46 protein-coding genes and 1 tRNA gene (2 of these 47 only partly in view) are annotated in these 57,671 nt (G+C 67.5%); 20 read left to right on the top strand and 27 right to left on the bottom strand.

Annotated elements, in window-relative coordinates; all coding sequences use genetic code 11:
- The 6 genes in view from OG205_RS32530 to OG205_RS32505 are tightly spaced (at most 51 nt apart) and all read right to left on the bottom strand, a layout consistent with a single transcriptional unit that may run on beyond the window.
- Positions 1-999, bottom strand: the 5' portion of a protein-coding gene (locus OG205_RS32530) for a serine/threonine-protein kinase (RefSeq protein WP_330271759.1). 504 nt of this gene lie to the left of the window's left edge; 999 of the gene's 1,503 nt are visible here — the first part of the coding sequence; it begins with the start codon at positions 997-999; its stop codon lies off the left edge, out of view.
- Positions 999-2,471, bottom strand: a complete 1,473-nt coding sequence (locus OG205_RS32525; protein WP_330271758.1) for a peptidoglycan D,D-transpeptidase FtsI family protein — start codon at positions 2,469-2,471, stop codon at positions 999-1,001. Before OG205_RS32525 ends, OG205_RS32530 begins: the two co-directional genes overlap by 1 nt.
- Positions 2,468-3,940 (bottom strand): FtsW/RodA/SpoVE family cell cycle protein, encoded by a 1,473-nt coding sequence (locus OG205_RS32520; RefSeq protein WP_330271757.1) that lies wholly within the window; start codon positions 3,938-3,940, stop codon positions 2,468-2,470. The genes OG205_RS32525 and OG205_RS32520 overlap by 4 nt, the downstream gene beginning before the upstream one ends.
- A gap of 3 nt (positions 3,941-3,943) precedes the next feature.
- Positions 3,944-5,377, bottom strand: a complete 1,434-nt coding sequence (locus tag OG205_RS32515; RefSeq protein ID WP_330271756.1) for a PP2C family protein-serine/threonine phosphatase — start codon at positions 5,375-5,377, stop codon at positions 3,944-3,946.
- Positions 5,374-5,835: an FHA domain-containing protein FhaB/FipA gene (locus tag OG205_RS32510; RefSeq protein ID WP_030465595.1), complete on the bottom strand. Its 462-nt coding sequence runs from the start codon at positions 5,833-5,835 to the stop codon at positions 5,374-5,376. The genes OG205_RS32515 and OG205_RS32510 overlap by 4 nt, the downstream gene beginning before the upstream one ends.
- Positions 5,836-5,886: 51 nt before the next feature.
- Positions 5,887-7,146 carry a DUF3662 and FHA domain-containing protein gene (locus tag OG205_RS32505; RefSeq protein WP_330271755.1) on the bottom strand — a complete coding sequence of 420 codons (1,260 nt, stop codon included), beginning with the start codon at positions 7,144-7,146 and terminating at the stop codon, positions 5,887-5,889.
- Between the two features lie 126 nt (positions 7,147-7,272).
- Here OG205_RS32505 and OG205_RS32500 point away from each other — a divergent pair.
- From OG205_RS32500 to OG205_RS32485, 4 genes are all read left to right on the top strand, one after another.
- Positions 7,273-7,355, top strand: a tRNA-Leu gene (locus OG205_RS32500).
- A 90-nt stretch (positions 7,356-7,445) separates the two neighbouring features.
- Positions 7,446-8,258 carry an NADP-dependent oxidoreductase gene (locus OG205_RS32495; RefSeq protein ID WP_330271754.1) on the top strand — a complete coding sequence of 271 codons (813 nt, stop codon included), beginning with the start codon at positions 7,446-7,448 and terminating at the stop codon, positions 8,256-8,258.
- A gap of 316 nt (positions 8,259-8,574) precedes the next feature.
- Positions 8,575-9,192: a hypothetical protein gene (locus OG205_RS32490; RefSeq protein ID WP_330271753.1), complete on the top strand. Its 618-nt coding sequence runs from the start codon at positions 8,575-8,577 to the stop codon at positions 9,190-9,192.
- 44 nt (positions 9,193-9,236) lie between these two features.
- On the top strand, positions 9,237-9,893 hold the full coding sequence (locus OG205_RS32485; RefSeq protein ID WP_330271752.1) for an NAD(P)H-binding protein: 657 nt from the start codon (positions 9,237-9,239) through the stop codon (positions 9,891-9,893).
- 523 nt (positions 9,894-10,416) lie between these two features.
- Here OG205_RS32485 and OG205_RS32480 read toward each other — a convergent pair.
- On the bottom strand, positions 10,417-11,706 hold the full coding sequence (locus OG205_RS32480; protein ID WP_330271751.1) for a D-arabinono-1,4-lactone oxidase: 1,290 nt from the start codon (positions 11,704-11,706) through the stop codon (positions 10,417-10,419).
- Between the two features lie 74 nt (positions 11,707-11,780).
- Between OG205_RS32480 and OG205_RS32475 the strand changes: the two genes are divergently transcribed.
- Positions 11,781-12,962, top strand: coding sequence for an amino acid deaminase/aldolase (locus tag OG205_RS32475; protein ID WP_330271750.1), 1,182 nt, complete (start codon positions 11,781-11,783; stop codon positions 12,960-12,962).
- Here OG205_RS32475 and OG205_RS32470 read toward each other — a convergent pair.
- Positions 12,959-13,603, bottom strand: coding sequence for a TetR/AcrR family transcriptional regulator (locus OG205_RS32470; protein WP_442916608.1), 645 nt, complete (start codon positions 13,601-13,603; stop codon positions 12,959-12,961). The genes OG205_RS32475 and OG205_RS32470 overlap by 4 nt on opposite strands.
- Before the next feature lie 83 nt (positions 13,604-13,686).
- Between OG205_RS32470 and OG205_RS32465 the strand changes: the two genes are divergently transcribed.
- From OG205_RS32465 to OG205_RS32455, 3 genes are read left to right on the top strand one after another with little or no spacing between them, the layout of a single operon-like run.
- Positions 13,687-14,934 carry a GH1 family beta-glucosidase gene (locus OG205_RS32465; protein WP_330271748.1) on the top strand — a complete coding sequence of 416 codons (1,248 nt, stop codon included), beginning with the start codon at positions 13,687-13,689 and terminating at the stop codon, positions 14,932-14,934.
- A gap of 40 nt (positions 14,935-14,974) precedes the next feature.
- The gene (locus OG205_RS32460) at positions 14,975-16,135 is read left to right on the top strand and encodes an MFS transporter (protein ID WP_330278277.1); all 1,161 of its coding nucleotides are present in this window, start codon (positions 14,975-14,977) and stop codon (positions 16,133-16,135) included.
- A complete protein-coding gene (locus OG205_RS32455; RefSeq protein WP_330271747.1) occupies positions 16,135-16,917 on the top strand; it encodes an SDR family NAD(P)-dependent oxidoreductase in 783 nt (260 codons plus the stop codon). Before OG205_RS32460 ends, OG205_RS32455 begins: the two co-directional genes overlap by 1 nt.
- Positions 16,918-17,163: 246 nt before the next feature.
- Here OG205_RS32455 and OG205_RS32450 read toward each other — a convergent pair whose 3' ends face one another.
- Both OG205_RS32450 and OG205_RS32445 read right to left on the bottom strand, forming a co-directional pair.
- On the bottom strand, positions 17,164-17,523 hold the full coding sequence (locus OG205_RS32450) for a hypothetical protein (RefSeq protein ID WP_035909125.1): 360 nt from the start codon (positions 17,521-17,523) through the stop codon (positions 17,164-17,166).
- Positions 17,524-17,536: 13 nt separating this feature from the next.
- Positions 17,537-17,827, bottom strand: coding sequence for a hypothetical protein (locus OG205_RS32445; protein ID WP_307790106.1), 291 nt, complete (start codon positions 17,825-17,827; stop codon positions 17,537-17,539).
- Between the two features lie 191 nt (positions 17,828-18,018).
- On the opposite strand from OG205_RS32445, the gene OG205_RS32440 reads away from it, so the two are divergent.
- Both OG205_RS32440 and OG205_RS32435 read left to right on the top strand, forming a co-directional pair.
- Positions 18,019-19,401, top strand: a complete 1,383-nt coding sequence (locus OG205_RS32440) for a helix-turn-helix transcriptional regulator (RefSeq protein WP_330271746.1) — start codon at positions 18,019-18,021, stop codon at positions 19,399-19,401.
- Positions 19,402-19,554: 153 nt separating this feature from the next.
- Positions 19,555-19,836, top strand: coding sequence for a hypothetical protein (locus OG205_RS32435; protein WP_093596166.1), 282 nt, complete (start codon positions 19,555-19,557; stop codon positions 19,834-19,836).
- A gap of 85 nt (positions 19,837-19,921) precedes the next feature.
- Here the strand turns inward: OG205_RS32435 and OG205_RS32430 are convergent, their stop codons facing one another.
- Positions 19,922-20,641 (bottom strand): SDR family oxidoreductase, encoded by a 720-nt coding sequence (locus tag OG205_RS32430; protein WP_330271745.1) that lies wholly within the window; start codon positions 20,639-20,641, stop codon positions 19,922-19,924.
- Between the two features lie 87 nt (positions 20,642-20,728).
- Between OG205_RS32430 and OG205_RS32425 the strand changes: the two genes are divergently transcribed.
- Entirely contained in the window at positions 20,729-21,562 is an 834-nt protein-coding gene (locus OG205_RS32425) for a LysR family transcriptional regulator (RefSeq protein WP_330271744.1), read from the top strand.
- Here OG205_RS32425 and OG205_RS32420 read toward each other — a convergent pair.
- The 4 genes from OG205_RS32420 to OG205_RS32405 all read right to left on the bottom strand — a co-directional run bounded on the left by OG205_RS32420 (position 21,555) and on the right by OG205_RS32405 (position 24,395).
- A complete protein-coding gene (locus tag OG205_RS32420; RefSeq protein ID WP_330271743.1) occupies positions 21,555-22,574 on the bottom strand; it encodes a copper resistance D family protein in 1,020 nt (339 codons plus the stop codon). The two genes, OG205_RS32425 and OG205_RS32420, sit on opposite strands and share 8 nt — an antisense overlap.
- Positions 22,571-23,101, bottom strand: coding sequence for a copper resistance CopC family protein (locus OG205_RS32415; RefSeq protein ID WP_330271742.1), 531 nt, complete (start codon positions 23,099-23,101; stop codon positions 22,571-22,573). Before OG205_RS32415 ends, OG205_RS32420 begins: the two co-directional genes overlap by 4 nt.
- Positions 23,098-23,808 carry a YcnI family copper-binding membrane protein gene (locus tag OG205_RS32410; protein WP_330271741.1) on the bottom strand — a complete coding sequence of 237 codons (711 nt, stop codon included), beginning with the start codon at positions 23,806-23,808 and terminating at the stop codon, positions 23,098-23,100. The genes OG205_RS32415 and OG205_RS32410 overlap by 4 nt, the downstream gene beginning before the upstream one ends.
- 71 nt (positions 23,809-23,879) lie before the next feature.
- Positions 23,880-24,395, bottom strand: a complete 516-nt coding sequence (locus OG205_RS32405) for a hypothetical protein (RefSeq protein WP_330271740.1) — start codon at positions 24,393-24,395, stop codon at positions 23,880-23,882.
- A gap of 58 nt (positions 24,396-24,453) precedes the next feature.
- On the opposite strand from OG205_RS32405, the gene OG205_RS32400 reads away from it, so the two are divergent.
- The gene (locus tag OG205_RS32400; RefSeq protein ID WP_330271739.1) at positions 24,454-26,103 is read left to right on the top strand and encodes a BCCT family transporter; all 1,650 of its coding nucleotides are present in this window, start codon (positions 24,454-24,456) and stop codon (positions 26,101-26,103) included.
- Here the strand turns inward: OG205_RS32400 and OG205_RS32395 are convergent.
- Positions 26,081-26,515 carry a DUF6474 family protein gene (locus OG205_RS32395; RefSeq protein WP_319976313.1) on the bottom strand — a complete coding sequence of 145 codons (435 nt, stop codon included), beginning with the start codon at positions 26,513-26,515 and terminating at the stop codon, positions 26,081-26,083. The two genes, OG205_RS32400 and OG205_RS32395, sit on opposite strands and share 23 nt — an antisense overlap.
- An 82-nt stretch (positions 26,516-26,597) precedes the next feature.
- Between OG205_RS32395 and OG205_RS32390 the strand changes: the two genes are divergently transcribed.
- Positions 26,598-28,241, top strand: a complete 1,644-nt coding sequence (locus OG205_RS32390; protein ID WP_330271738.1) for a TM0106 family RecB-like putative nuclease — start codon at positions 26,598-26,600, stop codon at positions 28,239-28,241.
- Positions 28,242-28,247: 6 nt separating this feature from the next.
- Here OG205_RS32390 and OG205_RS32385 read toward each other — a convergent pair whose 3' ends face one another.
- Positions 28,248-29,006 carry an SDR family NAD(P)-dependent oxidoreductase gene (locus OG205_RS32385; RefSeq protein ID WP_330271737.1) on the bottom strand — a complete coding sequence of 253 codons (759 nt, stop codon included), beginning with the start codon at positions 29,004-29,006 and terminating at the stop codon, positions 28,248-28,250.
- A 336-nt stretch (positions 29,007-29,342) separates the two neighbouring features.
- On the opposite strand from OG205_RS32385, the gene OG205_RS32380 reads away from it, so the two are divergent.
- Positions 29,343-31,124 carry a gamma-glutamyltransferase family protein gene (locus tag OG205_RS32380; RefSeq protein WP_330271736.1) on the top strand — a complete coding sequence of 594 codons (1,782 nt, stop codon included), beginning with the start codon at positions 29,343-29,345 and terminating at the stop codon, positions 31,122-31,124.
- A gap of 2 nt (positions 31,125-31,126) precedes the next feature.
- Here OG205_RS32380 and OG205_RS32375 read toward each other — a convergent pair whose 3' ends face one another.
- From OG205_RS32375 to OG205_RS32365, 3 genes are all read right to left on the bottom strand, one after another.
- Positions 31,127-31,339 carry a hypothetical protein gene (locus tag OG205_RS32375; RefSeq protein ID WP_330271735.1) on the bottom strand — a complete coding sequence of 71 codons (213 nt, stop codon included), beginning with the start codon at positions 31,337-31,339 and terminating at the stop codon, positions 31,127-31,129.
- Between the two features lie 89 nt (positions 31,340-31,428).
- Positions 31,429-31,773: a hypothetical protein gene (locus OG205_RS32370; RefSeq protein ID WP_330271734.1), complete on the bottom strand. Its 345-nt coding sequence runs from the start codon at positions 31,771-31,773 to the stop codon at positions 31,429-31,431.
- Between the two features lie 235 nt (positions 31,774-32,008).
- The gene (locus OG205_RS32365) at positions 32,009-32,383 is read right to left on the bottom strand and encodes a hypothetical protein (RefSeq protein ID WP_093594958.1); all 375 of its coding nucleotides are present in this window, start codon (positions 32,381-32,383) and stop codon (positions 32,009-32,011) included.
- A 335-nt stretch (positions 32,384-32,718) separates the two neighbouring features.
- On the opposite strand from OG205_RS32365, the gene OG205_RS32360 reads away from it, so the two are divergent.
- A complete protein-coding gene (locus tag OG205_RS32360) occupies positions 32,719-33,618 on the top strand; it encodes an FkbM family methyltransferase (RefSeq protein ID WP_330271733.1) in 900 nt (299 codons plus the stop codon).
- On the opposite strand, the gene OG205_RS32355 is transcribed toward OG205_RS32360, so the two are convergent.
- The 4 genes from OG205_RS32355 to OG205_RS32340 are packed head-to-tail and all read right to left on the bottom strand — an operon-like array spanning position 33,587 to position 40,214.
- Positions 33,587-35,881 carry a glycosyltransferase gene (locus tag OG205_RS32355; RefSeq protein WP_330271732.1) on the bottom strand — a complete coding sequence of 765 codons (2,295 nt, stop codon included), beginning with the start codon at positions 35,879-35,881 and terminating at the stop codon, positions 33,587-33,589. The two genes, OG205_RS32360 and OG205_RS32355, sit on opposite strands and share 32 nt — an antisense overlap.
- A 2-nt stretch (positions 35,882-35,883) precedes the next feature.
- Positions 35,884-36,972, bottom strand: a complete 1,089-nt coding sequence (locus OG205_RS32350) for a hypothetical protein (protein WP_330271731.1) — start codon at positions 36,970-36,972, stop codon at positions 35,884-35,886.
- A gap of 48 nt (positions 36,973-37,020) precedes the next feature.
- The gene (locus OG205_RS32345) at positions 37,021-39,105 is read right to left on the bottom strand and encodes a glycosyltransferase (protein WP_330271730.1); all 2,085 of its coding nucleotides are present in this window, start codon (positions 39,103-39,105) and stop codon (positions 37,021-37,023) included.
- Entirely contained in the window at positions 39,102-40,214 is a 1,113-nt protein-coding gene (locus tag OG205_RS32340; protein ID WP_330271729.1) for a hypothetical protein, read from the bottom strand. Before OG205_RS32340 ends, OG205_RS32345 begins: the two co-directional genes overlap by 4 nt.
- A gap of 470 nt (positions 40,215-40,684) precedes the next feature.
- On the opposite strand from OG205_RS32340, the gene OG205_RS32335 reads away from it, so the two are divergent.
- The 5 genes from OG205_RS32335 (at position 40,685) to OG205_RS32315 (ending at position 56,309) form a co-directional block, all read left to right on the top strand.
- On the top strand, positions 40,685-42,331 hold the full coding sequence (locus OG205_RS32335) for a hypothetical protein (protein ID WP_330271728.1): 1,647 nt from the start codon (positions 40,685-40,687) through the stop codon (positions 42,329-42,331).
- Positions 42,332-42,694: 363 nt separating this feature from the next.
- Positions 42,695-49,396 carry a LamG domain-containing protein gene (locus OG205_RS32330; protein WP_330271727.1) on the top strand — a complete coding sequence of 2,234 codons (6,702 nt, stop codon included), beginning with the start codon at positions 42,695-42,697 and terminating at the stop codon, positions 49,394-49,396.
- A 21-nt stretch (positions 49,397-49,417) separates the two neighbouring features.
- Positions 49,418-55,501: an RHS repeat-associated core domain-containing protein gene (locus tag OG205_RS32325; protein ID WP_330271726.1), complete on the top strand. Its 6,084-nt coding sequence runs from the start codon at positions 49,418-49,420 to the stop codon at positions 55,499-55,501.
- A gap of 29 nt (positions 55,502-55,530) precedes the next feature.
- Positions 55,531-55,833, top strand: a complete 303-nt coding sequence (locus OG205_RS32320) for a hypothetical protein (RefSeq protein ID WP_330271725.1) — start codon at positions 55,531-55,533, stop codon at positions 55,831-55,833.
- 179 nt (positions 55,834-56,012) lie between these two features.
- A complete protein-coding gene (locus OG205_RS32315) occupies positions 56,013-56,309 on the top strand; it encodes a hypothetical protein (protein WP_330271724.1) in 297 nt (98 codons plus the stop codon).
- A gap of 130 nt (positions 56,310-56,439) precedes the next feature.
- Here the strand turns inward: OG205_RS32315 and OG205_RS32310 are convergent, their stop codons facing one another.
- The 3 genes in view from OG205_RS32310 to OG205_RS32300 are tightly spaced (at most 45 nt apart) and all read right to left on the bottom strand, a layout consistent with a single transcriptional unit that may run on beyond the window.
- Positions 56,440-56,796, bottom strand: coding sequence for a septal ring lytic transglycosylase RlpA family protein (locus OG205_RS32310; RefSeq protein ID WP_330271723.1), 357 nt, complete (start codon positions 56,794-56,796; stop codon positions 56,440-56,442).
- Positions 56,797-56,841: 45 nt separating this feature from the next.
- On the bottom strand, positions 56,842-57,234 hold the full coding sequence (locus OG205_RS32305) for a contact-dependent growth inhibition system immunity protein (protein ID WP_330271722.1): 393 nt from the start codon (positions 57,232-57,234) through the stop codon (positions 56,842-56,844).
- A 28-nt stretch (positions 57,235-57,262) separates the two neighbouring features.
- Positions 57,263-57,671 carry the 3' portion of a hypothetical protein gene (locus OG205_RS32300; protein WP_330271721.1) on the bottom strand. The gene runs 221 nt beyond the window's last position, so the window shows 409 of its 630 coding nt (coding positions 222-630); its start codon lies beyond the right edge, outside the window; the stop codon is at positions 57,263-57,265.

Genomic DNA, 57,671 nt, shown 5'->3' with positions numbered 1-57,671 from the left:
TTGCATGGTCGGATGGGTGCCGGGACGTCCCGGCCCTCCCTGGTGGTGCGCCATCTGCGGTGGAATCGGCAGCGGCTGTGACGCCTGCGGCGGCGGAGGCGGTGGTGCCTGCACCTGCTGCGGGATCACCGGAGGCATCGTGAACCCGGACGGCGTCGGAAGCGGCTGGCCCACCCGCACCGCGCTGACGGCCGCGGCGAACTCGCCACCCGTCCGGTAGCGCTGCCGGGGGTCCTTCACCAGCGTCGCCTCGATCAACGCCCGCGCACCAGGCGGAACGTCCGGCGGCAACGGCGGTGCGATGTCGCGGATGTGCATCATCGCGACGGTCACCGCGTTGTCCGACAGAAACGGCCGGTGACCGGCCAGGCACTCGTAGCCACACACTGCCAACGAGTAAACGTCGCTCGCCGGTTCGGCCTCGCCACCAAGTGCCTGCTCGGGAGCGATGTAGTGCGCGGTGCCCATCACCATGCCGGACCGCGTCACGGGTGCCGCGTCCACGGCCTTCGCGATGCCGAAGTCGGTGATCTTCACCTTCCCCGACGGCGTGACCATGATGTTGCCGGGCTTCACGTCGCGGTGCACGAGTCCACGTTCGTGGGCCGCCTGCAACGCGTTCCCGGTCTGCTCCAGCAGGTCCAGCGTCACCTCTGCGGTCAGCCGGCCGCGGGAGATGATCGTCGCGAGCGGTTCGCCCTCGACGAGTTCCATCACCAGGTACGCCGTGTCCTCCGGTCCGTCGGTGACGGACGCGGTCTCGCCGTAGTCGTGCACCGACGCGATGCCGGGGTGGTTGAGCGACGCGGTCATCCGCGCCTCGACGCGGAACCGGTGCAGGAACTCGGGGTCTCCGGAGAGCTCCGCCTTGAGCACCTTCACCGCGACGCGGCGGTCGAGCCGGTCGTCCGCGGCTTCCCAGACCTCGCCCATGCCACCGACCGCGATCCGCCTGCTCAGGCGGTAGCGGTCGGCGAGGAGCTGGCCCTTGGTCAGCATCAGCGGCCTGCCAGGTACGCGTTCATCACGGCGCGCCCGATCGGGGCCGCGACCTTGCCGCCGGTGGCGCCCAGACCGCGGTCGCCACCGTCCTCCACGATGACCGCGATCGCGATCTCCGGCTTCTGCGCCGGCGCGAACGCGATGTACCAGGCGTGCGGGTTGTTCTTCAACGCGTCGTTGCCCTGCTCCGCGGTACCGGTCTTCGACGCCACCTGCACGTTCTGCAGACGGCCCTCGCCACCGGTGTTGATCTCGGACTGGATCATCATGTCGCGCAGGGCGTTGGCGTTGGCCGTGGTCATCGCGGTGTCGACCTGGTCCGGCTTGGTGTCTTCGATCGACTTCAGGTCCGGGCCGAGGATCTTCGACACCAGGTACGGCTGCATGCGCTTGCCGTTGTTCGCGATCGTCGCCGCCACCACCGCGTTCTCCAGCGGCGTGATCAGCACGTCGCGCTGGCCGATGCCGGTCTGGTAGAGCGCGGCGTCGTCGGGGATCGGGCCGAGCGTCGAGGTCTCGACGACCAGCGGCACCGCGAGGTCCGCGTCGTTGAAGCCGAACTTCTCCGCCTGCCGGCGCAGCTTGTTCGCGCCGAGCTGGCCCGCCATCTCACCGAACGCCGTGTTGCACGACTTGGCGAGCGCGGTCTCCATCGGCACCGTCTCGCCAGGGCCGCACGGGGTGCCGTTGAAGTTCGGCAGCGGCGTCTGGCTGCCCGGCAGCGTGATCGATCCCTTGGCGGTGTACTGCGTGTCCTTGTTCTTGCCGTCGGCGAGCGCGGCCGCCGCGACGACGACCTTCAGCGTCGAGCCTGCCGGGTAGAGGGCCTGCGTCGCGCGGTTGATCAGCGGGTCGTTCGAGTCCTTGGCGGTGAGCTGCTTCCACGCCGATGCCTGCTCGTTCGCGTCGTGGCTCGCGAGCAGGTTCGGGTCGTAGGACGGCGTGCTCGCCATCGCGAGGATCTCGCCGGTGTCCGGCTTGATCGCGACGACCGAACCGGTGAAGCCCTTCGCCGTCAGCTGGTCGTACGCGGTCTGCTGCACCTTGGCGTTCAGGGTGAGCTGCACGTTGCCGCCGACCGGGTCACGACCGGTGATCAACGCGGAGACACGGCGCGCGAACAGCCTGTCGTCCGAGCCGTTGAGCAGGTCGTTCTCGGCGCGCTCCATGCCGGAGGTGCCGTAGGTGACCGACAGGTACCCCGTCGCCGGCGCGTACACCGGGCCGTTGTTGTAGGTGCGCAGGAACCGGAGACGGTCGCTCGTCTCCTTGACGTCCGCGATCACCGTGCCGTCGGCGACCGTGATCAGACCGCGCTTGCGGGCGTACTCGTCGAGCAGCACCCGGCGGTTGTAGGCGTTCTTGCGCCACTCGTCGGCGTTGATCACCTGCACCCACGTGGCGTTGCCCAGCAGAAGCAGGATCATCACCATCATGGCCATGCCGACGCGGCGGAGCGGTGTGTTCATTTGGGACGCTCCACCATCACAGTGTGCTGGTCAGCGATAGCCGGTTGTTGCGGTTTCGGCTTCGCGACCCGCTGCGGGGCCCTGGCCGCCGCGGAAATTCGCAGTAGCAACGCGACCAGGATGTAGTTCGCGAGAAGGGACGAACCGCCGTAGGACAGGAACGGGGCGGTGATACCCGTCATCGGGATGAGCTTGGTGATACCGCCGACGACGATGAACACCTGGAAGCAGACCGCGAACGCGAGACCGCCGCCCAGGAGCTTGCCGAAGCTGTCGCGCACGGCGATCGCACCGCGCAGGCCGCGCAACGCGAAGACCATGTAGACCAGCAGCAGCGCCGCGAAGCCGACGAACCCGAGCTCCTCGCCGATCACGGCGGTGATGAAGTCGGTGTTGGCCTCGGGAATCATCTCCGGACGGCCGGCGCCGAGGCCCGCGCCGCCGATGCCGCCGGTCGCGAGAGCGAACAGCGACTGCGAGATCTGGTAACCGCCGCCGACCACGTCGTAGCGCGCGATCGGGTCCTGCCAGTTCGCCACGCGCTGCTGGACGTGCGTGAACAACTTCCACGCGATGATCGCGCCACCGGAGAACATGCCGAGACCGAGCACGACCCACGCCGCGCGTTCGGTGGCGATGTAGAGCAGCACGAGCACGATGCCGAAGAACAGCAGCGAGGAGCCGAGGTCCTTCTGCAGCACCATGACCGCGACCGTGACGCCCCAGGCCGCGAACAGCGGGCCGAGGTCACGGGCACGGGGCAGGTCCATGCCGAGGAACCGGCGGCCCGCCACGGTGAAGAGGTCCCGTTTCGACACGAGGAACGCGGCGAAGAAGACCATCAGCAGGATCTTGGCGAACTCACCCGGCTGAATGGACAACGGTCCGATGCGCAGCCAGATCTTCGCGCCGTTGATCGTCGGCGCGATGAAACCGGGCAGCACACCGGGAAGCAGCAGCGCGACCAGTCCGACGAGGCCGAACGTGTAGCCGAACCGCGCGAGCATCCGGTGGTCGGGCAGGAACTTCAACGTGGCCGCGAACAGCAACAACCCGATGCCGGTCCAGATGACCTGTTTGAAGGCCACCGGGTCCCACGTCGAGCCGTCCGGGAAGACGGTGCCTTCCAGGGCCAGGTCGATCCGGTGGATGACCACCAGGCCGAGCCCGTTGAGCAGCGCGACGCACGGCAGGATCGCCGGGTCGGCGTACGGCGCCCACCTGCGCACGGCGAGGTGGGCACAAGCGAAGAGTCCGAGGTACGCGAGACCGAGGTAGAGGATCCTCAGGCTCAGCGAGCGCTCCTGGTTCAGTTCGACCAGGATGAGAGCGAGCGTCACGAGACCGGCGGCGAACGACAGCATCACCAGTTCGGTGCCGCGTCGCGTCGGCGCCTTCAGGCCTGGCGACGTGTTGGTCGCCGCCGACGCACCTGGTGAACCTTCCCCGGAGGGGACGGGCGAGCCCATCAACTACGGACCCTCCCGGCATTCCACACCCGGCTTTTGCTGGGAGGGGGTGAGCGAAGGCTCGGTGGAACCGGTCTCCGGGTTCGGGGAACCGTTGGTGGGCGGCGTGCCGGACGCACTGCTCGACGGGCTGCTGCTCGGCGTGGACGGCGTCGTCGAGGGCGTCGTACTGGTCGACGTCGACGACGTGTCCTTGCACAGCGGCAGCATGTGTTCAGTGCGCAGCAGCCGGACCGCGGCGCGCGCGCCGTCGAGGCCGTTGTCGCTGCGGATGCCCGCGGTGATGGTCTTGCGACCGGCTTCCTGCAGGTCCTTCAGCGTGATCGGGGTGCAGCCCGTGGATCCGGGCGGGCAGGAGTCCTCGACCTTGGACGACAGCTTGAAGCCGACGACGGTGCCGTTGAGGCCGCGGAAGATCGCGACCTGGCCGTCCTCGGTGGCGCCGACGTAGTACTGGGTGTTGAGCCACAGCTTGCCGCCGACAGCCACCACAGCGGTCAGCAGGAGCAGCACGAAGATGATCGCGAACGCCTTGATGGCGCTGCGCTTCTTGCGCTTCGGATCCTGCGGAGGCGGGGGAGGCGCGTCCATGCGTTGCGGCATGGGCGGGCGCTGCTGCGTGATCGTCGCCGCTCGCGAGGCCGCGGAGTCCGGCGGAGGAGTGTGGTCCTCGCTGCCGTCACCTGCCGCGCCGCCGACGATCGGGTAGTCGTCGCCGAAAGCGACGTCCTGGACGTCCGCCACGATCACCGTGACGTTGTCAGGACCGCCGCCCTTGAGCGCGAGCTCGATCATCCGGTCCGCGCAGGCCTGCGGGTCCGGGATGCGGATCGCCTCGTCGAGCGTCTCCAGGCTCACGACGCCGGACAGACCGTCCGAGCAGAGCAGGAACCGGTCGCCGGCACGCGCTTCGCGCACCGTGAGGCTGGGCTCGAAGTCGTGCCCGGTGAGGGCGCGCAGCAGCAACGAGCGTTGCGGGTGCGTGGCGGCCTCGTCCGGGGTGATCCGGCCCTCGTCGATCAACGACTGGACGAACGTGTCGTCGTGCGTGATCTGTGCGAAGGAGCCCTCCCTCAGGAGGTACGCACGCGAGTCGCCGATGTGCACGAGCCCGAGACGGTTGCCCGCGAACAGGATGGCCGTGAGCGTGGTGCCCATGCCTTCCAGGTCCGGGTCGCTCGTCACGAGCTCGGAGATGGCGCCGTTGCCACTTGCGACCGCGTCGCGCAGCTTGCCGAGGAGGTCGTCGCCTGGCTCGTCGTCGTCGACGTGGGCCAGCGAGGCGATGACCACCTTGCTCGCGACTTCACCGGCGGCGTGGCCACCCATGCCGTCGGCTACTGCGAGCAGGCGGGGGCCCGCGTACACGGAGTCCTGGTTGTTGTTGCGAACCAGGCCCCTGTCGCTTCGGGCCGCGTATCGAAGAACCAAGGTCATGAGCGCAGCTCGATCACCGTTTTGCCAATGCGGATCGGGGTGCCGAGAGGTACGCGCAGGGGTGCGGTGACCTTGGCTCGGTCTAGGTAGGTGCCGTTCGTGGAGCCGAGATCCTCCACGTACCAGTCGGTGCCGCGCATGGACAGCCTCGCGTGCCTGGTCGACGCGAAGTCGTCGTCCAGCACGAGAGTGGAGTCGTCAGCGCGGCCGATCAGGATCGGCCTGCCGTCGAGTGAGATTCGGGTGCCGGTCAGCGCCCCGTGGGTGACCACGAGTTGCCGAGGCGCCTTGCTTCCCCTCGCCGACTTCTCGGACCTCCGGAAACCAGGCAGACCTGACGCCCGGAGCCCTGAGGCTGCGTAGAGATCAGAGCGGACCACACGTAGGGCGGCCAGCACAAAGAGCCAGAGGAGCACGAGAAAGCCCGCTCTGGTCAGCTGCATCACCAGCTCTGGCACCGGTTGTAACCGCTCCTGCCTTGAGTTGCTTACCGACGCCCGTATCGACCTCTAGCCCGCGGTGCGGAAAACCAGTGACGAGTGGCCGATGCGGACGACGTCGCCCTCCGCGAGCTGCCAAGTCTGCACTGGCGTGCCGTTCACCGTGGTGCCGTTGGTCGAACCGAGATCAGCGAGCATCGCATTCTGCCCGTCCCAGGAGATTTCCAGGTGGCGCCTGGAGACTCCGGTGTCCGGGAGGCGGAAGTCGGCTTCCTGCCCACGTCCTACGACGTTTCCACCCTGCTTCAGGTTGTACGTGCGGTTGGAACCGTCGTCGAGGTGCAACGTCGCGTTGAGCTGACGGTTGGCGCCCTGGGTGGCCGGCGGGGCGTATCCGCCCTGGTTGTAGCCCTGGTCGTAGCCGCCCTGCTGGCCGTAGCCCGCCTGCTGGCCGTAACCCTGGTCATAACCGCCGGCGGGCTGCTGGCCGTAACCCTGGTCGTAACCGCCGCCCTGCTGGCCGCCGGCGTAACCCTGGTCGTAGCCCTGCTGGCCGTAGCCCTGCTGCTGGCCATAACCCTGGTCCTGGCCGTAGCCCGGCTGCTGCTGGCCGCCGGCGTAACCCTGGTCGTAGCCCTGCTGCTGCTGGCCGTAACCCTGGTCCTGGCCATAGCCCTGCTGCTGGCCGTAACCCTGGTCGTAGCCCTGCTGGCCATAGCCCTGTTGCTGGCCGTAGCCCTGGTCCTGCGCCTGGCCGTAACCCTGCTGCTGGCCGTAACCCTGCTGGTCATAGCCCTGCTGCTGCTGGTCGTAGCCCTGCTGGCCGTAGCCGCCCTGACCATAAGGGTCCTGGGCGGGCTGGCCCTGTCCTTGTCCGTAGCCGGGAGGCTGGCTCATGGGTCGGTCTCCTGCGGTGCGAGGTGGTGCTGACCGTCGGCTGGCCGCTTTCACGTCGGGGTCGACGGACGAGCTGGTTCGGAACTGTCCGGTGTGCAGCGCCTCGGAGCGCTCCAGGGAGACTACGACGTCACCATAGGTATCCCATCCGGACTCGGCCAGGTGCTCTCGCAGGCCCTCTGCGAGAAGCTGTGTGATGCGTAGTTCATCCTGCTCGTCGCCCGCAAGACGTTCGTGGTCCTGAGGTCCGAGGAGCACCTTGTAGTGGTTGGGGGCTAGCAGTCTGCCACCCGCGAGCTCGCGGATGTTGCTGTCACCCTCCCGTTGCAGTGCCTGTGCCACCTCTTGGGGCACGACGCTGCCGCCGAACACGCGCGCGAACGTGTTGCCGACCAGACCTTCCAGCTTGCGCTCGAAGCGTTGCAGGCCCATGTCGACTCCTTCCGCTCGTTCCGCTCGGCCGGGCTCCTGTACCGATCGTATCCGGGTACGACCGCACCTACAGGGGGCGATTAGGAACCTGGTTTCGGCGCGTGCTAGTGTTTCCAACGTCTCCAGGGGCAAGTGGCGGAATGGCAGACGCGCACGGTTCAGGTCCGTGTGTCCGAAAGGACGTGGGGGTTCAACTCCCCCCTTGCCCATACTAAAGACAGACGGAACCCCCCTCGCGGAATCGCGAGGGGGGTTCTTTCGTTGAACCGGCAGTATCGGATTCCTTGATCCAACAGGTGATGTCTGTCACTCGTTCGGGGGTCGGCATGTGGGCGATAGCGGCGGCGGATTTCGGTGCGGAACTCGAGCTGGTCGAGGTTCCGGAGCCGGTAGCGGGCCCGAACGAGTTGAAGGTGCGGTTGTTCGCGGCGAGCGTGAACCCCTTCGACCGCAAAGTCGTGAACGGGATGCTCCGGAGTTCCGCGCCTCATCAGTTCCCGCTGGTTCCCGGAACTGATGGTGCGGGTGAGGTGGAAGGTTCCGGAGAGAGGATTTTCGGCACCTTCTTCCACCGTCCTGTCGGCGGCGGAACATACGCCGAGTACGTCACAGTTCCGGCCGGGAACGCGTTGGCTCCCTTGCCGGACGACATGGATCCCGCGGTCGCCGCCGCATTGCCGACCGCGGGAATGACCGCTTTGCAGTTGGTCGAGTCGCTCGGGGCCGCGGAATCCGTGCTGATCGTCGGTGCTTCCGGTGGTGTGGGGTCGTTCGCCGTCCAGATCGCGCGTGCGGCGGGCAAGCGGGTCATCCCCATCGGCCGTGGCGACACCCTCGTCGAGGCCGACGCCCTGATCGACCTCGTCAGCGCCGACCGTTCGTCGTTCGAGGCGAACGCGCGCTACGCGCCACTGGCCTTCAACACCAACTACGTTTCCGCTGATCAGGGGCAGAACTTCGGTATGAAGGGCTCCCGCGAGACGTTGGTGCGGCTGGCGTCGATGGTGCAGGCGGGGGACCTGGAAGTACCGATCGCCCGACGCGTGCCGTTGCGCGAGGCGACCGACGTTTTCGCAGGTCACGGGCCCGGCAAGACCGTGATCATCATGTAGGTGGTCGTTCTGGCGCGGTGAACGGTCGACGGACGGTGACCGGTACCGCTGACCGGCTTTTTGCCCCCACGCCTGGCGCACACACCCTGAGCAGGTCTTTTGGTGCGTCCATACGGATTAACGTCACCCAGACGGCAGCACCGTAGGACCGAACTCCCCTCGCCACTCCTCGACCGGTCACCGACCGGTCGACGCCGTCGATCGCAGGGGGTCCTGTGGCCTGGGGGCGGGCCGCGCGCTTACTGCTAATTCTTTATCCAGAGCACGAGTCGAAACGCGGCGGATCTCCCGCCGCGGGTGACGAGGAGGCACTGGCGTGAGCAGCACCCCAGCAAGGATCGCGGCACTCGACACCTCGAACGGTCTGTCGACCACCCCGGTCCCGGTTCCGGAACTGCCCGCGTCCGTCGAGGAGTTGGCAGCCGCTGCGGCGATCCGCCTCGGCTGGCACGGCGTGGTTCTCCCCGAAATGGTCCTGATGGGCCGCAAGGTCGTCGTCGTGGCAGAACTCCTGGCCGACGCTCACGCCGAGCGCGTGTGCGTGGGTGCGGGCCCTGAGGCCGACAAGACCACCGTCTCCACCTGGGTGTGGCCCGAGATGGAAGGCCGCGTCCCGCCGGCCGCCGTGCGCATCGTCGGCGTCATGGCCGTCGCCCGCCACTGGCGCACCGCGCTGGCCTCCTCCGTCCCCTTCGCCCGCTACGGCAACGCCGCGGTCGTCCTCCCGGAGTCGGTCGCGTTCTCGCACGACTACCTCGCGAACTGCCTGCCGCGCGTCCGCCGCTACGGCGTCTCCGTCCTGCTGGCCGACGACGAGAAGGACCTCTCGGTCGACGTGTCCGGCCGCCAGGAGAACGCGCCCGCCGAGGACACCGCCATCACCCGCTGGGTCAACGAACTGGTCTACGAGCAGGTGCTCGCCACCGCGTCCTGATCACGAGTCGTGCTGGTCGCCGCTCACTGATCTACGGTCAGACCATGCGAGTAGTGATAGCCGGCGGACACGGGCAGATCGCGCTGCTTCTCGAGCAGCAGCTGGCCACCCGTGGAGATGCCGCCACCGCGCTGGTCCGGAACCCCGATCATTTTGGTGACGTGCAGGAAGCCGGAGCCGTTCCGGTGTTGTGCGACCTGGAGTCCGCTGATCTGGACTCGGTCGCCGCGTATTTGAACGGTGCTGACGCGGCTGTGTTCGCCGCCGGGGCTGGCGCTGGATCTGGTGCCGCCCGCAAGGACACCGTGGACTACGGGGCCGCTGCGCTCTTCGCCTCTGCTTGCGTTGAGGCTGGGGTGCGGCGGTTCGTCCAGGTTTCCACCGTGGGGATCGAGTCCGCTGACTCGCCTTCTGTGGATGCTGGGTTTGCGGTGTATTTGAAGGCCAAGGGGATGGCCGAGGAGGATTTGAAGGCTCGGGATCTGGATTGGACGATCCTGCGGCCTGGGCCGTTGGTCGATGATCCTGCTACTGGGCTGGTCACCTTGGGTGCGCCTCGGTTGCCTCGGGCTTCTGTCACCCGGGCGGATGTTGCTGCTGTGCTGGCGGAACTTCTCAACGCTCGCAACACGATCGGCAAGACGCTGGAGTTGGTCAACGGGGAGACGCCTGTTGTCGAGGCGGTTCGGGCTGTTCTCTGATCTTGTCGGGGGCGCTGAGTACGTTGTGATGTAGGGGTTCCCAGGTCGGGGGGACGCCTGCGTCAGCGTGGTCATCGGTGCGTTCCGGTGCTGTGCGCGGCCTTGTGGGTGGTCACCTTGCGGGCGGCGGCCTTGCGGGTGGTCACCTTGCGGGCGGCGGCCTTGCGGGTGGTCACCTTGCGGGCGGCCAGCTTGCGTTGGGTGCTTCCCCTGGGGGCTCTGCCCCCAGACCCCCGGCAATCTGATCGGGGGGTGGCGCCACGAGCAGGTAGATGGCACGCCTGTTGCGTTGGGCGGCTGCCTGTTGCTTTGAGGGTTGCGTTGGCGGTGGGGTCCCGTCACGAGCCGCACCAAGAGCGGGCCACATGCAGGTAGGGGTGTCAACTCGACGAAAAGCGTGTCGAGTTGACACCCCTACCTGCATGCAGCAAGAGCTGTGGTGCGACTCGTGACGGGACCCCACCGCCGGGCCCGCTCGGTAGGACGGCTCGCCTTCGGCTTCGCTGTGAGTGGGCTGGTTGTTCTAGCCGAGTACGCGGTCCAGGTACTCGTTCGTGAAGGTTCGGTTCGGGTCTACCTCGTTGCGTACCCGTAGGAAGTCGTCGAAGTGCGGGTACAGCGGGCGGAGGTCCGTTGCGGTCAGGTCGTGCATCTTGCCCCAGTGCGGGCGGCCGCCCACTGATGCCGCGATGCTCGCGTACGCGTCGAAGAAAGTCTTGTACTGCATGCCTAGTGCTTGGTGCATTGAGATGTACGCGGTGTCTCGGCCGCTTGCCGTTGAGAGCCAGATGTCGTCTGCCTGGGCGATGCGTACTTCGCACGGGACGATTAGGTGGTCGCGGTCGCCCAGTTTGTTCGCTACGGCGCGGAGTTCGCCGATCACGTCCATCAGGGTTTCGCGGGGGACGGAGAACTCTGTCTCCACGAAGCGGACTCGCCTTGGGGTCACGAAGACGTTGTGCGAGTAGTCCGAATAGGACCGTTCGGAGATCAGGGAGCCGCAGAGTTCGTTGAGGCGCTTGGTGTAGCGCGGGAAGGTCTTCGCCACCTTGGTGACCGCGCCGAACGCCGTGTTCTCCATCACCTCGTACTCCCACGCCTGCCTCAGTTTTGAGAGGGGGCGCGCAGGGGTGGTGATCCTGTTGTTGCGCTTGAGGATCACGCGGTCGGAGTGGGTGAACCAGTGGAACTCGACGTGGTCCTCGACGGCGCAGAGGTCGTCGAACTGTTCCAGTACGGCGTCGAGGCGGCCGGGGGATTCTGAGGCCTGCAGTACGAACGACGGGACGCACTGGAGGGTCAGGGTGCTGATGACGCCTAGTGCTCCTAGGCCTACCCGTGCGGCGTTGAAGAGGTCTGGGCGGGTGGTGCGGTTGCAGGTCACCACCGAGCCGTCGGCCAGGACCAGTTCCAGTTCCACGATCGCGGTGGCTAGGACGCCCAGTTTTCCGCCGGTGCCGTGGGTTGAGGTGGAGACTGCGCCGGCGACTGTCTGTGCGTCGATGTCGCCCAGGTTCGGCATTGCCAGGCCCAGGCGGTGCAGGTCGGCGTTGAAGGCCCACAGGGGAGTGCCTGAGCGGACGGTCACGAGACCGGTTTCCGCGTCGGCGCGTACGATCCCTGTCCATCGGTCCAGGTCAAGCGCTACTTCTGGGGCGACGGCGATGTCGTTGAACGAGTGGCCGCTGCCTCGCGCGCGGACTCGGGAGGCGGAGAGGATCGTTGTGGCGATCTCATCCGTGCTGGACGGGTGGACTACGCGCGCCGTGCACGAAGCCGTTTTAGCCCAGTTCGTCCACACGCGAACCTCCACGAGAGAGTGTGACCTGCGAGTAACGTAAGTGAAAGCTCTTCACGTTTCAAGGGTTCAGCACGTACCGTCAGAGCATGCGCAGAACTCGACTCGATGCCGCGACGAAGGATCTGGATCCTCCGTTCGCGATAGTCGACCTGGATGCCTTCGACCACAACGCGGCGGACCTCGCCCGTCGCGCTGCCGGTCATCCGATCCGGGTGGCGAGCAAGTCGATTCGGGTGCGTGAGCTGGTGAGCCGGGCGCTCGAGCGGCCCGGTTACGCCGGGGTCATGTGCTACTCGCTGGCCGAGGCGTTGTGGCTGTCGGAGCAGAACGTCAGCGAGGACCTCCTCGTGGCGTACCCGACGGCCGACCGTGCGTCGCTGCAGAAGCTCGCGGCCAACGAAACCGCACGTCAGCGCGTCACCATCATGGTCGACTCGACCGAGCACCTCGACTTCGTCGACGCCGCCATCGGTCCGCACGCCGACATCCGGGTCTGTCTGGAGCTGGACGTGTCGTGGCGGCCGCTGCCGGGCGTGCACATCGGCCCGCGCCGGTCGTCGATCCACACGCCGCAGCAGGCGAAGGCCCTGGCCGCCAAGATCACGCAACGCACCGGCTTCAAGCTGGTCGGCGTCATGGCGTACGAGGGTCAGATCGCCGGCCTGGGCGACAACCCGCCCGGTCAGCCGCTGCGGGCGCTCGGGATCCGGTTCATCCAGTCCAAGTCCGGGCCCGAGCTGATCCACCGCCGCACGGCCGTGGTCAGCGCGGTCCGGCAGGTCGCCGACCTGGAGTTCGTCAACGGCGGCGGCACCGGAAGCCTGGAACTGACCGGCTCCGACCCGTCCGTCACCGAGCTCGCGGCCGGCAGCGGCCTCTTCGGACCGACCTTGTTCGACGGCTACCAGGGCTTCAAGCCGGAACCCGCGGCGCTGTTCGCGTTGTCGGTGGTGCGCAAGCCGACCAAGCGGGTCGCCACGCTCTTCGCCGGCGGCTACATCGCGTCCGGCACGCCGACTCCCGACCGTCAGCCGTCGCCGTACCTGCCGTCCGGGCTGAAGACGCTCGGCCTCGAAGGCGCGGGCGAGGTGCAGACGCCGGTCACCGGCAAGGCGGCGGAGCAGCTGAAGATCGGCGACCGCGTCTGGATGCGGCACGCCAAGGCCGGTGAGCTGTTCGAGCGGTTCGACGAGGTGCACCTGGTGCACGGTGACCGCATCGAGCGCACCGTGCCCACGTACCGCGGCGAGCGCCGCAACTTCGGTTAGGCGGGCAGGCGCGACGACAGGTAACCCCTGACCAGGGCCCTGGCTTCGGTCAGGATCGCCTGGTCGCCCGTCGGGTTCTTGCGGAACGCCATCTTCATCACGGCGTCGGCGGCTTCGACGGCGATCGCGATGGGCACCTGGACCTCGATCATCGGGATGCCGAACTTGCCCGAGATCAGCTCCGAGATCTTGTCGGAGATGACGGCGTTGTTGTCGCGGCGGTCGTCGAGCAGGCGCATGTCCACGACGTCACCGAAGTGCAGCTTCCCGAACGCGGGGATCTCGCGGTGCATCGTCACGTAGACGTCGAACACCGTGTCCACGGCGTCCCACCAGTGCTCGAGTGTCGCCTGCTCGAGCCGTTCGGTGATGCCCAGGGAGAACTTGTCGACGTTGCGCAGCGTCAGTGCCTGCACGACGGCTCTCTTGTCGGGGAAGAACTGGTAGAGCGAGCCGACCGCCACGCCTGCTCTTTCCGCGATCAACGTCGTGGTGACGCCGTCGTAGCCCACCTCGTCGATGAGCGTCGCGCAGGCCTCGAGCATGCGCTCGACTCTCTTGGCGCTGCGCTGCTGGACGGGCTGACGGCGAAGCGGGGTGGTGCTCGTCACGGCGACTCCCAGTAGTTCGGGTACTTCCATCTTGCCTGTTGTACGGCTCTTTCACTTCCCTGAACCTGCCAACACGCCTACGATCCGAACAAGTTTCACATTTTGGAGGATCGATGAGCGACTTCCTTTGGGGAGTGTCGACGTCCGCGTTCCAGATCGAGGGCGCGTTCACCGCCGGCGGCCGCGGCCCCTCCGTGTGGGACGAGTTCTCTCCGGTACACGAGAACCAGGACGCTTCCGTTGCGTGCGACCACTACAACCGGTGGCGCGAGGACGTTGCGCTCATGACGCAGCTCGGCGTGAACGCGTATCGGTTCTCGATCGCGTGGCCGCGCATCCAGCCGTCCGGCAAGGGACCTGTCAACGCCGAGGGCCTCGACTTCTACGACCGCCTGGTCGACGCGCTCGTCGACGTCGGTATCGCCCCCGTGGTGACGTTGTACCACTGGGACACGCCCCTGGAACTGGAAGCGGAGGGCGGGTGGCTGAACCGCGACATCGCCGACCGGTTCGCCGACTACACGGCGCTGGTCGCGGACCGGCTCGCCGACCGCGTGAAGATGTGGATCCCGATCAACGAACCCGCGATGGTGACGTTGCAGGGTTATGCGATCGGTGAGCACGCTCCCGGTAAGGCGTTGCTCTTCGACGCGTTGCCCACCGCCCACCACCTGAACCTCGCTCACGGCCGTGCGGTCGAAGTGCTCCGTTCGCACAACGCGCAAGCGGTTGGCACGGCGAACAACCACACGCCGGCCTGGCCGGTTGGGCCGAACGACGTAGCAGCGGCCGAGGCCTACAGCGAAATTCACAACTGGATCTACGCGGACCCCATGTTGTCGGGCCGATATCCCGACGCAGTCGCCGAGCTTCTGCCTATCGCCGATGGTGACCTGGCCACGATCCACCAGCCGCTCGACTTCTACGGCGTGAACTACTACAACCCGACGCGGCTCAAGGCGCCGTCCGAGGGCAACCCGCTGCCGTTCGAACTGGCGGAGATCGACGAGTACCCGCTCACCGGCTTCGGCTGGCCGATCGTGCCGGCCGGGCTGACCGAGATGATCAACGCACTGCGTGAGCGATATCCGGACCTGCCGCCGGTGCACGTGACCGAGAGCGGCTGCAGCTTCCCCGACGAGATCGCGGACGCCGACCGGGTCTCCTACCTCGACGGACACCTCAAAGCCGCGCAGGCAGCGGACGTCGCCGGGTACTTCGTGTGGTCGCTGCTCGACAACTTCGAGTGGGAAGCCGGATATTCACAGCGGTTCGGCCTGGTCCAGGTCGACTACGAGACGCAGCGACGCACGCCGCGCGACTCTTTCCACTGGTACAGAAAGGTGATCAGCGGTGAGTGAAGCCCTCGCTGAGCCGGTGGTGCGGGTTCGCCGTGGCTGGATGGCCTGGTTGTTCTGCGCGAACCTCGGGTTGTGGCTGGCGGTCTACGCGCCGATCCAGGTGTTGCTGCCGCAGCAGGCAGAGCTGCTGAACAAGGCGGACAAGGAGCTGGTGTTCGGCATCGTCACCGGCTTCGGCGGCCTGGTGTCGCTGCTGGTCGTGCCGTTGATCGGGTTCCTGTCCGACCGCACGACCTCGCGGTTCGGCCGCCGCCACCCGTGGACGCTGGCCGGAGCGGTCGTCGGCGCCGTCGGCCTGGCCGTGCTCGCGAACGCGCCTTCGGTGGTCGTGATGACCATCGGCTGGTGCCTGGTGCAGGCGGGGATCGGCGGAATGCTCGCCGCATTGACGTCGGCGGTGCCCGATCGGGTGCCGGTCGAGCAACGGGCCCAGGTCGGCGGGCTCATCGGAATCAGCCAGATGCTCGGCACCGTGCTGGGCGCGGTCGTGGTGACGCTGCTGGTCAGCGGGCTTCAGGCCGGCTATCTGGCGTGCGCGGTCATCGTGCTGGCCGGCGCCATCTTCTTCGTCCTGCGCACGCCGGACACGCAGCTCGTCATCAAGCCGGTCAAGCCGACGTTCTGGATCTCGCCGAAGCAGCACCCCGACTTCGCGTGGGCGTGGGGCGGGCACCTCATGATCAACCTCGGCAACGCGTTCGGCACCCTCTACCTCCTCTACTTCCTCGGTGACGTGGTCCACCACGAGTCGCCAGAGGACGGTCTGCTCGTGCTCATGGCGCTCTACGGGGTGGCGCTCGCCGCAGGAGCAGTGCTGTTCGGCGCACGGAGTGATCGTTCTGGCCGTCGAAAGCCGTATGTCTACGGTGCCGCGGCCGTGATGGCGCTGGCGGCGTTGATCCTGGTGATCTGGCCTACCTGGACCGCCGTGCTGATCGCCTCCCCGCTGCTCGGCGTCGGCTTCGGCACGTACTGGGCCGTCGCGATCGCGCTGCTCACCCAGGTGCTGCCGACCGCGTCCGACCGGGCCAAGGACCTGGGCGTGCTCAACGTGGCCAACGCGTTGCCGCAGGTCATCGCCCCCTTGCTGACCGCGTTGATCCTCGCCAACCTGGGCGGTTACCGCGGTCTGTTCGCGGTGTCCGCGCTGGCGACGACGCTGGCCGCGGTGTTGATGAGTCGAGTGCGATCGGTGGTCTGATGCAGCTGTCGGGCAAGAAGGTTCTGGTCACGGGGGCGTCCCAGGGAATCGGCGCGGAGGCGGCGTTCCGGTTCGCCGCCCACGGCGCTCATGTCCACCTTGTGGCCCGGAGCGCCGAACTGCTCGATCTACAGGTCAAACGGATCAAGGAGTTCGGCGGCTCGGCGACCGCTCATCCGGCGGATCTGGCGGACGCCGAGCAGATTCGCGCACTCGCGGAAGAGGTGCCGGCGCCGGACGTGCTGGTCAACAACGCGGGTGTCGGGCGCTGGCTCTTCCTCGACGACACGTCGGCGGACGAACTGGCCACCATGACCGCCGTGCCGTACCTGGCCGCGTTGCTGCTGACCAGGGAGTACCTGGGCGCCATGCGGTCGCGGGGCTCCGGCTGGATCGTCAACGTGAACTCGCCGGTGTCCAGGCTGCCGATCCCCGGCTGCGTGGGTTACCAGTCGTCGCGCTGGGCGTTGCGCGGACTGACCGCGTCACTGCGCCTCGACCTGCGGGGAACCGGCGTCGGGATCAGCGAAGTGGTGCCGGGCAAGGTCTCCAGCGAGTACTTCACCAACAATCCCGGCGCCGAGGAGCGGATCCCGGCCATCGCCCGGCTGATGATCCCCACGGTCACGCCGGAGCAGTGCGCGAAGGCGATCGTCGACGCGGTGGAGAAGGAACGTGCCGAGCACCTGTTCCCGTGGCAGCTCAAGGCATTCGAGATCTCCGGCCGGCTGTTCCCAGGTCTGACCAGCTACTTGGCCTGGAAGACCGGCACCCACCGCTAGAAGACATGAAAACGGCCCTCGTCTGCGCGGGAGGTGCAGACAAGGGCCGTGGTTGGTGACCGCGGACCGACGACGGTCGGGGAGGGAAGGTGCACGTCACCGGCCCGCGGGAATCTGTGGAGTTGTAAAGCTGACCGGGGCCCGCGATGTAGCGGTCGGGGGTTCGCACATCGCGGGCCACCGGTCAGTAGGCGGTTTGCAGACCTGGTCGTGTCGGGGGGACGCCAGGTCAGTCGCAAACGCCCGTTAGTGGGCTCGAGCCACCGCGCGGCGGGTCCGGGTGACAGGAGGAGTCACCGGGGCCTCGCGCAGATGGCGAGCCGGGCGCGGGGCGAGTCCGCCCGCAACCAGGTGTTCGTACGCGGCGCGCCACACCGAGCAAGGTGACTTCTGCTGGCGCCAGCGGCCGGAACATTCAGGGCAGTTGCCCTTCTCGTCCGGCTCGTGCGCTGCCAGCAGAGCACGCCATCCCTCGGTCAGCCGAGGGAGCTCGGATCGAGCCACCGACAGGAGGGACGGGGCGTCAGCGCGGCTCGCCAGCTCTGTGAGCAGGTCGAGGCGTTCCCACACAGCGTTGCGAAGAACCTGTCCGAGGATCGCGTCCATCGAAACGTCACCGTCACCTTTCCGCCTGGTCGGCGGCTTCGCGTAGTGCAGCCCTGAGCTGTACGAGCTGGTCGTGGGACAAGACTGCCGTCTCCCCGGGAGGGCCTACCAGGACCACTTGGCCCTGAACGACCTTCACGGTGAGCTGGCGGTCCCGGTCGACCACGTCGCCGCAGCTGATCTGCCACGTCCGACGTTGCCCGGTCATGCCGCGCCATGTGGATTCGGTGTCACCCGTCTCCACAATGGAGGTGGAGCCTGAGGAGGAGCTGTCCACTATTAGGTCGTTCCTCTCCGTGCTCACTCGCTTACCGGAATCTAGATTGCGATGATTCATGCCGGAACGGGACGTCACAGCGCCCACCGGTGGAAGTCTTACGGTGAGCGGTAAGCGGTGTTCGGCAGAGCCGATCAGCTCCGCCGAAGAGGACTTCTCGGGCTCGGGGACCTGCCCCTAGTCTGCCGATGACGCCCAACGGACTGTGAGGGTGCGCGATGAACACCATGAGTTCCCAGGGCTCTCCTATCCCCACCGAGGTGTGGGACCAGCAGGAGATGCGGGACGCACTTGCCCGACGAGAGATCAGCTCGGTCTACCGGCTGCTCCGAAGGCACGGCGTGTCCCAGCGCCAGATCGCGGCGCTCACTGGGCAGTCGCAGTCCGAAGTCTCGGAGATCCTCAAGGGACGCCAGGTGATGGCGTACGACGTCCTGACGAGGATCGCCATCGGCTTGGGTGTCCCACGTGGATACATGGGTCTCGCCTATGACGAGACAACGGCAGTAAGGGTGGCCGCAGCTGCGGACTCACCCCATCCGGAGGAGGAAGAGTCGGTGAAGCGTCGGAAGTTCCTCGCGCACGCCGCCGCCGTGACAGTGGGCGCGGCCGTGTTCGGAGCGGACTCCGGGTCGTGGGTCTCACACCCCACACAGACTCCGGCTCCGGGACGCATCGGCATGACGGACGTGCGGCAGGTCGAAGCGGCCACCCGTGCTCTGCGTGCCCTCGACTACCAGTACGGCGGCGGCTCCTGCCGTGACGCCGTGGTCGCCCAGCTGTCCTGGGGACAGCAGATGCTCGGCGCGAGCTCCACGGACATCGTTCGCCAGCGGCTCTTCGTCGCACTGGCAGACCTGCACAACCTCGCCGGCTGGACGTCGTTCGACACGGGCCTGATGGACTCGGCCCGCAACCACTTCGGTCAGGCGCTCGACCTCGCGAAGCAGGGCGAGAACGAGGCCCTGATGGCGAACATCCTGTACCGCATGGGCCGCGTCTACTTGCACCAGAACGCCCCGGACGACGCGCTGAAGGTGTTCCAGCTGGGTCAGCTGGCCGCGCAGAACTCCGGTTCCGAACTGGCGGTGGGCATCCTGTGCGCGAACGAGGCCTGGGCCTACGCGAAGATGGGTTCCGACGAGCAGGCGCTCAAGCTGCTCGGCCGCGCGCGTGACGAGTTCTCCCGCGCCGATGTCGTCGAAGCACCCGCGTGGGCGCGGTTCTTCAACGAGATCGACCTCTCGTCGATGATCGGAACCGTGCACACGGAGCTCGCCCAGTCCGTGGACGTCAAGTACGCCCGCACCGCGATTCCCTACCTGTCGAAGGCGATCAACAGCTTCGGTGACGACATGGCCCGCAGCCGGTCCTTCAACCTCACCTCGATGTCGATCAACCACCTCATCCAGGGCGACGTCGACCACGGCGCCAAGGTCGGTGGCCAGGCCGTTGACCTGTCGGAAGGCCTGAAGTCGGTGCGCACGAAGCAGCGCATGGAGCCTCTTCGTCAGGAGGCCGAGAAGCGCCGCAACAACCCCGAGGCCCGTGAACTGGCCGAGCGCGTCGCACGCTTCACCGGGGCTGACAGCGCCGCCTAGTGGCAATCTCGTTTGGGTCCTATAGCACCACGATCGGATGGCGTGGGACACGAACCGGTAACGCCAGGGCCTTCGCACACGAATGCAGCATCGACGGGCGAGAAATCCACGCCTAGGGTGCGGCAGGTCGGGGCGAAGGACGAGGTGCGGCGCGTGAGCCTTACTCGGAGGTGGCGTTCCAGGAGAGCGCTGCGGTCCGCGCAGTTGCTCGACGAGGTGGTGGACACCCAGCTACCGCTGCTGGCGGGCTTTGACGAGGAGCGACGGCGACGATCCGCCGACTACCTCGCCGAGCTCGTGGCGCTGGCTCAGGACTACCGCTACTACGCCAACGGCTGGATCGACAGCCGTGAGCTGGACCGCCGCGGTCAGCGGACGATGAACCGGCTGGCGCGAATGCGGGAAGAATCTTCGGCCCGACTGATCACCGACTAGTCCGTTCGCGCGCAGCTCGTCGCGCCGATCAGACCACTCGCCGAGTCCGGTCGAAATCGTGGATGTTTCACGTTGAACATTTGCCTCACCAGGGCACGGTCCCGGCGTCGTCGAAGAGACCGCCGGTCGGACCGTCGTCCGGCAGGGTGGCCAGCCTGACCGCGATCCTCGCGCCGTTCGCCGGCGTCTCGCGTCCCTGGAAACCGTTGAACTCGGTGGCGACGTAGCCGGGACAGGCACCGTTGATCTTGATGCCGGTGAGCTCCTTGGCGTACTGAACGGTGATGGCGTTCAGGAACGTCTTCGACGGCGTGTAGACCCCGTTGACGTCACCCAGTTCCACTCCCGGTGTGGTCTGCAGGCCCAGCGACGAGAGATGGCTCGACTGGTTGACGATCCGCGGCCGCGCCGACCGTCCCAGCAGCGGCAGCATCGCGTTGGTGACCCTGACGACGCCGATCACGTTCGTCTCCAGCACCTCCCTCAGGCTCTCCGCCGTCGCGGCAGAAGGCGCCATGGGCCACGGTCCCGCGATCCCCGCGTTGTTCACCAGCACGTCGAGACGGCCGAACCGCTCGTCGAGCAGTGACACGGCGGAAGCCACGCTCTCGTCGTCGGTCACGTCCAACGGCACAGCGAACGCATCGACGCCGTTCGCACGTAGTTTCGCCACCGCTTCCTCGCCGCGTTCGCGGTTCCGCGACCCGACTCCGACGCTGATCCCCAGTGCGCCGAGGCCTGCCGCGATCTCGTACCCGATGCCTTTGTTCGCGCCCGTGACCAGCGCAATCGTCTGTTCGCTCATGTATTTGATCGTGGTCTGGAACGCCGTCAGGACCAACATCACTTCGGTGCGGCAGCGATACCCGGCCGGTATGGATACCGTGGTGGGGTGGAGACCCGAGAGCTCCGATACTTCGTGGCGGTCGCCGAGGAACTGAACTTCGGCCGCGCCGCCGAACGCCTAGGCATCGCCCAGCCACCGCTCTCGCGGGCGATCGCCCAGCTCGAGCACCGGCTCGGCGTCGAACTGCTGACCCGGACCAGCCGCAGGGTCTCGCTCACCGACGCCGGTGAGGTGCTGCTGGAGGAGGGCAGGGCGATCCTCGGCGCGGTGGCGGCGGCCGAACGGCGAACCCGTGCCGCTGCGGCCGACCGGCCGTCGCTGGTGGTGGCCGCCAAGGCCGGCAGTTCCGGTGAGGTGCTGGCGAAGCTGCTCGACGCGTACGCCAACGAACCCGGAGCCGTGACCGTCGAGCTCCTGCTGTGCGAGTCGAACACCCACGTGCCGCTGCTCGACGGACGGGCCGACGTGGCGTTGCTGCACGAGCCGTACGACCCGACGACGGGCCTCGACGTGGAGGTCCTGGGCACCGAGGGCCAGGTCGCGGTCATGCAGGCAGCACACCCGCTCGCCGGCAGGTCCCCGCTGCGCATGGCCGACGTCAGCGACCTGCCGGAGCTCGCGCGCTGGCCCCGCAGCGATGGCACCTACCCGGACGGAGCCGGGGCCGCAGTGCGCAACCTGACCCAGCTGTTCCAGCTGATCGAGCTCGGCCGGGCCGTCGCCGTCCTGCCGGAGGTCGCCCGCAACGGGCTGGCCGAGGGGCTGGTCGCGGTTCCGGTCGTCGACGCACCTCAGGTGACGACGGTGATCGCGTGGCCACCGCACAGCCGGTCACGCGCACTCGCCGACCTGGTCAGGGTCGCGACGGGGTTCAGCTGACCGGAGCGCGGCTCAGGATCACGGCGAGGCCGAACGCGACGCCCATGATGGTCACCTCCAGGATCGCCCACTGCACGATCGCGGTGACCTTGTGCTGGGAGATCTTCGGCAGCAACCGCCACCGGATGTGCGCGCCGAGCACCGCGATCAGTCCCGCGCACACGGCCTTGCCCAGGAACAGCAGGCCGTAGCCGGTCGTGAACAGCGACTGCGGGAACGGCACGATCGGGTTGAGGACCAGCTCCAGCAACCCGTTGAACAGGCCCGTGACCGCGACGACGATCAGGCTGACGGTCGCGATCTTCGAGAACTTCGGCAACGCGATCGCCAGCAGGCCCTTGCGGTAGGCGACCAGTGCCATCAACGCGCCGAGCCCGCCGGTCCACGCGGCGGCGCCCAGCACGTGCAGCTCCATGGAGACCATCGAGTAGTCGTGGTACTTCCAGTTGGACGCGTGCCCGGTCACCGGGATCGGCAGCAGCCCGAACATCGAGACGAGAATCCGCAGCTCAGCGGGCACGGACTCGCCGCTGCGCACGGCCATCACGCCGATGATCAGGTAGACGAACGCGCAGGACGCGCTGAACAGCAGGCCCTTGCCGGCGCCCACGTTCCCGATGTAGTCGACGGCGTTGCCGATGCTGACGTCGCTGCCCGGCCGCAGTTCGGCGGCCTGCAGGACGATCGCCAGCAGGGCGGCGACCACCCAGACGGCGGCGGCGATCACCGCGGCCGGCCGGGCCAGCCGCATGACCGGTTCGGTGTGCGTGGGCCGGTCGAAGCCGAGCAGCTTCGGCAGGATCGACAGCCCGACGACGACCGTCGCCGAGATGTCGAGCAACACCCGTGTGACCGGCAGGCCGTACCGGACCGCCGCCCCGGCGTCGACGACCCCGGCGACCACGACGGGTGGTGCCAGCACGAGGCCGAGCGCGATGCCTCCGAGTGCGCCGAACACGAGTCCGGCGAGCACGCGGTAGTGGGTGGGGGCGGCGGTCCGGACGTCGCTCATGCCTTCGCGCCTCCGCCACCGCGCAGGGCGAAGAACACGCCACCGCCGAGCAGCACGACGGCGCCGACGATCCACACCCAGACGGGCAGGCCGTCGCTCGAACCCGAGTCGCCGGACGTGGCGTTGTTCGTCGCCGCGGCAGGCGTGCCCGTGCCGTCCTTCGTGAGCGTGAACGTCAGCTCACCGGAGACGGGGTGCCCGTCCGCGGACAGGATGCGGTAGCCGATCTTGTACTCACCGGCCTTGCCCAGGGCGTTGACCTTCGCGGAGACCGCGGTGTCCTTGATCGTCGGGTCGCCCGCGACCTCGTAGTGGCCGCCGTTCGCGTCGACGACCGAGATCGCGTTGATGCCCTGGCCGCCCTGCACGTCCTGGTCGAACGTCAGCGTGACGGTCGAGGGGCCGGCCTCCAGCGAGGTCTTGTCCTTCGGGTCACTGCTGATCAGCGCGTTGTGAGCCGCCGCGGGGGCGGTCGTGGCGAGCACGGCCGCACCAGCGAACAGGAAAGCGATCAGCGCGCGCTTCATGCCTTGCGCCTCGAACGCAGGATCGCGCCGACACCGAAGCCGAGGCCGAGCGCACCGACGGCCAGACCGGCGCCACCGAGGTAGCGGGCGGTCTTGTCGGAACCGGCAGCGGACGCCTCGTGCGTCTCGGTGCTGTTGGCGGCCGGGGTCGTTCCGTGGCCGTGGTCGTCACCGGCGGCGGCCTTCGGGGCGAGCTTCAGCGCGGGCGCCGGGTGCTCCGGCTCCTTGCCGTCCGCACCGGCGGCCTGGGCCCAGTCCACGACCTCGCCGTTCTCGTAGGTCTGCTTGGTCGGGAGTTCGAGCTTGTCCTTGCCCTCCGGCAGCGTGCCGATGGCGACGAAGAACTCCTGGTACTCGTTGACGTTGATCTTCACACCGGGCTCGGCGGTCCAGGTGATCGTCTTGAACGCCTCGGTGACCTCCTTGCCGGCGAGCGTCACGGGCTTGTCGAGCTTGCCCTTGACGACCTCGGCCTTCCAGCCGGCCAGCGGCTTGGTGCGCACCGACGTGAGCGGCGTGTCCTGCGGCAGCGTCACCTCGATCTTGGTGGTGCCTGCGTTGTCGCGCTCGTTCGGGACGCGGAACGCGAAGGTGGCGCGGCCACCCTGGGTGAACTCGGCCGGCTGGGCGCTGACGTGCGCCGATGCGATGGTCGGGGTGCCGAGCACGGCGATTCCGGCAACGGCGAGAACGGCGAGCGTGCGCACGCCAAATCGATTTGTAGACATGAAGTTGTGGCTCCTGATGCCAAAGGGGGTCTGCAGAGGGATACGGATGATCAGGAGTCACAGGGCGGGCCGCGCCGCCCATTTGCCCGCGACAACTCCAGGTGGTGCGCGTTCTGGAGGTACGGCGTGCGGGGGAACGTCCGCATCGGCGTGGAGACCGGCAGCGGCGTGAGCCTGCGGGGGATCAGGCGGGTGACGGCGGCGAACAGCCTGAACAGGGCGTTCTCGGCGTGGAACAGCAACAGCCCGGTCAGCGTCGCGGCCACGAGGTGCGCCACGAACATCTGCCAGGTCAGCGTGGTGGTGTGCTCGTGGTTGACCCAGGTCAGCAGCAGGTGCTGGGCGAGCTGGGCCGTGCCGAGCCCGGCGATGACCGAGAGCCGTCCGGTGCGCTTGTCGGCCAGCGATGCCGCCGCGAACGCGATCAGCACCACCAGTGGCAGCGCGTGGATGAACTCGGAGATCTCGCCGCCGCCCAGCCCGTGGGCGGTGATCGTGAGCGCGGCAGACGTCAGCGCGAGTGCGGCACCGCGAAGGGTGCGCAACTCACTCGTCCGTGTGCTCACGAGGTTGAGGGTAATCGGAGGAGTTTGGCCAGGTCTATGAGTGGGTATCTAGGGCCGCATGACCGTTCAATGCGACAAGCCGGGCCGTACCGACCGGGTTGTGTTCGGCGTTGCCGCAGGTCTCACGCTTGCGTTCGTGACCTGGGGAATCGTCGGTACCGAGAGTTTGGCAGCCGCTTCGAAGGCTGCGCTGGGATGGATCATCCAGCATCTGGGATGGGCCTTCGTGCTCTCCGCCACTGGCTTCGTGGTCTTCGCGCTGTGGCTCGCGTTCAGCCGTTACGGCAAGATCCCGCTCGGTCAGGACGACGAGAAACCCGAGTTCAAGACCGTGTCCTGGGTCGCGATGATGTTCAGCGCGGGCATGGGCATCGGGCTGATGTTCTACGGCGTCAACGAGCCGCTGACGCACTTCGTGAAGCCGCCGCCCGGTTCCGACGGAGATCCGTTGGAGACCGCGATGGCGACCACGCTCTTCCACTGGACGCTGCACCCGTGGGCGATCTACGCCATCGTCGGCATCGCCATCGCCTACAGCAGCTTCCGCCGGGGCAGGAACTCGCTGATCAGCTCGGCCTTCACGCCGCTGCTGGGCAAGCGCGCCGCCTCCGGCTGGGGCCGCGCGATCGACGTCATGGCGATCTTCGCGACCCTGTTCGGCTCGGCCGCCTCCCTCGGTCTCGGTGCCCTGCAGATCGGGAGCGGGCTGGAGGCGGCCGGGTGGGCCGGTGACGTCGGCAAGGGCGTTCTGGTCGCGATCATCGCGATCCTGACCGTGGCGTTCGTCGCGTCCGCCGTCTCGGGTGTCGCCAAGGGCATCCAGTGGCTGTCGAACATCAACATGGTGCTGGCCGTGGTGCTGGCGCTGTTCCTGTTCGTCGTGGGCCCGACGATCTTCATCCTGAACCTGCTGCCCACGGCCCTCGGTGACTACTTCCGCGAGCTCGCGACGATGGCCGGTCGTACCGCCGCCTCCGGTGGCGACGCGACCGAGACCTGGCTGTCCGGCTGGACGATCTTCTACTGGGCGTGGTGGATCTCGTGGACGCCGTTCGTCGGCATGTTCATCGCGCGCATCTCGCGTGGCCGCACGATCAAGCAGTTCGTGGCCGGCGTGATCCTGGTGCCGTCCGCGGTGTCGCTGGTGTGGTTCGCGATCCTGGGTGGCACGGCCATCTTCGAGCAGCGCAACGGCGTCGACCTCGCCGGTCAGTCCACTCCGGAATCGCAGTTGTTCTCGCTGCTGGACCAGTTCCCGCTGGCCGCCGTCGCCGGGGTCGTCGTGATGCTCCTGGTGGCGATCTTCTTCGTGTCCGGTGCCGACGCCGCGTCGATCGTGATGGGAACGCTCTCGCAGGAGGGCACCATCCGGCCGACGAAGCCCGTGGTGATCTTCTGGGGTGTGGTGACCGGTGCCGTCGCGGCGGTGATGCTGCTGGTCGGCGGGTCCGATGCCCTGACAGGGCTGCAGAACCTGACGATCATCGCGGCGCTGCCGTTCATGGTCGTGATGATCGGGCTCTGCGTGTCACTGGCCAAGGACCTGCGCTCCGACCCGATGATCAGGCGCGAGGAACGGGTCGCCGAGGTGATGGAGGAGGTCACCGCACATCTCGACCCCGGTCAGGTGGTCGAGGAGGCGGCGGTCAAGGCCGTCGCCGAGGTGACCGGCAGGACACCGGACGTCAGCGCACGTTCAGACGCCTGAGCAACTCCTGCTCCAGCATCTCCAGATCAGTTCCGACGGCCCGGTGCGCTGCTTTGCGCCGGGCCGTCGGCATGCGCTCGGACGCGCGCACCGCGGCGAGGAGCTGAGCGAGTCGCGCCTCGGTCTTCGAAACCCAATCGGAATCAGTTGCCCGCAATGTCTCCATCGACTCGGAGAAGCCGACAATTCGCGCGTGCAGCCGGGCGCCGTATCCGGAGTACTTACCGATGTCGGCGACGTCGATACCGAGCCGACGGGCCCGATAGCGGTCGTACTGCTCGCTCAAAACCCCAGCTCCGCGGGCGATCACGGGGGCCAGCACCGGAATGAGCGCGGGGGCCACCACCTTCGCGACACCGACCAGGCTCTTGGCCCTGCTGGGCGTGAAGCCGGCCTTCGCTTTGCGCGCCATTCGGGTACACCTCCTCCGTCACGTGAAACTTACTGCCCAGGTTGCCGACACATCTCCTCGGCGCGCGACATACCCTCATCCTGTGACTTCCCAGGTGCAGCTAGACGCCGGCGTGGTCACTCGTTGTCGGCGGCGGGTGCACCTCGAAAACGATCCGGACATGCGCGACGTTCCCAGGGCGGCGCCAGATCCGGCTTCGGAACAACGGAAAGCGGACGCGACCAACCATCGGCGTGCGGTGGCGGACGCGCTCGGCAGGATCGTCGGCTCGAACCTCTTCGAGGTGCCGAGCGGACCCGATGTGCGCAGCGCGGACCGGGAACGGGTGACGCTCGCGGCGATGGAGATGGGCGCCCAGTACATCTGGGGCGCCGCCCTGCCCCGCGATCCACGCGGTGGCCGTCGTGGCGGAATCGACCTGCTGGTCAAGGATTCCTCCGGCTACGTGCCGGTGCTCGTGGTCCGGCACAAGATCACCGATCCTGGCCAGGGCGCCCGCACGAGCCCGTTGACGATGCCGTTGCCCGACGGCAGCCGCACGGACCCGCACCGCAAGGTCCGTCCCCAGCCTCGTGATCAGCTGCGGCTGGCCCACGCGCAACGGCAGCTGCAGGCCGCCGGGTACGCGCGCAACGGCCGCGCCACGGGTGGCGTGATCGGCATGGACGCCGACGTGGTGCTGTGGCACGACCTGGAGGCGCCGACGTGGCCGGGCGGCCGCAACGCGCTGGCCGAGTACGACGCCCGGTTCAGCGACCGGCTGGCCGTGGCACTGGCGGCGGCGAACGAGCGGGAACCACTCGCCCGGCCGTCGCGGATCGTCGACTGCAAGACGTGCCCGTGGTGGCCCACCTGCGACAACGATCTCAAGCAGGGCCGCGACGTCAGCCTCGTCGTGCGCGGCGAGGACGCGGTGGCGTTGCGGAAGATCGGCCTGTCCACTGTGGACGACCTGGCCGAGCTCGATCCCGCCGCGACCGGTCCGATCCAGCTCGTCGGCATGCCGTTCGGCGACGCCGTGGTGCTGGCGCGGGCGTGGCTGCGCGACCTGACGCTGGTGCGCAGGGTGCCCGAGATGAACGTGCCGCGCGCGGACGTCGAGGTCGACGTCGACATGGAGAGCTTCGGCGATCTCGGCGCGTACATGTGGGGCTGCCTGCTGTCCGGAAAGGACATCGACGAGGAGCACGGCTACCGCGCCTTCGTCACGTGGGACCCGCTGCCGTGCGACGACGAGGCGCGGTCGTTCGCCGAGTTCTGGACCTGGCTGACCGGGATCCGGTTGCGGGCCAAGGCGCGCGGGCTGTCGTTCCGCGCCTACTGCTACAACGAGCTGGCGGAGAACCGCTGGCTGCTGGCGTCGGCGGAACGGTTCGCCGGCAAGCCCGGCATTCCGACCGTGGCGCAGATCAAGGAGTTCATCAACTCGGACTCGTGGGTCGACCTGTTCGGCATCGTCCGCGAGCAGTTCCTGTGCGCGCACGGCAAGGGCCTGAAGGTGATCGCGCCGGTGGCAGGGTTCTCGTGGCGCGATCCCGAGGCCGGCGGCGAGAACTCCATGCGCTGGTACCGGTCCGCGGTCGGTATGAACGGCGACGCGCTCGACACCGATCAGCGGCAGCGGTTGCTGGAGTACAACGAGGACGACGTCCGGGCCACCCATCGCCTGCGCGAGTGGATGACCTCGGACGCCATGTCCAGACTGCCTTTTGCCGGAGAGCTTTAGCGAGCTTTAGCGGGGTGCCATGCGGAGAGCGCCGTCCATCCGGATGACCTCTCCGTTCAGGTAGTCGTGCTCGATGATCGAGAGCGCGAGCTGCGCGTACTCGGACGGCTGGGCCAGGCGCTTCGGGAACGGCACGCCGGCGGCGAGGCCCGCGCGGAACTCGTCGGAGACCGTGGCGAGCATCGGGGTGTCGACGATGCCGGGCGCGATGGTGAGCACGCGGATGCCGACGTTGCTCAGGTCGCGGGCGGCCGGGAGGGTCATGCCGACGACGCCGCCCTTGGACGAGGCGTAGGCGACCTGGCCGATCTGGCCGTCGAACGCGGCGATCGACGCGGTGTTGATGATGACGCCGCGGGCGCCGTGCTCCAGCTCCTCGGTCTTGCCCATGGCCGCGGCGGCCAGGCGCAGGACGTTGAACGAGCCGATCAGGTTGACCTCGATGATCTTGCGGTAGAGGTCGAGGTCGTGCGGGCCGCTCTTGCCGACGGTGCGGGACGACGGGCCGATGCCCGCGCAGTTCACCGTGATGCGCAGCGGGGCGCCGGAACCGGCCGCGGTGTCGACGGCGGCCTGGACCTCTTCGCCCGAGGTCACGTCGGCGGCCAGGTAGGTGACGTTCTCGATCGCGTCGGCGTTCGCGATGGCGCTCGGCAGGTCGAGAGCGAAAACCTGCGCTCCACGCGCCGCCAGCGCACGTGCGGTCGCGCCGCCGAGACCGGACGCGCCACCGGTGACGATGGCCGCGGTACCCGAGATCTCCATGCCTTCATCCTCCTCGAAGCGAACTGCTCGCGAGGAGGTTAACGCTCGTTACCTCGAACTCAACGGTCGGTCCAGTGGAGCAGGGCCACCAACGGCACCGCTGCCACGAGCGCGAGGCCGATGAAGATCGTCGCGACACCCAGAATTCCCATGGCTAGAACTGTGCCGTTCGACGGTGTTCGAAACATCGGCCGCGCCGGTAGACCTCTGGTAGGAGATCTGTCACCGTCCGCTACGACCAAAGTCGTACGACGATCTGCCACTGCTCTGTTCGGGCCTAGGGCATACGTCACTTGGAGTCACGCAATATAGTTAGCCTCGCGTACCTTTATGGATGTGTTCACCACGCGCCCCGAACTCGTCGGCACCTTCGGCATGGTCGCTTCGACCCACTGGCTGGCCTCCGCGTCGGCCATGGCGGTGCTGGAGGACGGCGGCAACGCCTTTGACGCCGCCGTGACCGCCGGTTTCGTGTTGCAGGTGGTGGAACCGCACCTCAACGGCCCCGGCGGCGAGGTGCCGATCATCTTCTCGGCCGCAGGAGCGGCCCCTCGGGTGCTCTGCGGGCAGGGCGTGGCGCCCGCCGGAGCGTCGATCGAGCACTACACGGATCTGGGTCTTTCGCTGGTGCCCGGCAGCGGGCTGCTGGCCGCGACGGTGCCCGGAGCGTGGGACGGCTGGCTCACTCTGCTGCGCGACCACGGCACCAAGTCGTTGCGCGACGTGCTCGACCGGGCGATCGGGTACGCCCGCGACGGCTTTCCGCTGGTCGAACGCGCCGCGCACACCATCGGACTCGTCTCGGAACTCTTCCGCGACCACTGGCCGACGTCCGCTGCGCAGTGGATGCCCGACGGCGTCCTGCCGGCCCCCGGCGGCCGGTTCCGCAACCCGAAGCTCGCCGACACCTGGGAGTGGCTGCTGGCCGCCGCCGAGGCCGCCGGCTCTGACCGTGAGGCGCAGATCGAGGCCGCCCGCCGGGCCTGGTCGCAGGGGTTCGTCGCGGCGCAGATCGACGAGTTCTGCCGTTCGGAGTTCCGTGACGACTCCGGTCGTGATCACGCGGGTGTGCTGACCGGTGCCGACATGGCGTCGTGGGAGGCGTCGTACGAGGACGCGGTCGTCGCCGACTTCGGTGAGTGGTCGCTCGTCAAGGCCGGCGCGTGGACGCAGGGACCCGTTCTGGCGCAGCAGCTGCGGTTGCTGGAGGGCTACGACCTGTCCTATGTGGATGGCAAGCCCACTGCCGAGACGGTGCACCTCGCCGTCGAGGCCGCGAAGCTGGCGTTCGCCGACCGCGAGGCCTGGTACGGCGACGTTCCGGACGTGCCGCTGGAGACCCTGCTGTCGCGCGCCTACGCCTCCGAGCGCCGTGCGCTGATCTCCGACTCGGCGTCCTTCGAACTTCGGCCGGGCTCACCCGACGGCCGGGAACCGTTGCTCCCCAAGCACATCATCAGCGGGCCGTCGGCGTCGATCTCCGACCCGACCGGTGCGATCGGCGAACCGACCGTGGAACGCTCCGGCGTGACGCGCGGCGACACCGTGCACGTGGACGTCGTGGACCGCTGGGGCAACATGGTCTCCGCGACCCCGTCCGGCGGCTGGCTGCAGTCCTCGCCGACGATCCCGTCGCTCGGCTTCTGCCTGGGCAGCCGCGCCCAGATGTTCTGGCTGGACAAGGATCTGCCGAACTCACTGGCCCCCGGCAAGCGCCCGCGGACCACGCTGTCGCCCTCGATGGCATTGCGCGACGGCCGTCCCGCGCTGGCGTTCGGCACCCCTGGCGGCGATCAGCAGGACCAGTGGCAGCTCGGCTTCTGGCTGGCGCACCGCGCGGGCCTGAACCTGCAGGAGGCGATCGACTCGCCGATGTGGCACTCGAACGCGTTCCCGAGCTCGTTCTACCCGCGTGCCTGGACGCCGGGCGAACTCGTCATCGAGTCCCGCGCCGGCGCGGACGTCCTGGATGCGTTGCGATCGCGTGGCCACCAGGTCGTGGACGCCGGCGAGTGGACTCTCGGCCGGATGTCCGCCGTGGCAAGGGATGCCTTCGACGGACTGCTGCGCGCCGGCGCGAACGCACGCGGCGCGCAGGGCTACGCGGCAGGCAGGTAGTTCTAGCCGCCGATGATCCTGGTGCCGTCGTGGATCATCTCCACGTTGCCACCGAAGTTGTGCAGCGTGCTGACCCCGGCGCTGTCGCCGAGCTCGCTGACCTTGCCGATCGGGTCGACGTCGGGAAGCTGCGGCGCGGCACTCGCGGTGCCCGCCATCGCGGCGATCGCACCCGCGGCGATGCCGGCGGAAGCGACGATCTTCTTGATGCTCAAGACGTTCCGCTCCTAGAAAAAGTGGAACGGCGCCCGATTCGAGGGGGAGGGAATCGGGCGCCGCCCCGGCCAGGAAGGTTCTGGTCAGATCAGATGTCGACGGACGCGGCACCGGTCGGCACGCCGGTCGGCTCGTTCAGGCCGAGCAGCGTGGAGGCCGGAAGACCGGTCGCACCAGCGTCGACGTTCTCGACGAGCGCGTTGACGTCGAGGTCCTGCGCGTTGATCGCCTGGATCTTGCCGGCGGTGTCAGCGGTGTTCACGGACGCGAGGTCGCCGGCGGTGGCGATGTCGCCCAGCTGGCCACCCAGGTCGGGCGCGGTGTGAGCGGCGGCGGACCCGGTGTCCGCGTGTGCGATACCACCCAGGCCGAGCATGACGGTAGCGCTGCCGAGGGCAACAGCGGCCCCCGCGACGGTCTTCCTGAGGTTCATAGGCGCGAACGTGTCGTGTTCGGACCCTCTACATCAAGCTGCGTAACTCAGGCGAGGGAAGTTCTTCATCCTTTAGGAGTGCAACAGGGGCTTGTCACCGAACGTCATGATTCTGGTCGTATTGGACACACGAGGTCCGCTGACGAACAGGACGAGCGCGGTTGCCGGGGCACCTGATCCCGGGCAGCGTTCAAAGTCGCCGCAATCCGCGGCGACTTCGAAAACGACTGACGGCCTAGGCGATGGCCCCTGGCGGCAGCTTCAGCTTGAACGGCAGCGTCGTCACGACAGCCAGATCGGACGCGGTCGCCTTCATCAACGAGGGTGCGTTGCGAGCGCCGGGCTCAGGCAGGTCCAGCAGCCTGTCCACGGCCTCGACCAACGGGCCTTCGTAGATCCACACGGCCTGGGCCGGCCTGGCCGAGTCGCGAACCGCCGGCAGACGTCCTGCGCGCGCTTCCGTCTCCGACCAGAACAGGATCGAGTCGATGAAGCCTCTGCGCTGCTTGAACGCCATGATCCGGTCGAGCTGCCCGGCGTCGTCCCTCAGGTGGAGGAACTGAAAGCCACTCTCGCGCAGCTCGATGACCTTGTTCAGTGCGTGGTCCATGGCGCACCTACCCCTGTGAGGTCCCCTTCGGGTGACTGATCAGTCATACGACCCGAAAGGATCGTACGGTAAATCAACGTTCCGCCGTAAGACGTACTCCGAACGAGTATCTCAATTGGCGGACGTTTGTGGCGCAGGGTAATCGTTGGCCTTCTTGGTTGAGGAAACGGCCAGGAGGACCGCTACGGTTCGCACCAAGAAGACCAAACCTGCTGATGTGACTAATATCACCAGCGCTGTCATCGGGTCCTCCTGGGTCTCTCTTCCGTTGATGGTAAAGACGCGGCGGCTCGATCCAGGGTTGCCGCACCGGGCGGCCCGATATTCTCACCACTGTGATCTCGTACGCGCAGAACGCGGAAGACGTCCTCCTGGCCAGGCTCTTCGACGGCAGGGCCAGCGGCCGGTACGTGGACGTCGGCGCGTCGGATCCCGTTGAGGACTCGGTCACCAAGCACTTCTACGACCTCGGCTGGCGCGGCATCAACGTCGAGCCGATCCCGTCCCAGGCGGAGGCGCTGCGCAAGGCTCGGCCTGGGGATGTGACGCTGGCTGTCGCGCTCGGTCCCAAGAGCGGATCTGCCGTGCTGCACCACGTGGTGAACCGGTCCGGGTGGTCGACGCTTGACGGCGCCCTGGCGAGCACCTACCGCGCCGAGTCGACACTGGAGGTCATCGAGGTCGAGGTCGAGATCCGCACGCTCGCGGAGGTGCTCGACGAGCACTCCGGCCACGTCGACTTCCTCAAGATCGATGTGGAGGGCGAGGAGCGCGGCGTGATCGAGGGCGCAGACTGGGAGCGGCATCGCCCGCGTGTGGTCGTCGTCGAGGCGACGGAGCCCGGCTCGACCAAGGCCGCCCACCACGACTGGGACCCGCTGATGGTCGAGGCCGGGTACCGGTGCGCGTTGTTCGATGGCCTCAACCGCTTCTACGCCCAGGCGGACGACACCGAAGCACTCGAACTGCTCGCCGTGCCCGCGAACGTGTTCGACGACTACACCCGAGCCGAGGTCGCCGAGCAGCGGGAGGCGCGCATGGCCGAGATCGCGTACATCCGCAGGCTCGAGGAAGCCCTTCGGGAGGCGGAGCAGACGAAGCAGCACGAGTTGATCGAGTTCGACGCGCTGCGCGTGGCCGCACAGCACGCCGAACAGGAGACCACCAGGGCGCGGCAGCGGATCGCCGCGCTCGAGGCACGTCTCATCGAGCTGGAGAACGCTCCTCGTAGATAGCCTCGACGCGATCGCGGATGATCTTGCCGACCGCTTCGTAGCTGCACCGCTCCCAGATCGCCTGGCGGGCCGCCGCGCCCATGCGGGCCCGCAGCGTCGGGCTGTCCGCCAGGCGGCGCAGCCACGCGGCCGCCTGCGGGACGTTCGGTTCCGCCCACAGCAGGCCGGGGCGGTACCAGTCGGCGAAGCGCTCGTCGTAGCGGTGGTCGGCCATGGTGATCGGGCGGATGTCGTAGCCGACCACCCCGGCCGATCCTGGCGGCATGAAGTCGGTGTTGCCGCTGTAGCCCGTGGCCACGACCGGTTTGCCGATCGACATCGCCTCCGCCATGCCCATGCCGAACCCCTCCGAACGGTGCAGTGAGGCGTACACGTCGCAGCTCGCGAGAAGTGAGTCCATCTCGGTACGGGTCAGGTCACCCGTGATCAGCAGCCCGTTGACGTCGGCGACCGCTGTTTGCAGCGCGGCCGCCATCAGCGGGAAGATGTCGAGATCGACCACCTTGATCACGAGTTGCGCCGCGGTGCCGCGTTCGTGCGGTGCGAAGGCCCGCCGGAACGCCTCGATCACACCCCAAGGGTTCTTCCGCGCGTCGCTCGACGAGGCGCTGAAGGTGAACAGCACCACGAACGCGTCCTCGTTCAGGCCGAAGCGCGCACGGTCCGGCGACGGCGAGATCTCGGTGACCACGTTCGGCACGACCGTGATCGGCACGTCGGTCGCGGTCCGGAACGTCTCGGCCACGTAGGACGACACGACCCACAGCTCGTTCACGCGCGGCAGTTGCTGGAGCGTGTAGTCCAGGATTTCCGGCATCTCCCACGCCCACAGCGCGATCGTGTACCGGTCGAGTGCCGTGTCCGGGATGAGCTGGAACTCGTTGAGGTTCACCATCCACAGGTCGATCGGGTGATCCTTGCCGCCGCGCAGCTCCAGCATTTTGTGCGGCACCGGCACCGTGCGGACTGGTGCGCGTGAGTTGAACTCGGTGTACGTCATCGGCAGGCCGGCCCGCCGCATCGCCGAGCTGGCACGCCGGAACGACTCCGACAGACCGGTTGTCGCACGCAGGTCGGCGAAGAGGTTCACACCGGCCGGAACGACGTCGTCGGGCTTCTCACACACGGCGACGCCGTTCAGCGCACGTCGGTAACCGTCGGCCGCAACCGGCCACGAGGCGTGTTCGGCGACCCAGTCGCGCGCCAGCTTGCCCGCAGCACGGGCATTGGCCGGGTTCTCAACCACGTTCTCCAGCAGTGCCACCAGCTTCTCCGCCTCCCGAGCCGGCTCGGTCGGGACGCGCGGGCAGAACGCGCTGTCGAGGTGGCGGTGCTGGGGCAGGTCGCTCGTGATCACCATCCGGCCGGCGCCGAACGCTCGCATCATCACACCGCTGGTCTCGCCCATCGTCGGCCAACGCAGGTTGATCACGACGTCGGCCGCCGTGATCAGGTCCTCGAACGCGTCCTTCGCCGGGCTGAGCTCAAGGTGGACCGAATCCTCGAGGCCGAACTGCTCGATCGCGCTGACGACGTCAGCGTGCACGTCCGGGTAGTCGACGTGCCCCGCGATCAGCATCCGGGCGTTCGGCCAACGCCTGCGCACCTCGGCGAACGCCAGCACCGTCACGAGGATGCGCTTGATCCGGTTGAAGCCGCCGAAGACTCCGAACACCACGTGCTCGTCGGTCCACCCGAACCGCGAACGGATGGCCTCGCGGTCGGTGTCGTCGCGCAGCGGTGCGCCGTGCGGTACCACGAAGACCGGCTTGCCGGGGAAGCGTTCACGCAGCAACGCCGCCGAGTGCGGGTCGTGGACGATCACACCGCGGCTCGCCGTCACGACGCGGCTCTCCAACGTCATGGTGCGACTGTCGAGCATCTGCACACCGTCGACCTCGACCGCGGGCAGCCCGTGCAGCAGGGCCGGATCTTGCGGATCTCCCCAGATGGGGCCATGCGCGTCCTTCAGCTCCTTGTAGAACTCAGGGGTGAGCCCCTGGCAGTAGCCCAGGTTGAAGTCCAGCAAAGACATCTCGTGCAGGACGACCACGCCCGGTGCCGTGAGCGCCTGGTCGTAGATCCACGAGTGCACGCCTGCGTGGTTGCCCATCTGGTAGCACGCCACGCCCGTGGACCGTGCCCGTGGACTGGCACGGTCCACGGGTTCGACGTCGTCGCCCAGGTGGGAGAGGAGCTCGTGGGTGTAGTCGGCGATACCGCTGCGTTCGGGCGGCAGCGGGCTCCACATGCTGTTGGACACGGTCACATCCGTGCGGTCAGCGTGAAGCGCGCGCCGAGCGGGTGTTCGCGGCGATCGGTCGTCACCTCGGCGAAGCCCGCCGTCTCGGCCAGGAAACGCAGATAGGTGGGGTGCACCGGCCGCAGCGCGAACGGGTCGACGTGGAACTCGGGGCCGGCGGCCAGACTCTCCACCAGCAGCACGCCTCCCGGCCGCAACGACTCCGCGGCCAGCGACACGAACTGCCCCAATGTCTCCGGCGACAGCCGTTCGACGAAGCGGAAAGCGGTGACGGCACCGAGCGAACGCTTGTCGACCGCGGCGAGCGCGTCCAGCGGGTCCGCCTCGTCGAGGTGGAAGCCGAGTTCCGCGTTGTGCTTGACGACCGACGGGTTCGCTGACGCGCCTTGGGCGGAGATGCCCGCCTCCCGCAACACCTCGAACCACTCGCCTCGCCACGGCGCGGCGTCGAACACGGTGCCCCTGCCGTCGACTGCGGGCAGGTGCGCCGCCCTCGCCGCGCGCACGTGTTCGACCGGCCCGTCCAGCAGTTCGGCGATCGCCAGCTCCACGCCGTTCGCCCTGGCCGGGATCGCGACGGTGGACGCGTCGAACCCGGCGTCGGCGCTGCGGCGGAACCGGTCGAGCACGAGGTCGACCTGGGCGTTGCGCAGGCGGGCGTCCCGGGAAGCCGCGACGAGCTCGGCGAGCTGCGCCTCGATCGCGTCGAGGCGCTGGTCCACCTTCTCCTCGTGCAGGCCGGTGTCCACGAGCTGCAGGCGCAGGTCGCTGAGCTCCGTGCGAACGCTCCCGATCGCCGCGTAGAGGCGCTGGTTCAGCCCGGCCATGATGTTCTGGTCGGCGCGCTGCAGCTGTTGCACCTCGTGGGCGAGCTCGCCCCGCGGCACCTGCTGCTGGTCGTGCAGCATCTTGCTCAGCGCGTCGACGGCGTCGCGGGTGGCGATGTTGTTCTCGATCTGCCACTTCACCTGGCGGCGCCAGAGCAGTCGCATCACGAACCTGCCGAGCAGGTCGCGGGACCGCAGCGGAAGCCGCAGCTCCTTGTTCTGATCAAGGCGTACGAGAGCGTCCGCCAGGCGTGCTTCCGACATCAGCCGTCCAGGGAGTGCAGAGAAGGGGTCCGGGAATTCTAGTGCAGGTCAAGCAGGTGAATCAGGTGATCGGACGGTTCCGATGATCCGTCTGGCGACCCTTCTCGCGAGTGACGGGGGAACCGGCGCCGGTACCGTGACCGGCTCGCGGCGGGCCCGCCACTCCTCGTGGGCCGCTGTCAGACGTTCGGCCATCCAGCTCGCCGCGGCGTCGACCTGACGGGTGCGGAGGAGATGGGCGCGTGCGGCGACACCACGCCGCCGTGCCTCCTCCGGGTCGTCGGCCACCTCTCGCATCGCACGTGCGGCGGCGTCCAGGTTGGGATCGGCCCAGTGAGCGCCGGCCGGATACGGGGCCCAGCCCGGACCGACCTCCACCGTGGTGTGCGGGATCGGCCAGCCGGTCTCCGGCGTGACGAACTCCGCCGTTCCCGAGTAGTCGGTCGAGATCACGGGGATCGCGCGGATCATCGCCTCGGCGACAGTGAGCCCGAAGCCTTCGCCGCGGTGCAGTGAGACGTAGGCGTGGCTGGTGGCGTACAGGTCGGTGAGCTCGCCGACGGTGAGGTAGCGCTCGATCAAGGTGATCCGCTCGTCGCCGGCGACCTGGAGGCGGAGCCGTTCCGCGGACGCGACGTTCGAGTGCGAGTTCGTCGACTTGATCACCAGCTCGACGTCGTCACGGTCCTCGAAAGCAGTTCGGAACGCGGTGACCAGACCGTAGGGGTTCTTCCGTCCGGCCGTGCTGTTGTAGTCGAACGCGAAGAGGAAGCGCGTGCGGCCGCCCGGCTCGTGGCGCGGCTCACCGGGGTCGGGCACCGGCACCGGAATCGTGTGCACGGGTACCGGTGAATGCGCGGAGATGGCACGGCGGGAGAACTCGCTCACCGTCCAGATCTCGTCGACGTGGGCGAAGCCGTGGTGCATCGACGCGGGGAAGTCCTCGAGCTCCCAAGCCCACAGTCCGATGCGGTAGCGGTCGTGGCCCACCTCGGGGTTCGCTTCCAGCAACGGCGCGGTGAAGTCACCGTTGACGGTGATCACGCTGATCGGAAACCTCGGCGCGCCAACGGATGCTGGTGCTTCAAGTCCTGTTCGGACGGTCGTGGTGATCGAGTGCTCCTCGACCACGGACACGTGCGGGACCTTCGCGGCCTCCAGCACCCGCAGCACGACGCGGCCCATCTCGCCGATGCCCAGCTCGGCCGTGTGGTAGCCGGCGACGTTGACGCCGAACTGGTCGACGGGCGCGGCGGGTTCGAGCGGCTCACCGGGAAGCGCCCACTCGGGAAGGCCTTCGTGCGTGCCGTGCAACCGGCACCATTGCCGGAAACCCGGACCGAACGGGTGCGGGAAAGCCACCTGCAAATCGACGCGTGACCGCCAGACGGCCAGCGCGAGCCGGTTGAAGCCGTTGACGCGTTCGACCGGTGTCGCGGGGAGCCGGAGCCACTCCCGGAAGTGGTCGCCGTCAAAGGCGTGCGAGGGCTTCTCGCCGGTCGGGTTGAGCGGGTTCGCGCGCGTGCGCGTCTCGTGGAAGAGCATGCGCATCGGAGCGGTGATCGGCGTTCCGTCCGCGAGGAAGCCGAAGCGGTACGGCGCGTCGTGCGGCTCGACGAGACTCGCGTACTCGTCGTAGATCCGCTTCAGCTCGGGTCGTTCGGAGAACAGCACCTGCGGGCTGTCCGGCGCGATCACCCACGGCGTGCTCGGGTCGTAGTCGTCGAACCTGATCAGGTTCGCGCCCTCGAGCGGCCGCTCGTGCAGGTTCCAGTGCGCGAGCGCCGAGTCCGACAGATCGACGAATCCGGGGGAGCCGAAGGAAGCGAGAGGTGCCAGCACGAGGGCGCGCGGCGGGAGCTTGACGACGACGTCGTACTTCTCGAGGAGCCCTCGCACCACCTGTGGCGTTATGACTTCGGTCAGTTCACCGACGTCGTGGGCGGTCGCGAGCTCGAGGTACTCGTCCTCGGAGATCCCCAGCCAGTCCGGTGGGTCTTCCAGGTCGACGGCGACGAAGTCGTGTTCGGGGTGGTGTTCCAGGTAGGACGTGCCCAGCGCCCGTGTGGCGGGGAGCTGGGCACGTGTTGCCACCGTGCAGGCGACCACCCGATGGTCGCCCGTCGAGGTCACGAGCCGGACGGCAGGAACTCGAGCTGCGCCGCGAGGACGGAGTCGAAGTCCTTGCTGATCGCGGCCTGGTCCTTGCCCGCGACCTGGAGGCGCACGAGGGTGCTCTTGTGCACGTAGTGCGCGCGAGCCGAGCCCTTCTTGTCGCCCTCGACGTCGATCTGGTGGGCCGACACGTCCTCGGGGACGCTGCCGCCCGTGTAGTTCTTCATGTTGTACTTCGTCTGCAACGTGGCCAAGGCTTCGCGGGCGGTGGTCGCCGCGGCCGCGTCGCTCAGCTGCACGGTGATGACCTGAATCACGTCACCGTTCGGCAGCTTCGACACCGCGACACGTGCATTGGTCGCGCCGCCCGTGGTGTACACGGTGTTCTCCTCCTCGGTGAGGAGCTTCTGCGCCACGATGTCCTCGAACGTCTTGATCCCGCTCTGGTCTTCCTTGTTGCCGGGAAGGGCGACGATGTCCAGGTCGTCCTTCGGCTTCGGCTTGGTCGACGTCGTCTGCGTGGTGGTCTGCGCCGTGGTCTCGCCTCCGGTGCCGCCACCACCGGACTTGGTCGTGAACCACCAGATGCCGCCACCGATCAGCGCCAGCACCAGCACCACGCCGACGATCGCGAAGATGCGGCCCTTGCCGCTGCTCTTGCCCGCGTCGTCGAACGCCTCGGGCCCCTGGGCGATCCAGCCGGGGGTGGAGCTCCCCATCGGTCCGAACCCGCCGTCGCCGCTCACCCAGGGCGGCGGTGCCGGGGGACCGGACTGCCAGCCGCCCTGCTGCGGGTCGGGCGCGCCGACCGGCCGGACGTACTGGGTGCGCTCGGAGTCGCCTCCCTGTTGCGTGTTGACCACCTGGGTCGCGTCGGGGTTGGGCGCTGCCTGCTGCCCCGTGCTCACGACCTGGGTCGCGTCGGGATTGGGCGCCTGTTGCTGAGGAGGCATCGCCTGCCAGCGGTACGGCGCGGCGAAGGGAGCCTGCTGCTGGGGCTGGGGCTGGGGCGGAGCTGACTCTGAACCAGCCAGCACCTCGTCCCTGCGCCGGCGGTAGTCGTCCGCAGAGATTCGACCTGAGGCCAGCTCCAGGTCGAGCTTCTGCAGCTCTTCTTGCCAGGTCACGCCTGGCACCCCCTTCCAGATAACCGTCAGACCGCAACATTGTGCCGAAGACGACAGATCGGTATCGCGCCGACCTGGCAAGTCGTGACTTCCTTGTGTCACACGCCACCGTGGCTCGAAGCAATGGCGGTGTTTCGGTCGCGGAAAGACGAAAGGTGATTGCTCCGCACGGCGCGTAGCCTGGGCGTTCGACGTGACAGACGGTACCGCCGTTCCACATCGTGTTCGCGTACCGCCCCATCAGTGCGTCTCGGATGTGATGAACCTCTGCGGTCCACCGCGGTTGCTGCGAAGCATGCCGACCCTTCACCCGTACGCAGTACAGTCACCACGAAGTGCCCAGTTGGGCGTTCGGGGATGCCCGGCTGGGCTGCGCGGGAGGTCGGTTAGTGGGGGCGATTTCGGAATCGGGCACCGTTTCCGAACAGGGGGAGCAGCGACGTCGGCGGGTCCTGCGCGGGGCAGGGCGGTTGCTGAGGTCCGAGGCCGCGGTGGCCTTCTACTTCGGTCTGCTGATCTCGATGGTCTTCAACTTCCGGATCGTGCTGAACCCGCGGTCGTTGATCACCGGTGGTCTGGGCGACCCGCTGCTGCAGACGTGGGAACTGGCCTGGCTGCACCGCTTCCTGACCGAGGGCGGCGACCTGTGGACCGCGAACCAGTTCTACCCGGCGGAGGACAACTTCGCGTTCACCGACACCTTGCTCGGCTACCTCCCGCTGAGCCTGTTCGGTGATGGTCAGTATGCGGCCGTCTTCCGCTACAACGTCGCGTTCGTGCTGGCCTTCGCGCTGGCGTTCGCCGGCTGCTACCTGCTGGCCAAGCAACTCGGCAGCAGCTGGCAAGCAGCCGCGCTGGCCGGTGTGGTGTTCGCCTGGGCGCCGTGGCGGCTCTCCCACCTGCACCACCTCAACGTCGTGTCGACCGGTGGCATCGCCCTTGCGCTGTGGGCGCTGGCCCGCGGTCACGGGTACTCGTTCCAGGAGCGGACCGAGCCCCGACCCTGGTGGATCTTCGCCGGGTGGCTGATCGCCGCCTGGCAGGTGTCGATCGGGTTCGCCATCGGCCTCCCGTTCGTCTATCTCATGGGACTGGTCGGGCTGGTGGTCGCGGTCTCCGCCTGGCGCAGGCGGTCCCGGCCGGTTGTGATCGCGAACGCCTACGGCGCCGCAGTGTTCCTTGTGGTCACCTGGTTCTTGGTGACGCCTTACATGCGGGTGCTGGAGACCTACGGCTTCGCGCGGACCTGGCGTGAGATCGAGGTGTTCTCACCGCCGGTGAACGGGTTGTGGACGGCTCCGTACGAGACCTGGTTGTGGGTCGAGACGATCTTCAACGACCACAGCACGATCCCGGAGCCGGGCATCGGCGAGAAGCTGCTGTTCCCCGGACTCGTCGTTGTGCTGCTGGCCGTGATCGGCCTCTTCGTCAGCGCGTGGCGGGTCCGTGTGCGCGTGCTGCTCGGATCCGCCGTCGTGCTCTCCGTCGTCCTGTCGCTCGGGGTGAACTTCCTCGACGGAGCCCTGTACCGCTTCCTGTGGGACTTCGTTCCTGGCTGGGACGCCATGCGCACACCAGGACGGCTGGTGCTCTGGGCGATCCTTCCGCTGGCGCTGCTCGCGGCGGGAGCGGTGACGGAGTTCGGCAGACTGCTGGTCGACCGCACGCAGGTGGCCCTGAAACTCATCGCGATCTACCTGCTCGTCCCGGCGCTCGCGGCGTTGCTGGAAGGCATTCCGCGCTGGCCGCACGTGCAAGCTCCCGGCATCCCGCCGGATGTGGCGCGCGTGTTCGAGCAGACCCAGGAGCCGATCCTGATGCTGCCGATCGACGACACGAGCGACTTCACCTACCTGCTCTGGTCGACCGAGGGCTTCCCGAAGCTCGCGAACGGCAACTCCGGCAACTTCCCCCCGCAGTACCAGGAGATCTCCGAGGCGACCAGGACGTTCCCGGACCAGCGCAGCATCGACGTCCTCAAGCACCACGGCATCCGAAAGATCGTCGTCGTCAAGTCGCGTCCATACGGTGTCGACTTCGCGGCACGGCCGGTCGCCGGGCTGCCGGTCGAGCGCGTCGAAGAAGGCGACATCGTGAAGTTCACGATCACGGGCTGACCACGTACGTGGCTATGAGCTGAAAGTGACGTGCGCCGGTGGGGCGGACAGTGGGGACGTGACGTGTGCCCATGCCCCACGTTCGAACATTTGTTCTATAAACGGGTGTCTTGCCGGGGTCAAATGACCATTCTGCGTGCGAAATGTCCGAACTCACAGTCTGCTCACGCGTGATGGTCGTCACCCATTCGGACTATAGGTATCAGACCGTCTATTTGTGAGTATTCGGCCGTTGATGTTTAGTCCGCGTGTTGTCGGGGGACATGCGCGTGACCACGGGGGACCCACTTGTTCGACCGCCGAGGGGCGGCGGGGCAGTCACGCCTGCGCGCGCCCAAAAAACTTGTCGGGGCACTTCTGGCCGTGACGATCGTGGCCACCGCTGTCGTCGTCACCGCCAGCGCGCCGAAGGCTCCACCGCTAGCAGTTCCCGTCACCGAGGCGCCGGACACCGGCAGTGCGCTGATGGCCGCCCGCGCGCAGGGCACCGAGGTCGAGGCCCTCAACCTGCGCACCTCGACGCGTGAGGTGTTCGCGCAGCCGGACGGGCGGCTCAAGGCACTTCTCTCGGCGGCCCCGCAACGGGTGCAGACCGACGGCAAGTGGACGTCGATCAACACGGACCTCGCGCCCGAAGGCGGCGCAATCGCACCCAAGGCCACCGGGGCCGGTCTCGTCTTCTCCGACGGCGGTGCGAACGAGCCGCTCGTGCGGCTGAGCAAGGAAGGCAGGTCGTTCGAGCTGACCTGGCAGGGAAACCTGCCGGCGCCGGCGCTCGACGGCCCGGTCGCGACCTACTCCGAGGTCCTCCCCGGCATCGACCTGCGGATGATCGCGCGCAACGACGGCTACCAGCAGCTCCTCGTCGTGAAGAACCGCGAGGCGGCGAAGGAGGTCGCGCGCGTCCGGTTCGGCGTCAAGACCGACGGACTCACGCTCAAGCCCGGTGAGAACGGCGCGTTCACCATGGTCGACGCGGCCGGCGCGACGGTGTTCGAGGTGCCCACGTCGCTGATGTGGGACTCGAAGAAGCAGGAGAACCCGGAGGCGCCGCGCACCGACCAGCAGGTCGTCGGGGTGGAACTCGCCGCCGACTCCCTCACTCTGGTGCCGCACCAGGGCATGCTCACCGATCCCGCGACGGTCTACCCGGTGTACGTCGACCCCGGACCGCACACCGGCACGAACGACGGCTGGACGACGGTCTACGACGACGGCACCAACGCGATGCGCGACGGCACGCACTGGAACGGCTTCAACACCCAGGCCGAGGACACGAACGCCTGGTGGATCGGGATCAACCCCACCGCCAGGTCCGGCAAGGCCTACGGGTGGAACCTGAAGACCAGGACGTACTTCCAGTACAACACCAGCTTCCTCGCCGGCAAGGACATCTCCTCGGCGAGGCTCGACGTCGCGGTCGTGCACTCACCCACGTGCAACGTGACGCACAACCACCGCCTGTACCAGTCCCAGTGGGACGTCGGCTCCGGGACGAACTGGAACAACCAGCCGGCGGACTGGGGCGTGATCAGCGAGATCGGGATCCCGGCCGTGTACAACGGCTGCTCCGGGCACAAGTACCTCTCCTTCACGGCCGGCAACTTCCCCGACCAGATCGACAAGGGCGGCAACTCGACGTTCTCGATCCGCGCCGCGGATGAGAACAACCAGGACTTCTGGCGGAAGTTCAACCCCGGCGAGTCGAAGCTGGTCATCTACTACAACGGCACCCCGAACACGCCGACCGAGCCGTCGACCGACCTGAACCTCCAGGCGTGCGCCAACTGCGACGGCATGCCGTGGGTCGGCGACTCGACGATCCAGCTGCGCGCGCGACTGTCCGATCCGGACGGTGACCAGGTCAACGGCGTCTGGGACGTGTACGACGACGTCGTTCCCGGCGATCCGGCGAAGCAGAACAAGCGCGTGTTGTCGTCCGGTCCGCACGGCTCGGGTTCGCTTGCGGCCAAGGACGTCTCGCTCGTGAACGTCGACGACGACCGCCTGATCACGTGGTTCGTGGCGGCGTCCGACGGCGCGAAGCAGGGCGGCTACGTGATCGGGCCGAAGCAGTTCCGGGTCGACCGCACGGCGCCGGTGAACATGCCGGACGTCACGAGCCTCGCCTACCCCGCGGACAACCGGTGGCACGGCGGCACGACCGTGGCGGGCAAGTTCACCTTCACCGCCAAGGACGCCGACGTCGACCGGTTCGAGTACACCTGGGACGACGGCGAGTGGACCCCGTCCAAGTCCGTGAACGCGGACCGGCTGGGCGGTACGGCCACCGTCACGCTGACGCCGCCCGGTGACGGGCCGCGCGACCTGTTCGTGCGCGTCAAGGACAAGGCGGGCAACCCCGGCCCGAAGCAGATCCACCACATCTACGTCCGCGCGGGCAGCGGCGCGATCGCCCAGTACACGATGGACGGCAACGTCAACGACAGCGCGTACCTGGGCGACCGGCACGGCACCGCGCACGGCACCACGAGCTACAGCGCGGGAGCCTCGGGTTCGGCTCTGACGCTCGACGGAATGGGCGGCCACGCCACGGCGCCGAACTCGGTGCGCACCGACTCGAGCTTCAGCGTGTCGGCGTGGGTGCGGCTCGACGGCGGTCTCGACCAGTGGTGGCGCTCCGCGGTGAGCCAGGACGGCAACGTGGTCTGCGGCTTCTGCCTTCAGTACCAGGCCGACCACCGGCGCTGGGTCTTCGTGATGCCACAACAGGACTCCGCGAGCCCGACCACGTGGGCGGGCGTGAGGTCGCTGGAGGAACCGACTCTCGGCGCCTGGACACACCTCACCGGCACGTTCGACGCGGCGACCAAGCAGGTCCGCATGTACGTCAACGGAGTGCTGCAGGGCACCTCGCAGGCCAGTTCGCCCTGGAACGCCGCGGGTGACCTGCGCATCGGCCAGGCCAAGGCGCAGAGCGCCTTCGTCAACAACTGGCTCGGCGCGATCGACGACGTGCGCACGTACGACCGCGCGCTCACCGACACCGAGGTGCGCGGTGAGGTCCGTCGCGACAACGTCCAGGCAGGCCACTGGCGCTTCGAGGAGGACCGTGCCACAGTCGCGCGCAACTCCGTGTCCAACGGCGAGTCAGCGACGCTGTCCGGTGGTGTCTCGTTCTTCGAGCAGCGTCCGCAACCGTTGAACCACGCACTGCGCTTCGACGGCTCGGGTCAGGCTCGCACCACGGGTCCGGTCGTGCGCACGGACAAGAGTTTCAGCGTCTCGGCCTACGTGACGCTCACGGACACGAACGTCCCGATGACGGTGCTGTCGCAGGACGGTCCGGACTCCAGCGGGTTCGTGTTGCAGCAGAAGGACGGCCGCTGGCAGTTCGGCATGACCGAGGGCAACGGCAACACCGCGTGGAACGTGCTCGCACAGACCGGCCCCGGCACCGCCGTCAAGGACACGCCGACGCACCTGACCGCGGTCTTCGACTCCGGCACCAAGAAGGCGACCCTGTACGTGAACGGTGGGCAGCCCGTGGTGAGCCAGGCGGCGGCCAAGCCGTTCTGGGACTCGGCCGGGGCGTTCGTCATGGGCAACGACCAGCAGGGCGCCGCTCTGCAGGGTGACCTCGACGACGTCCGGGTCTACAGCAGGGTCTTGGCGGCGGACGAGATCGGCGACATCGTCAAGCTCGACGCGGACCCGGTCCGCCAGTGGCGGCTCGACGGCGACGGCGCCGACACGTCCGGCTACGGCGGGAACGCGACCCTTGGCGACCCGGTCAGCTGGGTCGGCGGGCAGAGCGACAACTCCGATCCAAAGGACCTCGCCGTCCGCCTGACCGGTGTCCCCGGATCGTCGTTGCGGGCAGGGCACGCGGTGGACACGTCGCGCAGCTTCTCCGTCAGCGCGTGGGCGCGCCTGGACAAGGTCGTCACCGACCGCTACCCGGCCGTGCTCTCCCAGGACGGCAACGCGGTCAGCGCGTTCCAGTTGCAGGCGACGGCCGACGGGCACTGGGCGTTCGCGATGTTCAGCAAGGACCAGACGGGCGGCGGCACCATCTGGCCGCGCGCGATCGGCTCGGTCGCGCAGCTTGGCGCGTGGACTCACCTGGTCGGCACCTACGACGCGACCAGCGACCGGATGACGTTGTACGTCAACGGCGTCGAGTCCGCCTCTGCCACGAACCCGGACGCCTGGGACCGGCCGGACGGCCAGTTCCGCATCGGCCGTGCCCAGTGGAACGGCGCCGACGTCGACCTCTTCCCAGGCGCGATCGACGACGTCGAGGTCCACAACCGCGCGCTGTTCGCCGACGAAATCCGCGACAAGGCGGGCCGTGACCTCAACCTCGTGCACAAGTGGCAGTTCGACGAGGGCACCGGCACGAACGCCGCCGACTCGGTGGGTGGCAAGGCAGGCACTCTGACCAACGCCACCTACGCACCTGGTCGCCTCGGCAACGCGGCGTCGTTCAACGGCACCAACGCCGAGGTCTCCACCGACGCCGTGGTCCGCACCGACCAGAACTTCACGGTGTCGGCGTGGGTCAAGCTCCCCGCCAACTGCAGCTCGACCTGCAAGCGGATCGCTGTGAGTCAGGACGGTGAGCACAACAGCAAGTTCCGCCTCGGCTTCTTCAAGGACCGCGACCACATGGGCAACTGGGTCTTCGAGATGACCGAGGACGACACCGACGCCACCAAGGTCACCGTGGCCGCCGTGTCGGCGGAGGTCGACGACTTCAACGGCTGGGTGCACCTCGTCGGCGTGTACGACCGCGCCGCGAAGCAGGTGTTGCTCTACGTCGAAGGCAACCGGGTCGGCGACGGCGTGGTCAACTCCACGTGGCAGGCGAACGGCGGTCTCCAGATCGGCCGCGCCAAGCTTCGCAGCGCACCGGCCGAGCGCTGGACGGGCTCGATCGACGACGTCCGCTTCTACACCGGCGCCCTCGACAACAAGGGCGTGTTCGACCTCTACGGGTCCTACCCGTCGCAGGACCAGCCGGTCGCCACGCTGCCGGTCGCGGACGCCGGTCACTGGAAGTTCCGCGAGGCCACCGGTCTCACGGGCGCCGACAGCAGTGGCCGCGGCAACACGGTCACCCTCAGCCCCGGCAGCGGCTGGATCTCCGGTCCGGCGAACGGCGGCGTGTGGCTCAACGGGTCGAGCCAGGCAGGTGAGACCGCCGGTCCGATCATCGACACCTCGGGCAGCTACAGCGTGTCGGCTTGGGCGTACGCGGAGAACGGCATTACCGGGAACAGGTCGATCGTGGCGCAGGAAGGCACGCACGACAGCGCGTTCGTCCTGTCCTACAACGGTGATTCCGGCAGGTGGGCGGTCGTCGCACCGAAGGAGGACGTGAACGGCGGCTCGGCGACCGTGCTCGTCTCGTCCGAGCCGGCGCAGCTCACCCGCTGGACACACCTCACGGTGGTCTACGACGCTCCGCCGAACGAGGCTCCGTCGGACGCCCCCACGTCGAAGCAGCTCCGGCTTTACGTCAACGGTGTGCTGTCGGCCGTGCAGGTCGGCGTGACCGGGTGGAATGCCACCGGTCCGTTCACGATCGGCCGCAGCAAGTGGGACGGCGTGAAGGGCAGTTGGTGGTACCGGGGCGTTGAGGACGTCCGTGCCTATGGCCGCGCGCTCACCTCCGGTGAGGTCGCCAAGGTCTACGGTGACCACTCGCCGTCCGAGTTCGGGTTGTACGACTTCAACGGCAGCAACGCGAACGACAGTTCGTGGCGCGCGAACAACCTGGCGCCGTCGAGCGGAACGTCTTACGTGCCAGGCGTTTTCGGTTCGGCGCTCAAGTTCGACGGGACGGCCTCGGCCCCGGCGACGGCGATCGGTGCCAACACCCGTGACAGCTTCTCCGTGCAGGCGTGGGCCCGCCTCGACGACGACAAGCGGACCTACACGGTGCTCAGTCAGGACGGCAACCGCGTGAGCGGTTACGCCCTGCAGTACCGAGCGGAGTCGAAGAGGTGGTCGTTCGGTTCGCACGTGCAGGACTCCGACGCGGCGCCGATGGTGAAGGCGCTCTCGGCCGAGCAGGCCGTGCCAGGCCGGTGGACGCACCTGGCGGGTGTCTACGACCACGCGGCGGGACAGCTGCGCCTGTACGTCGACGGGAAACTCGCCGGCACCGAGAAGTTCCAGATGTGGAACGCCGAGGGGAGGTTCGCGCTCGGCCGTGCCAAGGCACAGGGCGCCGACGCCGACCGCTTCGCCGGCCTGATCGACGAGGTCCGCGTGCAGCAGGGCGTCGCCCCTGAGGTGCGGATCCTCGCCAACGCGTCGCGGCCACTGCCGGCGGCGGGCCAACTGGGCCGTTTCGTCAACGAGAAGGGCGAGCACTACACCGGTCCCACGGACGTGCCCGCGCTGCCCGGCTACCGCTTCGAGACGCCGCGCGGCATGACGGTGCCGCCGACGGATCCGAACACCGTCCGTCTCTACTCCTGCAAGCAGGGCGAGGACCACTTCACCGCGATCCAGGCGGACTGCGAGGGAGCGACGCTGCTGAGCGAGATCGGGGCCGTTTACTCGGTCAAGCCGACCAACATCCCGGTCATCGGGCTCTACCGGTGCTCCAACGGCGTCCAGAGGTTCGACTCGACCTCGGAGACCTGCGAGGGGTCGATCTTCCAGAAGCAGCTCGGCTGGGTCCGGGCGTACACGGTCCTGAGCCGTCACTTCAACAACCAGTGGCCGACCGACCACTGGAGCTCGCCGCACAGCACCTCGCCGGGTTACTACCGCGAAGGACCGCTCGGCACGGTGCTGCTGATCGACATCCCGGGCCAGACGGCCTCGCTGAACATCTGCCAGGACGGCTCGGACGTGTACACGTCACTCGACGCGAACTGCGACGGCAAGACCCGGATCTCCGGTGGCGGCCGCGTCTACAGCTCACCGCCGGAGGGCCTGCCGTCCAAGCCCCTGGACCGCTGCAAGCAGACAGGGGTCCCCAACCTCAACCGCTTCGACTCGGTGACGGGCTGCGGCACCAACGAGTTGCAGCAACGCCTGGGCTACGTCCTCGTGTCCGCACCGGCCGTCGCTCCGACTTTCTGACCCTGGGGGAGAAGCACCATCATGAAACTCAAGCGTGCCCTCATCAGAGGGCTGACGGTCTGCCTCGCGCTCACGGCGGTCACCGCGACCGTCCAGCAGCAGGCGATCGCCGCTCCCGGCCCGTCGGTGAACGCGTCGGACGTGAAGTCCGTCGCGACCACAAACGGTTCCCTGTCCTCCCGCGGTCCGGACGAGGCGACCACCCGCGCGCTGAAGGGAGACCAGCCGTCGGCGGGAAACCAGCAGGGTGGTGGCTCCTTTGCCGCGACGCCGTTCTCGGCCTCGGCTTCGTGGGAGGTGTCGAAGCAGAGCGGAGACTTCAGCTGGGCCTATCCCTTGCGAGTTCCGCCGGCGCCCGGTGGATTCGTCCCTTCGCTGGGGCTGTCGTACCGATCGTCCGCAGTGGACGGTCTGACATCGGTCACGAACAACCAGCCCTCGTGGGTCGGTGAGGGCTGGGATCTCACGGCAGGGTTCATCGAACGTGCCTACGGTGCGTGCGCCCAAGACGACTCCGGCAGCACGACGCCACCGAAAACCGGTGACCTCTGCTGGCGCAGTGATAACGCCACCGCCTCGTACGGTGGCCGTGGCGGCATGCTGATCAAGGACGATGCCACCGGGACCTGGCACGGCAAGTCCGACGACCGATCGCGGGTCGAGCGGCTGACGGCGGCCGGCAACGGTGACAACGACGGCGAGTCGTGGAGGATCACCACGGTCGACGGCACCCAGTACCTCTTCGGCTCACGGCCCGAGGCCAAGTCGACGTGGACCGTTCCCGTCTTCGGCGACGACAACGGCGAGCCGTGCCATCAGACGACCTTCGACGCCTCGTCGTGTGATCAGGCATGGCGGTGGATGCTCGACAAGGTCATCGATCCTCGTGGCAACGTGATCCTGTACTCGTACGAGACCGAGACGAACAACTACGGCAAGAACCTCAAAGAAGCAGCCGCCACCTACGTACGTGCGGGCACGTTGCAGCGCATCGAATACGGTCTGCACACCACCGTGCCTGGGCAGGCGACCGGCAGGGTCGAGTTCGCCCTGACCGACAGGTGCGTCAAGGAGTCCACCTGCACCTTCGACAAGAAGGAGAACTGGCCGGACGCGCCGATCTCCGCGCGCTGCGACACAGGGACGTGCAAGGACAACTACTCGCCCACGTTCTGGTCGACCAAGAAGCTGTCCACGATCACCACGCAGGTCCTGCGCGGTACCGGCTACACCGACGTGGACCGCTGGACGTTGCGGCACGAGTTCCCGAAGGGTGACGACGTCTACCAGGCCGCGTTGTGGCTCACGGGCATCACCCACACCGGACTGGTCGGCGGACAAGCCGCTCTTCCCGAGGTCACGTTCGAGGGCACGGCGATGCCGAACCGCGTCGACGCTCCGACGGGCATCGGTCCGTTGAACCGCTACCGCATCACCGGTGTCGTCTCCGAGGCCGGTGGTGTCACCACGATCAAGTACGCGGCTCCGGACTGCGTGCCAGGCGCCACGATGCCCGCGAACGCGGGGTCGAACACCCTGCGCTGTTACCCCGTGAAGTGGGCTCCCGACCTCGGCGCCGAACGCGACGACTACTTCCACAAGTACGTGGTCGAGTCGATCACGACCTCGGACCGGTACGCCGGCGGTGCCGAGCAGATCGTGAAGTACGAGTACCTGGACGGCGCCGCATGGCGTTACGACAGGTCGGAGTTCACGAAGGACGACAAGAAGTCCTGGAACGAGTTCCGCGGTTACGGGCGGGTTCGCATCCGCACCGGCCATGAGAACGATGCCGGTGGTCCTGTGACCATGACCGAGGAACGCTTCTACCGCGGCATGCACGGCGACAAGCTGCCGGACAACGGTGTGCGTTCGGCGAAGGTCGCGGACTCGGAGGGTGGCGAGTGGGAGGACTCGGACTGGCTGCACGGCTTCAGCTTCGAGAGCCAGACCCACAGCGGGACGAGTGAGGACGTCGTTACCAAGACGATCTCAACCCCGTCCTGGTCCGGGCCTACCGCGACGCGCGGCGACTTCAAGTCTTACTGGACGGGCACGGCATCCACGTCCTCCTACACGAAGCTCCGTGCGGGTGGCTGGCGCGTCACGAAGTCGGAGAGCGAGTACGACGATCACGGCCAGGTCATCGTGGCCAACGATCTGGGAGACGTCAGCACTGCGGCGGACGATCGTTGCACGAGGACGGCGTACGCGCAGAACTCGGCGAAGTGGATGTGGTCCTATCCGTCCCAGGCCGAGACCGTGGCGGTCAGCTGTGGAACCGCGGCGGTCTTCCCCGCCCACGCGTTGGGCGGAAGCAGGACCACCTACGACGATTCCGCGAACGTGACCAAGGTCGAGGTGATCGACCAAAGACCTGCGCCGAGTCCGGTATGGGCAGTGACTTCGACGACGACCTACGACTCGTACGGTCGGCCTCTCACGGTCACGGACGCGTTGAACAACACTTCGCGGACGGAGTACATCCCGGCGACCGGCGGACCCGCAACCGGCACCGTTGTCACGGATCCCTTGGGACATGTCAACACCAGCACGGTCGAGCCTGCTTGGGGTCTGGCATCGAAGATCGTCGATCCCAACGAGAACACGACAGAGGCGGCGTTCGACCCGCTGGGTCGCACCATTCACCTGTGGAAGCCGAACCGCCCGCGTGAGGACTTCTCCGACCGGCCGAGCATGTCGCTGGTCTACGACGTCCAGCGGGATGCGCCGAGCTCGATCACCTCGACGACGCTGGCGCCGAACGGCAACTACCTCAAGTCCACAGTCGTCTACGACGGGCTGTACAGGCCACGCCAGAACCAGTACCCGACCTACGGCGGCCGGCTGATCGTCGACACCAGGTACGACTCGCAGGGCCGTGTCGTCCGTGCCACCCAGGAGTTCTTCAACGCCAACCCGGTCGACAAGAACCTCCTGGCCTTCAGCGAGACCGACGTGCCCGGTCTCACCCGCACCGAGTACGACGAAGCGGGCAGGGCCAAGCACACGATCTTCCAGGCCGGTGGTCAGGAGAAGTGGCGCTCGACGACCGCCTACGGCGGTGACCGCGTCGACACCACACCGCCTTCCGGCGGCACGCCGACGACGGTGGTCAGCAACGCTCGTGGCGAGATGACCGAGCTGCACCAGTACAAGGGTGCCGCCGCGTCCGGTGACCACGACACCACCCGATACAGCTACACCTCGTCCGGCAAGCTCACATCAGTCGTCAACCAGGCGGGCAACACGTGGAGATGGAGCTACGACCTGCGCGGTCGCCTGACGAAAACGGAGGACGTCGACAAGGGCACGTCGACCTACACCTATGACGCGCTCAACCGCGTCGCGTCTGTTACGGATGCACGCAACTCCACGCTGACGTCCACCTATGACGCGTTGGGCCGGAGAACGTCAGTCAAGTCCGGTGCCACGGTCCTGCAGGAGTTCGTGTACGACACTGCTCAGTACGGCAAGGGCTTGCTTGCGACATCGACCCAGTACTCCGGCGGTCAGGCCTACATCAATCGCATCAAGGCGTACTCGTCGCTCGACAAGCCGATCTCCGTCGAGATGCAGATCCCGGACAGTGAAGGACCCCTCAAGGGCCTGTACAAGGCCAGCTTCACCTACAAGCCTGACGGCAGCCGGGCAGCCATTGGGTACGGCTCCATCAACGCGGCGGCTATGCCGTCGGAAACCGTGCTGACCGAGTACGACGACTTCGGCAGACCGCTCAAGACGTCGGCGGGGTTGAGCGGTTCGGGAACGGACACGCTGGTCAACAGCACCTCCTACACCCGCCTTGGCGAGCTGTACCGGCTTGAACTCGGCACTACCGGCAAGCGCACGTGGTTGTCGAACTACTACGACGACAACACGCGCCGGCTGAACCGCTACATCGTCGACGCCGAAGTCGCGTCCCCGATGCAGGCGGACGTCAACTACGCCTACGACGCCGTCGGCAACATCAACTCGATCACGGACGCCCCGCAGGGCAAACCAGTCGACCGCCAGTGCTTCAAGTACGACTACCTCCGGCGGCTCACCGAAGCTTGGACTCCCGGCGGTGACTGCTCAGGCGCGCCTTCGACGGCGTCGTTGTCGGGGCCAGCGCCTTACTGGCACTCCTTCGGCTACGACCAGACCGGCAACCGGCTCAGCGAGACGCGGCATGCCACGTCCGGTGACACGACGCGGACCTACGGCTACCCGGCCACCGGTTCGCCACGGCCGCACGCGGTGAACTCGGTGACGACAGCAGGGCCTGGGGTGAATCAGGTCGACGAGTTCACCTACAACGCCATCGGCGCCACGGCGACACGAAAGGTGAAGGGCAGCAACCAAACGCTCGACTGGGACGCGGAAGGTCGCGTGACCAAGGTGACGGAAGGTGTCAAGGTCACCGAGTTCGTCTACGGCGCCGATGGTTCGAGGCTGATCCGCCGCGACCCGAACGGCACCACGCTCTACCTGGAAGACCAGGAGGTGCGACTGGTCAAGGGCGCCACCACTCCGATCGTGACCCGTTACTACGCGCACGGCGGCACGACCGTCGCCATGCGCGAGGGCAAGACCAAACTGACCTGGCTCGCCTCGGACATCCAGGGCACGAACCAGATCGCGGTCAACCGGTCGACGATGGAGGTGCAGCAACGTCGTCAGCTGCCGTTCGGTGAACCTCGCGGAACCGCAACGGACTTCCCGGGCGAACGTGGCTTCGTCGGAGGTACCGATGACGATTCCACCGGCCTGGTGCACATCGGGGCACGGCAGTACGACGCGGCACTGGGCAAGTTCACGTCGGTCGACCCGATCATGGACCACACCGACCCGCAGCAGTGGAACGCCTACGCGTATGCCAACAACAGCCCGATCACGTTCAGCGATCCGACCGGTCTGGCGTACTGCGACTACAACGTCTGTGCCGGCGATCCTGGCCACAACCCCAACGGGCCACGCAACAACGTGAGCGGCCAGTGTGTCTACAACTGCCACCTCAGTCACAACAACTACACGAGCGCCGGTGATGCTCCAGGAGGCGTGGCGCTGCAGTCCGTGAAGGACTACGGCAACGGATTTGTCGCCGGCTACGCGGAAGGCGCGGCTTACCTCAACGGCGTCAAGCTGCCGTGGACGCCCGCGGAGGCCGACATCCACATTCCGCGTGCCATGAAGGCGCTGGGTGGCGGAATCTATGGCGAGATCGGCAGCGAAGACAACGTCGAGAACACCTTCAACGCGCTAATCGCCTACTGCAACAGAAGCTGCTCCGTCGAGGACTACAACGAGCTCAGCATTCCGTGGTTGTTGTTCCTCGGTGAGACCGGGGCTCTCTCCGGCAACGGACGAGGTGGTAACGCCCCTCTGGCGAAGTCCGTGCAGAAATTCGTGAAGCAGGTGTGCGGCCGCAACAGCTTCACCGGGGACACCCTGGTGCTGATGGCGGACGGCTCGACGAAGCGCATCGACGAGATCAAGCTCGGCGATCACGTCCTGGCGACAGATCCGGAAACGAAGGAGTCGGGTTCGCGGGAAGTGACCGCGACGATCATCGGTGAGGGCGTCAAGTCCCTAATCGAGCTCGAGGTCGGCGGCGTGGGCAAGATCATTGCCACGGACGGTCACCCGTTCTGGCTGCCCAACTTGAAGAGCTGGACGGAGGCAAAGGACCTTCACGTCGGTTCTGTTCTGCGGACCTCTGCAGGCGCCGAGGTGCAGGTGACCGCGACAAGGAACTGGGTCGCGGTAGAGCGCGTGTACAACCTCACCATCGATGGCATTCACACCTACTATGTGATGGCTGCGGACACGCCTGTGCTCGTGCACAACACAGGAGTGTGCTGGCGAACCGAGTTCGACTCCCTTGCTCCCGGGAACCAGAAGCACGTGCGGACGGTGAGCAACACGAGTGACTTGCGGGCGATCTTCGACCGGTGGACGAAGGGAGCCGATCCTCTCGCCCCACGGGGTCCGAAGATCCCGGAAGTCTACAAGCTCAAAGACGGAACGGTCGTTCAGTGGCGCCTGGGTTCCAAATCAGGTGGCGAAACAATTGACATCCACCCATCGGGTGGAAAACCTCAGAAAGTTCACATCGAATGACCAATGCTGTTGAACCGATAGCAGTAGAGATGCTGATCGACGGTCTGATGGACTGGGTGTCTGTCGACATGGCGATTGGCTGTGCGCGCGAGGCGGCCGCGGAGAACGGTGGCGACTTCAAATCTATTGCGATCGCAGTGATCGAGCATCTGCTGCTCGGAGGCTTGATGGTCCCCGGTGATCTCGGCGAAAGCGGTTTTGAGGCGTGGCCTGGAAGCCCGTCCGAATTGGTCGACAAAGTGATCAGGCAATGCGAGTCGTTCAACTGGGATCCGCAGGGTGCGGCTTGCTGGCTCTCGAACACGGAAACAGGAGACAGACTGGTGTCTTGACGACCATCTGCTGGCCGATCAAGGTCACCTGCCCGGCCGTGCACCGCGGCCGGGCAGGTGTGAGGTCGTTGATGAGGTTTCGGTTTCTCGTCGAGACGGGCTGCACGACACGAGCCGGTTCGACGCGGTCTACGAGCGCCGCAGAACCGTCTGATCAGCAGAAGATCAGTCCGCACTGCTTGGTGGTCGTCGTCGTGGTCGGCGGCCGGGTGGTCGTGGTGGTGACGGGCGGCGGCGCCTTGGTGGTCGTTGTCGTCACCGCCGCGGTGGTGGTCGTGGTTGTCGTCGTAGTCGTTGTCTTGGAAGAAGAAGACGGTGCTGTCGACGAGCTGGACGCCACTGTCTGTGACGGGGTCTCGGACTCCGTCGGGATCAGCGAAGGCGTGTTGATGAGCGAGACGCGGGCCGGTTTGTCGCTTCCGGGCCCTGTCGGATCGCCCGACGCGAGCGATCCGACAAGCGGTGCGAGCACGTAAAACGCGGCGACGACCGCCCCCAGGAGAGCCCCGGTCGCGAGCCGTCCCGGCCCACTCATCGCCGCCAACACCCCGATTGCCTATCCCGTTCACTCGATTGGGTCAAGCGAACCGGTTGTTTTCGGTTCAATCAAACCTTGGTGACCGTCACGCCGACTACGCCCTGTGACAGAGTTGCGATCGTCTTGAAGGCCTTCGGGGTCAGGTCGACGCATCGGCCGGTGATGAACGGGCCGCGGTCGTTGATCCGCACGGTCACCGTCTTGCCGTTCGATCGGTTCTTCACCTTCACCCGCGTGCCGAACGGAAGCGTCTTGTGCGCGGCCGTCAGCTTGTTGGGGTCGAAGCGTTCGCCGCTGGCCGTCGTGCCGCCCCCGGAGTAGTAGGAAGCCTTGCAGGTCTCGGCAGAGGCCACGGGGGAGAAGAGCACAGCGGTGGTGGCGAGAGAGGCCAGCGTGAGGCCGGCGGCCGCGAGAGTCTTTGTCATGTCACAAGGAACTCAGGTCCCGGCAAAGACTCGCCTAACGCGCGCCTAACCGGGAAACTGCTCGGCCGCGGACACCAGGAGGTGCCAGTCGCCGTCCGGCAGCGTGCGAAGTCGATCAAGAATTCCGGACATCCTGGCCAGTAACTCAGGGTGATCAGTCCAGAAGGAGTGATCTACTCTCAGTAGAGCTGCGAGCAGGTCGCCGGGGTACAGGGCGACCGAGCGCAGCGGGTCGCGCTCGACTTGTTCCAGCGCCAGCAGCGCGGTCACATCGAGCCCCACCTGATGCGTCACGAGCAGGTGCAACGACGTCGGCGTCAGCTGTCCCACCGGCAGGTCGCGCAACGCGCACAGGTCGCGGTAGAGCTGGGTCGACGACGAGTCGGGTCTGCGCCAGTCGTCTTCGCTCAGGTGCGCGAGCGTGTTGTCCCGGTCCACGCACCCATGGTCCACGCAAAAGGACGCCCTAGCGGGCTGACTGAGGCAACGGTTCGGCATTGGGCGACTGCCAGCCCACGCGGACGAGCACCTCGCCCTCGTGCAGCAACACCTGCGACGCCAGGCCCCACACCGTCGACGCCAGCAGCACGCCGCTCACGGCCTCGCCCACGCTCAGCCAGTCGCGCCCGAGCATCCGCAGCAGGACGCCGTTGCGCCGCGCGACCAGTTCGATGTCGCAGTTCTCGGCGCGGGCCGCGTGCAGCAGCCACGTCAGTGCCGAGTCCGGCACCTCGTCGGCCGTGTAAGGCCGCGGATCGGCCCTGCGCAACGAGATCGCCGCCGCCGGGGCCACCTCGCACGAGAACGGATCGAGCTCCCAGCGCGGGTGCACCGACGCGATCTGGCCATCCGGCTGGGGAGTCCGCAGCACATGG

The organism is Lentzea sp. NBC_00516, assembly GCF_036346835.1.
In the GTDB taxonomy this organism is placed as follows: Bacteria; Actinomycetota; Actinomycetes; order Mycobacteriales; family Pseudonocardiaceae; genus Lentzea; species Lentzea sokolovensis.
This window is presented reverse-complemented; position numbering and strand designations above follow the sequence as displayed.

Bases quoted from the DNA above. Each gene is read 5' to 3' on its own strand.
- OG205_RS32525 (WP_330271758.1), bottom strand. From the start codon at position 2,471: ATGAACACACCGCTCCGCCGCGTCGGCATGGCCATGATGGTGATGATC.
- OG205_RS32520 (WP_330271757.1), bottom strand. From the start codon at position 3,940: ATGGGCTCGCCCGTCCCCTCCGGGGAAGGTTCACCAGGTGCGTCGGCG.
- OG205_RS32515 (WP_330271756.1), bottom strand. From the start codon at position 5,377: ATGACCTTGGTTCTTCGATACGCGGCCCGAAGCGACAGGGGCCTGGTT.
- OG205_RS32505 (WP_330271755.1), bottom strand. From the start codon at position 7,146: ATGGGCCTGCAACGCTTCGAGCGCAAGCTGGAAGGTCTGGTCGGCAAC.
- OG205_RS32495 (WP_330271754.1), top strand. From the start codon at position 7,446: ATGTCTGTCACTCGTTCGGGGGTCGGCATGTGGGCGATAGCGGCGGCG.
- OG205_RS32485 (WP_330271752.1), top strand. From the start codon at position 9,237: ATGCGAGTAGTGATAGCCGGCGGACACGGGCAGATCGCGCTGCTTCTC.
- OG205_RS32475 (WP_330271750.1), top strand. From the start codon at position 11,781: ATGCGCAGAACTCGACTCGATGCCGCGACGAAGGATCTGGATCCTCCG.
- OG205_RS32470 (WP_442916608.1), bottom strand. From the start codon at position 13,603: ATGGAAGTACCCGAACTACTGGGAGTCGCCGTGACGAGCACCACCCCG.
- OG205_RS32465 (WP_330271748.1), top strand. From the start codon at position 13,687: ATGAGCGACTTCCTTTGGGGAGTGTCGACGTCCGCGTTCCAGATCGAG.
- OG205_RS32460 (WP_330278277.1), top strand. From the start codon at position 14,975: ATGGCCTGGTTGTTCTGCGCGAACCTCGGGTTGTGGCTGGCGGTCTAC.
- OG205_RS32455 (WP_330271747.1), top strand. From the start codon at position 16,135: ATGCAGCTGTCGGGCAAGAAGGTTCTGGTCACGGGGGCGTCCCAGGGA.
- OG205_RS32450 (WP_035909125.1), bottom strand. From the start codon at position 17,523: ATGGACGCGATCCTCGGACAGGTTCTTCGCAACGCTGTGTGGGAACGC.
- OG205_RS32440 (WP_330271746.1), top strand. From the start codon at position 18,019: ATGAACACCATGAGTTCCCAGGGCTCTCCTATCCCCACCGAGGTGTGG.
- OG205_RS32430 (WP_330271745.1), bottom strand. From the start codon at position 20,641: ATGAGCGAACAGACGATTGCGCTGGTCACGGGCGCGAACAAAGGCATC.
- OG205_RS32420 (WP_330271743.1), bottom strand. From the start codon at position 22,574: ATGAGCGACGTCCGGACCGCCGCCCCCACCCACTACCGCGTGCTCGCC.
- OG205_RS32415 (WP_330271742.1), bottom strand. From the start codon at position 23,101: ATGAAGCGCGCGCTGATCGCTTTCCTGTTCGCTGGTGCGGCCGTGCTC.
- OG205_RS32400 (WP_330271739.1), top strand. From the start codon at position 24,454: ATGACCGTTCAATGCGACAAGCCGGGCCGTACCGACCGGGTTGTGTTC.
- OG205_RS32395 (WP_319976313.1), bottom strand. From the start codon at position 26,515: ATGGCGCGCAAAGCGAAGGCCGGCTTCACGCCCAGCAGGGCCAAGAGC.
- OG205_RS32385 (WP_330271737.1), bottom strand. From the start codon at position 29,006: ATGGAGATCTCGGGTACCGCGGCCATCGTCACCGGTGGCGCGTCCGGT.
- OG205_RS32370 (WP_330271734.1), bottom strand. From the start codon at position 31,773: ATGAACCTCAGGAAGACCGTCGCGGGGGCCGCTGTTGCCCTCGGCAGC.
- OG205_RS32365 (WP_093594958.1), bottom strand. From the start codon at position 32,383: ATGGACCACGCACTGAACAAGGTCATCGAGCTGCGCGAGAGTGGCTTT.
- OG205_RS32350 (WP_330271731.1), bottom strand. From the start codon at position 36,972: ATGTCGGAAGCACGCCTGGCGGACGCTCTCGTACGCCTTGATCAGAAC.
- OG205_RS32325 (WP_330271726.1), top strand. From the start codon at position 49,418: ATGAAACTCAAGCGTGCCCTCATCAGAGGGCTGACGGTCTGCCTCGCG.
- OG205_RS32320 (WP_330271725.1), top strand. From the start codon at position 55,531: ATGCTGATCGACGGTCTGATGGACTGGGTGTCTGTCGACATGGCGATT.
- OG205_RS32310 (WP_330271723.1), bottom strand. From the start codon at position 56,796: ATGACAAAGACTCTCGCGGCCGCCGGCCTCACGCTGGCCTCTCTCGCC.